General features: G+C 38.0%; 49 protein-coding genes and 2 pseudogenes (1 of these 51 only partly in view). 25 read left to right on the top strand and 26 right to left on the bottom strand.

The window, feature by feature from the left end; genetic code table 11:
* The 3 genes in view from hsdR to ACN9MT_RS16130 are tightly spaced (at most 12 nt apart) and all read left to right on the top strand, a layout consistent with a single transcriptional unit that may run on beyond the window.
* Positions 1-1,680, top strand: partial view of an EcoAI/FtnUII family type I restriction enzme subunit R gene (gene hsdR / locus ACN9MT_RS16140; protein ID WP_426273566.1) — the 3' portion only. It extends 675 nt beyond the left edge of the window; the window shows 1,680 of its 2,355 coding nt (coding positions 676-2,355); its start codon lies off the left edge, out of view; its stop codon occupies positions 1,678-1,680.
* Between the two features lie 12 nt (positions 1,681-1,692).
* Positions 1,693-3,162, top strand: a complete 1,470-nt coding sequence (locus tag ACN9MT_RS16135; protein ID WP_426273564.1) for an N-6 DNA methylase — start codon at positions 1,693-1,695, stop codon at positions 3,160-3,162.
* A complete protein-coding gene (locus ACN9MT_RS16130) occupies positions 3,159-4,628 on the top strand; it encodes a restriction endonuclease subunit S (protein WP_426273562.1) in 1,470 nt (489 codons plus the stop codon). Before ACN9MT_RS16135 ends, ACN9MT_RS16130 begins: the two co-directional genes overlap by 4 nt.
* A 225-nt stretch (positions 4,629-4,853) precedes the next feature.
* On the opposite strand, the gene ACN9MT_RS16125 is transcribed toward ACN9MT_RS16130, so the two are convergent.
* Both ACN9MT_RS16125 and ACN9MT_RS16120 read right to left on the bottom strand, forming a co-directional pair.
* Positions 4,854-5,147 (bottom strand): type II toxin-antitoxin system RelE family toxin, encoded by a 294-nt coding sequence (locus ACN9MT_RS16125; RefSeq protein WP_426273560.1) that lies wholly within the window; start codon positions 5,145-5,147, stop codon positions 4,854-4,856.
* 3 nt (positions 5,148-5,150) lie between these two features.
* Complete coding sequence (locus tag ACN9MT_RS16120; RefSeq protein WP_426273558.1) at positions 5,151-5,474, bottom strand: hypothetical protein; 324 nt, start codon at positions 5,472-5,474, stop codon at positions 5,151-5,153.
* An 857-nt stretch (positions 5,475-6,331) separates the two neighbouring features.
* Between ACN9MT_RS16120 and ACN9MT_RS16115 the strand changes: the two genes are divergently transcribed.
* Together ACN9MT_RS16115 and ACN9MT_RS16110 are read left to right on the top strand one after the other, a co-directional pair.
* On the top strand, positions 6,332-6,946 hold the full coding sequence (locus tag ACN9MT_RS16115; RefSeq protein WP_426273556.1) for a hypothetical protein: 615 nt from the start codon (positions 6,332-6,334) through the stop codon (positions 6,944-6,946).
* An 87-nt stretch (positions 6,947-7,033) separates the two neighbouring features.
* Positions 7,034-7,786, top strand: a complete 753-nt coding sequence (locus ACN9MT_RS16110; RefSeq protein ID WP_426273553.1) for a YfkD family protein — start codon at positions 7,034-7,036, stop codon at positions 7,784-7,786.
* Positions 7,787-8,228: 442 nt separating this feature from the next.
* Here ACN9MT_RS16110 and ACN9MT_RS16105 read toward each other — a convergent pair whose 3' ends face one another.
* Positions 8,229-9,359 (bottom strand): NADH-dependent flavin oxidoreductase, encoded by a 1,131-nt coding sequence (locus ACN9MT_RS16105; RefSeq protein WP_426273551.1) that lies wholly within the window; start codon positions 9,357-9,359, stop codon positions 8,229-8,231.
* 149 nt (positions 9,360-9,508) lie between these two features.
* On the opposite strand from ACN9MT_RS16105, the gene ACN9MT_RS16100 reads away from it, so the two are divergent.
* Positions 9,509-10,378 carry a LysR family transcriptional regulator gene (locus ACN9MT_RS16100; protein WP_426273549.1) on the top strand — a complete coding sequence of 290 codons (870 nt, stop codon included), beginning with the start codon at positions 9,509-9,511 and terminating at the stop codon, positions 10,376-10,378.
* Positions 10,379-10,654: 276 nt separating this feature from the next.
* Here ACN9MT_RS16100 and ACN9MT_RS16095 read toward each other — a convergent pair whose 3' ends face one another.
* Positions 10,655-11,200 (bottom strand): hypothetical protein, encoded by a 546-nt coding sequence (locus ACN9MT_RS16095; protein ID WP_426273547.1) that lies wholly within the window; start codon positions 11,198-11,200, stop codon positions 10,655-10,657.
* A gap of 195 nt (positions 11,201-11,395) precedes the next feature.
* On the opposite strand from ACN9MT_RS16095, the gene ACN9MT_RS16090 reads away from it, so the two are divergent.
* Positions 11,396-12,085 (top strand): hypothetical protein, encoded by a 690-nt coding sequence (locus ACN9MT_RS16090; protein ID WP_426273545.1) that lies wholly within the window; start codon positions 11,396-11,398, stop codon positions 12,083-12,085.
* 1,177 nt (positions 12,086-13,262) lie between these two features.
* Here ACN9MT_RS16090 and ACN9MT_RS16085 read toward each other — a convergent pair.
* Positions 13,263-13,466, bottom strand: coding sequence for a putative quinol monooxygenase (locus tag ACN9MT_RS16085; RefSeq protein ID WP_426273543.1), 204 nt, complete (start codon positions 13,464-13,466; stop codon positions 13,263-13,265).
* Positions 13,467-14,148: 682 nt separating this feature from the next.
* On the opposite strand from ACN9MT_RS16085, the gene ACN9MT_RS16080 reads away from it, so the two are divergent.
* The 5 genes from ACN9MT_RS16080 (at position 14,149) to ACN9MT_RS16060 (ending at position 19,349) form a co-directional block, all read left to right on the top strand.
* Complete coding sequence (locus ACN9MT_RS16080; protein WP_426273541.1) at positions 14,149-15,183, top strand: HNH endonuclease; 1,035 nt, start codon at positions 14,149-14,151, stop codon at positions 15,181-15,183.
* Between the two features lie 496 nt (positions 15,184-15,679).
* Positions 15,680-15,886: a hypothetical protein gene (locus tag ACN9MT_RS16075; RefSeq protein WP_426273539.1), complete on the top strand. Its 207-nt coding sequence runs from the start codon at positions 15,680-15,682 to the stop codon at positions 15,884-15,886.
* A 720-nt stretch (positions 15,887-16,606) separates the two neighbouring features.
* Positions 16,607-18,349: a methyl-accepting chemotaxis protein gene (locus ACN9MT_RS16070; protein WP_426273816.1), complete on the top strand. Its 1,743-nt coding sequence runs from the start codon at positions 16,607-16,609 to the stop codon at positions 18,347-18,349.
* A gap of 134 nt (positions 18,350-18,483) precedes the next feature.
* Complete coding sequence (locus ACN9MT_RS16065; protein ID WP_426273814.1) at positions 18,484-18,807, top strand: transposase; 324 nt, start codon at positions 18,484-18,486, stop codon at positions 18,805-18,807.
* A gap of 368 nt (positions 18,808-19,175) precedes the next feature.
* The gene (locus ACN9MT_RS16060) at positions 19,176-19,349 is read left to right on the top strand and encodes a DDE-type integrase/transposase/recombinase (protein ID WP_426273812.1); all 174 of its coding nucleotides are present in this window, start codon (positions 19,176-19,178) and stop codon (positions 19,347-19,349) included.
* On the opposite strand, the gene ACN9MT_RS16055 is transcribed toward ACN9MT_RS16060, so the two are convergent.
* Positions 19,297-19,623, bottom strand: a complete 327-nt coding sequence (locus tag ACN9MT_RS16055; protein ID WP_426273810.1) for a hypothetical protein — start codon at positions 19,621-19,623, stop codon at positions 19,297-19,299. The two genes, ACN9MT_RS16060 and ACN9MT_RS16055, sit on opposite strands and share 53 nt — an antisense overlap.
* 1,298 nt (positions 19,624-20,921) lie before the next feature.
* Here ACN9MT_RS16055 and ACN9MT_RS16050 point away from each other — a divergent pair.
* From ACN9MT_RS16050 to ACN9MT_RS16030, 5 genes and pseudogenes are all read left to right on the top strand, one after another.
* On the top strand, positions 20,922-21,818 hold the full coding sequence (locus ACN9MT_RS16050) for a S8 family serine peptidase (RefSeq protein ID WP_426273808.1): 897 nt from the start codon (positions 20,922-20,924) through the stop codon (positions 21,816-21,818).
* Positions 21,819-21,838: 20 nt separating this feature from the next.
* Complete coding sequence (locus ACN9MT_RS16045; protein ID WP_426273806.1) at positions 21,839-22,702, top strand: SAR2788 family putative toxin; 864 nt, start codon at positions 21,839-21,841, stop codon at positions 22,700-22,702.
* Positions 22,703-22,724: 22 nt separating this feature from the next.
* Positions 22,725-23,051, top strand: coding sequence for a hypothetical protein (locus ACN9MT_RS16040; RefSeq protein WP_426273804.1), 327 nt, complete (start codon positions 22,725-22,727; stop codon positions 23,049-23,051).
* Positions 23,052-23,747: 696 nt separating this feature from the next.
* Positions 23,748-23,960 (top strand): annotated as a pseudogene (locus ACN9MT_RS16035) (helix-turn-helix domain-containing protein); the annotation flags it as partial.
* Positions 23,939-24,625: pseudogene (locus ACN9MT_RS16030) on the top strand (DNA/RNA non-specific endonuclease); the annotation flags it as partial. The pseudogenes ACN9MT_RS16035 and ACN9MT_RS16030, both read left to right, overlap by 22 nt.
* A 1,572-nt stretch (positions 24,626-26,197) precedes the next feature.
* On the opposite strand, the gene ACN9MT_RS16025 reads toward ACN9MT_RS16030, so the two are convergent.
* The 6 genes from ACN9MT_RS16025 to ACN9MT_RS16000 all read right to left on the bottom strand — a co-directional run bounded on the left by ACN9MT_RS16025 (position 26,198) and on the right by ACN9MT_RS16000 (position 32,562).
* Positions 26,198-26,581, bottom strand: a complete 384-nt coding sequence (locus ACN9MT_RS16025) for a GtrA family protein (RefSeq protein ID WP_426273802.1) — start codon at positions 26,579-26,581, stop codon at positions 26,198-26,200.
* Positions 26,578-27,528, bottom strand: a complete 951-nt coding sequence (locus ACN9MT_RS16020; RefSeq protein WP_426273800.1) for a glycosyltransferase family 2 protein — start codon at positions 27,526-27,528, stop codon at positions 26,578-26,580. The genes ACN9MT_RS16025 and ACN9MT_RS16020 overlap by 4 nt, the downstream gene beginning before the upstream one ends.
* 31 nt (positions 27,529-27,559) lie before the next feature.
* Positions 27,560-29,224, bottom strand: a complete 1,665-nt coding sequence (locus ACN9MT_RS16015; RefSeq protein ID WP_426273798.1) for a DUF6044 family protein — start codon at positions 29,222-29,224, stop codon at positions 27,560-27,562.
* A 716-nt stretch (positions 29,225-29,940) separates the two neighbouring features.
* The gene (locus ACN9MT_RS16010) at positions 29,941-30,105 is read right to left on the bottom strand and encodes a hypothetical protein (protein WP_426273796.1); all 165 of its coding nucleotides are present in this window, start codon (positions 30,103-30,105) and stop codon (positions 29,941-29,943) included.
* A 1,669-nt stretch (positions 30,106-31,774) separates the two neighbouring features.
* A complete protein-coding gene (locus ACN9MT_RS16005; RefSeq protein ID WP_426273794.1) occupies positions 31,775-32,239 on the bottom strand; it encodes a polymorphic toxin type 44 domain-containing protein in 465 nt (154 codons plus the stop codon).
* Positions 32,236-32,562: a hypothetical protein gene (locus ACN9MT_RS16000; RefSeq protein ID WP_426273792.1), complete on the bottom strand. Its 327-nt coding sequence runs from the start codon at positions 32,560-32,562 to the stop codon at positions 32,236-32,238. The genes ACN9MT_RS16005 and ACN9MT_RS16000 overlap by 4 nt, the downstream gene beginning before the upstream one ends.
* Positions 32,563-32,674: 112 nt before the next feature.
* On the opposite strand from ACN9MT_RS16000, the gene ACN9MT_RS15995 reads away from it, so the two are divergent.
* On the top strand, positions 32,675-32,962 hold the full coding sequence (locus ACN9MT_RS15995) for a hypothetical protein (RefSeq protein ID WP_047392391.1): 288 nt from the start codon (positions 32,675-32,677) through the stop codon (positions 32,960-32,962).
* Positions 32,963-33,088: 126 nt separating this feature from the next.
* Positions 33,089-33,250: a DUF6290 family protein gene (locus ACN9MT_RS15990; protein WP_426273790.1), complete on the top strand. Its 162-nt coding sequence runs from the start codon at positions 33,089-33,091 to the stop codon at positions 33,248-33,250.
* 464 nt (positions 33,251-33,714) lie between these two features.
* On the opposite strand, the gene ACN9MT_RS15985 is transcribed toward ACN9MT_RS15990, so the two are convergent.
* The 4 genes from ACN9MT_RS15985 to ACN9MT_RS15970 all read right to left on the bottom strand — a co-directional run bounded on the left by ACN9MT_RS15985 (position 33,715) and on the right by ACN9MT_RS15970 (position 36,710).
* On the bottom strand, positions 33,715-34,329 hold the full coding sequence (locus ACN9MT_RS15985; protein ID WP_426273788.1) for a PIN domain-containing protein: 615 nt from the start codon (positions 34,327-34,329) through the stop codon (positions 33,715-33,717).
* Positions 34,322-35,065: an ImmA/IrrE family metallo-endopeptidase gene (locus tag ACN9MT_RS15980; protein WP_426273786.1), complete on the bottom strand. Its 744-nt coding sequence runs from the start codon at positions 35,063-35,065 to the stop codon at positions 34,322-34,324. The genes ACN9MT_RS15985 and ACN9MT_RS15980 overlap by 8 nt, the downstream gene beginning before the upstream one ends.
* Positions 35,062-35,397: a helix-turn-helix domain-containing protein gene (locus tag ACN9MT_RS15975; protein WP_426273784.1), complete on the bottom strand. Its 336-nt coding sequence runs from the start codon at positions 35,395-35,397 to the stop codon at positions 35,062-35,064. Before ACN9MT_RS15975 ends, ACN9MT_RS15980 begins: the two co-directional genes overlap by 4 nt.
* 305 nt (positions 35,398-35,702) lie before the next feature.
* Positions 35,703-36,710 (bottom strand): hypothetical protein, encoded by a 1,008-nt coding sequence (locus ACN9MT_RS15970; RefSeq protein WP_426273782.1) that lies wholly within the window; start codon positions 36,708-36,710, stop codon positions 35,703-35,705.
* A gap of 815 nt (positions 36,711-37,525) precedes the next feature.
* Here ACN9MT_RS15970 and ACN9MT_RS15965 point away from each other — a divergent pair.
* From ACN9MT_RS15965 to ACN9MT_RS15940, 6 genes are all read left to right on the top strand, one after another.
* On the top strand, positions 37,526-38,173 hold the full coding sequence (locus ACN9MT_RS15965) for a homing endonuclease associated repeat-containing protein (RefSeq protein ID WP_426273780.1): 648 nt from the start codon (positions 37,526-37,528) through the stop codon (positions 38,171-38,173).
* Between the two features lie 98 nt (positions 38,174-38,271).
* On the top strand, positions 38,272-38,511 hold the full coding sequence (locus ACN9MT_RS15960) for a hypothetical protein (RefSeq protein WP_426273779.1): 240 nt from the start codon (positions 38,272-38,274) through the stop codon (positions 38,509-38,511).
* 576 nt (positions 38,512-39,087) lie between these two features.
* The gene (locus ACN9MT_RS15955; RefSeq protein WP_426273777.1) at positions 39,088-40,659 is read left to right on the top strand and encodes a glycosyltransferase; all 1,572 of its coding nucleotides are present in this window, start codon (positions 39,088-39,090) and stop codon (positions 40,657-40,659) included.
* A gap of 95 nt (positions 40,660-40,754) precedes the next feature.
* The gene (locus tag ACN9MT_RS15950; protein WP_426273776.1) at positions 40,755-41,378 is read left to right on the top strand and encodes a hypothetical protein; all 624 of its coding nucleotides are present in this window, start codon (positions 40,755-40,757) and stop codon (positions 41,376-41,378) included.
* A 71-nt stretch (positions 41,379-41,449) separates the two neighbouring features.
* Positions 41,450-43,354, top strand: a complete 1,905-nt coding sequence (locus ACN9MT_RS15945; protein WP_426273774.1) for an N-6 DNA methylase — start codon at positions 41,450-41,452, stop codon at positions 43,352-43,354.
* A 191-nt stretch (positions 43,355-43,545) separates the two neighbouring features.
* A complete protein-coding gene (locus ACN9MT_RS15940; protein WP_426273772.1) occupies positions 43,546-47,070 on the top strand; it encodes a CDP-glycerol glycerophosphotransferase family protein in 3,525 nt (1,174 codons plus the stop codon).
* A gap of 182 nt (positions 47,071-47,252) precedes the next feature.
* Here ACN9MT_RS15940 and ACN9MT_RS15935 read toward each other — a convergent pair whose 3' ends face one another.
* The 10 genes from ACN9MT_RS15935 to ACN9MT_RS15890 all read right to left on the bottom strand — a co-directional run bounded on the left by ACN9MT_RS15935 (position 47,253) and on the right by ACN9MT_RS15890 (position 57,623).
* Positions 47,253-47,522 carry a hypothetical protein gene (locus ACN9MT_RS15935; protein WP_426273770.1) on the bottom strand — a complete coding sequence of 90 codons (270 nt, stop codon included), beginning with the start codon at positions 47,520-47,522 and terminating at the stop codon, positions 47,253-47,255.
* A gap of 37 nt (positions 47,523-47,559) precedes the next feature.
* Entirely contained in the window at positions 47,560-48,693 is a 1,134-nt protein-coding gene (locus tag ACN9MT_RS15930) for a CDP-glycerol glycerophosphotransferase family protein (protein ID WP_426273768.1), read from the bottom strand.
* Positions 48,694-48,745: 52 nt separating this feature from the next.
* On the bottom strand, positions 48,746-49,135 hold the full coding sequence (tagD, locus tag ACN9MT_RS15925; RefSeq protein ID WP_047392339.1) for a glycerol-3-phosphate cytidylyltransferase: 390 nt from the start codon (positions 49,133-49,135) through the stop codon (positions 48,746-48,748).
* Between the two features lie 237 nt (positions 49,136-49,372).
* Complete coding sequence (locus tag ACN9MT_RS15920; protein ID WP_426273765.1) at positions 49,373-51,397, bottom strand: acyltransferase family protein; 2,025 nt, start codon at positions 51,395-51,397, stop codon at positions 49,373-49,375.
* 62 nt (positions 51,398-51,459) lie between these two features.
* Complete coding sequence (gene galU / locus ACN9MT_RS15915; RefSeq protein WP_214729629.1) at positions 51,460-52,326, bottom strand: UTP--glucose-1-phosphate uridylyltransferase GalU; 867 nt, start codon at positions 52,324-52,326, stop codon at positions 51,460-51,462.
* Positions 52,327-52,383: 57 nt separating this feature from the next.
* The gene (locus ACN9MT_RS15910) at positions 52,384-53,871 is read right to left on the bottom strand and encodes a glycosyltransferase (protein ID WP_426273763.1); all 1,488 of its coding nucleotides are present in this window, start codon (positions 53,869-53,871) and stop codon (positions 52,384-52,386) included.
* A gap of 472 nt (positions 53,872-54,343) precedes the next feature.
* Positions 54,344-55,102 carry a hypothetical protein gene (locus tag ACN9MT_RS15905; protein WP_426273761.1) on the bottom strand — a complete coding sequence of 253 codons (759 nt, stop codon included), beginning with the start codon at positions 55,100-55,102 and terminating at the stop codon, positions 54,344-54,346.
* Between the two features lie 39 nt (positions 55,103-55,141).
* On the bottom strand, positions 55,142-56,113 hold the full coding sequence (locus ACN9MT_RS15900; RefSeq protein WP_047392325.1) for a LacI family DNA-binding transcriptional regulator: 972 nt from the start codon (positions 56,111-56,113) through the stop codon (positions 55,142-55,144).
* Between the two features lie 17 nt (positions 56,114-56,130).
* On the bottom strand, positions 56,131-56,715 hold the full coding sequence (locus tag ACN9MT_RS15895) for a YczE/YyaS/YitT family protein (protein WP_426273759.1): 585 nt from the start codon (positions 56,713-56,715) through the stop codon (positions 56,131-56,133).
* A 17-nt stretch (positions 56,716-56,732) separates the two neighbouring features.
* The gene (locus ACN9MT_RS15890) at positions 56,733-57,623 is read right to left on the bottom strand and encodes a Cof-type HAD-IIB family hydrolase (RefSeq protein WP_426273757.1); all 891 of its coding nucleotides are present in this window, start codon (positions 57,621-57,623) and stop codon (positions 56,733-56,735) included.
* Positions 57,624-57,671 lie beyond the last annotated feature (48 nt).

Genomic DNA, 57,671 nt, shown 5'->3' with positions numbered 1-57,671 from the left:
GTCGATCAGACAATGATCAATGATTTTAAACCTTTTGAAAAGGTGATGACGAAGGTAGAAAACAGAGTTCTTGACAGTTCTTATGAAGTCTACACAGCACTTTATCAACAATTAGCTGGGGAGGACGGAACTGAACCCTTCCGACAATTCCAGCCTGACTTTTTTGATTTAGTGATCATTGATGAGGCTCATCGCGGATCTGCAAAGGAAGAGAGTCGCTGGCGTAAAGTTCTAGACTACTTTAATGGTCCAGATACGACACATATCGGCTTGACTGCCACACCAAAAGAAACAAAAGATACGTCAAATACAACGTACTTTGGCGAACCACTCTATACCTATAGTTTAAAACAAGGAATTGATGATGGATTCCTTGCCCCTTATAAAGTTATTCGAGTTGGATTAGACCGAGATTTAGAGGGTTATCGTCCTGAAAAAGGAAAAGTCGATATGTTTGGGAATGAAATTGAGGATCGCGAATACAACAGTACTGATTTTGATCGTAATTTGATTATTGATGGTCGAACCGAAGAAGTCGCTAAACGTATTACAGAATTTCTAAAAAAGCATGACCGCTATATGAAAACAATTGTGTTCTGTGCAAACATTGATCACGCAGAACGGATGCGCAGCGCGTTAGTCAATCTTAACGCTGATTTAGTACGAGAGAACTCAAAGTACATCATGCGTATCACAGGTGATACACCAGAAGGAAAGGCACAGCTCGACAACTTCATTGATCGTTCGAGCCAATATCCGACTATTGTCACGACATCGAAATTGCTGACTACAGGAGTCGATGCGAAAACATGCCGCCTTATCGTACTCGATTCAAATATCAACTCGATGACTGAATTTAAGCAAATTATTGGTCGAGGGACCCGTCTGGATCCTGAGTTTGGAAAAGAATACTTTACTATCATGGACTTCCGCAATGTCAGTCGCTTATTTGCTGATCCAGCGTTCGATGGCGATCCTGTTGTCGTTTACGAGGTACCTACAGATAGTGAGCTACCAGATGAAACCAATGAACCGGAAAGAACATCAGTAACGGACACGACTACCTTTAAGCTCCCCGGCGAACAAAGTGATGAAAACGATTATCATACAGCACCTAAAAAATACCGAGTCAACGATGTCGATGTCCGAATTGCTAATGAACGTGTCTATTATTATGATGTTGGTGGAAAACTGATCACCGAGAATTTAATTGATTATACGAAACGCAATATTCGTAATGAATATGCTACATTGGAAGAGTTTTTACGGAAATGGAAAAGTGCCGATCAAAAGCAATCTTTGCTTGATGAATTGAAAAAACATGGTGTTCTATTGGAAGCTTTGTTTGATCACAAACCGCACTTGAAGGGACTCGACGAGTTTGACTTAATTTGTCACCTTGCATATGATCAAAAACCACTGACAAAAGCTGAACGTGCTAACAACGTTAAAAAACGTGGCTATATCTATCAGTATCAAGATGTCGCACGCGAAGTTCTCGAATTATTATTAGAAAAGTATAAAAAAGAGGGCGTCCAAGAGATTGATGGTACGAACGTGTTAGAGCTTCCTGAGTTTCAGCGCTTCGGTAGTTCACTCAAGATCGTCAAAGCCTTTGGTGGAAAGAAAGAGTATTTAAGTGCATTGAAACAATTAAAAGATGAAATTTATATTTCCTAGGAGTTGTAATTCATGTCAATCACATCGTTTGTAAAGAATATGCAAAACATTATGCGTAACGACGCCGGAATCTCTGGTGACGCACAGCGACTCGAACAAATCGTCTGGATTTTGTTCCTTAAAGTCTATGCAGCGAAGGAAGAACAATGGGAGCTGCACGACGATCACTATATATCTATCATTCCAGAAGAATGCCGTTGGGAAAACTGGGCAGTCGATAAAAAGGATGGAAAATCATTAACAGGAGAAGGGTTTCTTGAGTTCGTAAATGCTAAGCTATTCCCAACTTTAAAGTCACTTCCAGTAGACGAACTGACACCCGTGAGTAAGTCGATCGTTAAATTCGCTTTTGAAGATGCCAATAACTATATGAAAAATGGCGTGCTTTTACGCCAAGTTGTAAATGTCATTGATGAGATTGACTTTACTGACTACAAAGAACGCCATGCTTTTAATGAGATTTATGAGCAAATCTTAAAAGATCTTCAAGCACAGCGTGCATCAGGAGAATTCTATTCTCCTCGTGCGACGACTGACTTTATGGTACAAGTTACTAATCCTCAACTTGGAGAACGTGTCGCTGACTTCGCTTGTGGGACAGGTGGGTTCTTAACTTCATCATTGAATCATTTGATTCAACAAGTCACGACAACAGAAGAACGTGCACTCTATAATTCTTCTGTCTTCGGGATTGAAAAGAAGGCTTTCCCTTATTTACTCGCAATTACGAACTTATTGCTCCATGACATTGATAATCCAATGATTGTACACGGGAATTCTTTAGAGAAAAATGTACGTGAATACTCAGAACGTGAAAAATTTGAAGTCATTCTAATGAATCCGCCTTACGGGGGATCAGAGATTGATGGGATTAAAATGAATTTCCCACTCGAATTGCGTAGTAGTGAAACCGCTGATTTGTTTATGTCCGTTATTATGTATCGGTTGAAAAAAGATGGTCGTGCTGGCGTCATCTTACCAGATGGTTTCTTATTTGGTGAAGATGGATCAAAACTTGCGATTAAAGAAAAACTGATTAAAGAATTCAATTTGCATACGATTATTCGGTTACCACATAGCGTATTCGCACCGTATACATCGATCCACACAAATATGTTGTTCTTCGATAAAACAAAACCGACAGAAAATGTTTGGTTTTACCGATTAGACATGCCCGAAGGGTATAAAAACTTCTCGAAAACACGTCCAATCAAGTTAGAACATTTCGAACCTACCTTAGAGTGGTGGAATAATCGTGTAGAAATCATTGATGGGAAAAATGAAAAAGCACGTAAGTTTACAGCGGAAGAAATTATCGCCCGGAATTACAACCTTGATTTATGCAAGTTTCCTCAAGATGAAGAAGTTATTTTGGAGCCTCGAGAACTGATAGAAAATTATATAGCAGAGCGCTCACATCTAAATCATGAAATTGATAGTGTCTTAAATGAAATTCAATCTATGTTAGGTGAAGTGAAATGAATGCATATCAATTAAAAAACTCTATTTTACAATATGCTATTGAAGGTAAGTTGGTGAATCAAGATGTTTTAGATAAACCCGCTTCAGAATTATTGAAACAAATTTCTGAACAGAAGGAACAAATGGTTAAAGAAAAAGTCATTAAGAAAGAAAAACCGCTGCCTTCTATAACTGAAGAAGAAATCCCTTTTGATATACCAGAAATGTGGCAATGGGTGAGATTAAAAAATATCAGTACTTTTGGAAATTTTAATCAAGCTAGTCCTGAAAAAATCAACCCTGACGATTGGGTTCTTGACCTTGAAGAAATCGAAAAGAATACAGGACGAATTTTGAAACAAAAAGCAGCAAGTGAAAAAACGATTAAAAGTAACAAATATAAGTTTAATAAGAATGATGTATTGTATGGTAAGCTTCGTCCTTATTTAAACAAGGTTACAATAGCTCCTCATGAGGGTTACTGTACTACTGAAATTTTCCCAATCACACTTATTGAAGGAGTTTATCCAAAATATATTCAGTCTGTATTAATGTCTCCGTATTTTTTAAATTATGCACATAGTCTGTCTTATGGTGTGAAAATGCCAAGATTAGGAACCGCACAGATAGCTAATGCTTTAATTCCGTTACCTCCAACCAGAGAACAGATAAAAATCGTAGATAAAATTGAAGAACTTTTTTTAAAAATTGATTCTTACGATAATCATTACTTAGCCCTAGAAACTCTAAACAAACGTTTCCCTAAAGATTTAGAAAAATCAATTCTTCAATATGCAGTTGAAGGCAAGTTAGTAGAACAAGATACTGCAGATGAACCCGCTTCAGAATTATTGAAACGAATTTCAGAACAGAAGGAACAAATGGTTAAAGAAAAAGTCATTAAGAAAGAAAAACCGCTGCCTCCTATAACTGAAGAAGAAATTCCTTTTGATATTCCTGATTCATGGATGTGGGTGCGCTTAAATAATATTGGAATTATCACATCTGGTGGTACTCCTAAAACAGCAGTTCCTGAATATTGGAATGGTAATATCACTTGGATTACTCCAAGTGATATGGGAAAAAATAAGAATTCAAAATATCTATCAACTTCAGATAGGGTGATTACTTCACAGGGATTATCTAATTCTTCAGCTCAGCTAATCCTTAAAAATTCAATAGTGTATTCTAGTAGAGCGCCAATTGGACATATTAATATTATGACAACTGACTATGCTACGAATCAGGGATGTAAATCATTCACTCCAATTTTAGTAAACATTGAGTATATCTACTATGCTTTAAAAGTCATGACTCCTCATATACAAAAAAAAGCTAGTGGAACAACTTTTAAAGAGATATCGGGTACAATCTTTGGATCTTCAACAGTTCCTTTACCCCCTTTATCAGAACAGTCAAGAATAGTTGAAGCTATCGAAAAGAATATGATCGCCTTGAACAAATTAAAATCGAAAAATTATCTTTAAAACGACCGTTATGTATACAAAAATGATTACTCTTTCACAATAAATGAATCGAATGGATCGATTTCAATATCAAAGTCTATAAACGCATCTTTTTATCAACGTATTTTTAATAGTCCTTTTATGCATAAAAAAGATAAATAACTTCAGTCATACTTTACAACAAGCGCGACAAAAAGGATCAACGTATAGATACCATCGAGTATCTGAACGTTGATCCTTTTTCAATTATCCATCTAATCGTTGTTCAGCCATTTTATAAATTTCATCTTTATCCCGTTTACCGATCGCTACAATTTGAATGATCTGGAGTTTACCCTCTACTTCTCTAAAAACAACGCGTAACCCCATCTTTCTGTTTTTTAATTTATTGCAATGTGCCAAGTTCCCGCTTAGCGGCTGTCCTGCTGCCATCCCTAGAGAAATGATACGGTTCAATGCTTTGTCTACGAATATCTTTTGACTACCATCGAGGTTATCGTAATCTTCTTTCGAATACTGCGTCCACTCAAGTTGATACAATGATCACTCCCACCCATCCATTTCATCAATAGTCGTAGGGTGAGTTCCTTGTTCTCCACGGACTTCTGAATCGGTATAGGTGCGGACATTTTTATTAGATAGTCGCATTTCAACAGTCAAATCATCTAATCGACTGTACAATTCTTCAATTTCTTTGTTGAGTGATTCGTATTGCTGTTGTGTCAACATGACGCCCGCAACTTTTTCACGGTTAAAGACATATACGCCGGCTGCTTCACGATCTGCTTTTTGGAAAGCTTCCATAGGAGACCGTTTCACGTCAGATATAGAAGTGGTTGGAATATCAAGTATTCGCATTCCCATCATCGTGCCCTCCTCTTATTTTTCTTTAGTATACACCGTTTAAAAGACTTTTAAAAGACTTTTAAACACTCCTTTATCATAGACTGATTAAAAAGTCTTTTAAACGATTCTTTCCATTCTCATAATGTCTCTATTTCAGTTTATTTTAGATAAAACAAAAAAACAGGGATTTACATTTGCTGAGTTACCTATTGTTTTTAGATACTACCAATTTGAATTTACCGATCATGTATATAACTCTTTTCTATAGCAATAGATATTGTCATAACTTTATATTTTTTAAACGCATCTCAAATACTTAAAAAATTTATATACATTCTATTTAGTGCTCTAAGCCCTCCGTAGTAAAGAACAAAAACATAGAAATGCCTCGTGAAAAAGAATCGTCGCTCTTAATAACGTTTTTGCAGGAGAGCAGGTTCAATTAGGAAGTCGCTACATGAAGTCTACAGTCTCATACATGAGCCCCAAAGCTCATTTGCAGTATACATAACTATAAAAAATTAAAAGAAAACATTTAATTCAAACGAATACTCATAAATCTTTATTCATCTAATACAGAAGCTTCGTTACCTTTAAATTTGTAATAAATTTATTCCTTATTCGCCCGTACTATTAAAATAGAAAATACCATGGCTTTCTGGCCATTTACGTAATAAAGTTAATTCCGAATATAAAAAATAAACTTTAAATAGGATTTTTCTTTTGTTTTTTCAGTTCAAAAAAGAAGTTTTATGATAATGTTAAAGATAATAAAAGTAAATTACATTCATTTTTTACAAAAAACATTGCTTTGAAGAAAAGTGAAATCCAATTTTAATATTTTATAACCATTTAAATACATATATGGGGGAATTTAAATGAAAATTAAAAGAAAATATCTAATTTTATTATCCAGCACATTTTTAATTGCCGGATGTACTGACAACGCGGTAGAGAATAAATCTAAAGTAGAAGTTTCAAAAGTCAACCATTCTAGTCAGAAATCAAATCAGACTCAGGCAAATATTATGAGCTATCAAAAATTTGAAAATCTATTTAAGCATATGAACGATAAACTAAAAATAAAGAATTTCCAGTTAAAAGAGAGTACTTTAGGTCCAGATGTAACAATAATCGATAAAGAACTGAGCTTTAATAAAAGAAATTGGCTAACTATTAATGGAACAAAAGATGATCTTGCACCAAAATCAACACAAGAAACACTATATTTCGAAGATAAGGATCAAACTACTCTTCTATCAATAAGTTTTGCGTATACAAAAAATTACGTAGGTGAAGATATGCTTCAATATCAAGTTCCTTCTGGCTATGACAAAATTAATCAAAAACTTGCAAATAAATCTGATTTAATTCTCTTAAGTTATAAAAATATAGTTATTTCGATTCAACAGAATAACTCCGATAAAGTAAATTATGACACAACAAAATTCGCTACAAAAATGGTAATTGACGAGCTTAAAACTATTAATTAATAAAAAAAATAATTAAATTACTAAAAAACCATTTTTATGTGTTATAGTTATTTTGTTCCATAATAAAGGATAATTTAGGAGGTAATTATGAATAAACGTGGTTTAGTATCCGGAGTTTTAACATTATCTTTAATAGGTCCATTGCTGTCTTTTCCAGAAACAAGCTTTGCAGCAGAAAATGAAACAGACAATATTCCTGTTGAAGTATTAAACGAGGTAGAAAAAACAGTAGAAGAAAATCAATTTGATATTCCTGAAACCGAGGCTTGGGAAGTTGATTTAGATGGCCAAGTTAAAGAAGTTACACCTCTAAGTGAACGTGCTGATAATTCTCGTGCAGGAATATCTGTAATGTCTGTTCCATCTGATGGCTACACGTATGATTTTCAATACTATTCGGTTGGAAGCCCTAAGAAAAATTGGAAATTTAAGAGCGCCGGAACAGTCCGAGTAAAAAATACTAGTAAAGCTTCTGCTAAATTTACATATACTCAACAATCTTCCACAACTACACAGTGGGATGTTTCAGTAGCTATTAGCGGATCTGCTGAAATTAAGAATAGCTTTTTAGGAAAAATCCAAGCTTCTCTTGGCGTTACAGTTGATAGAAAAAAATCATGGTCTAAAGGTACTTCCTATGGTATTAGTACTACAGTTCCTAAAAACTCGACTGCATATTTGACTGCTTATGCAGTGGGCGTTCGTGATAAAGGTCGACTAGTCTATAAAAAATATACTAGAAGCGGAACTTTAGTTGGTTATTATTACGAAAGTACTGGCGGTACAGCAGTAAGTAAAAATGATGCAAATATTGAATTAACTCGTGTTTCTCCACTATAAAATATTAAAACTTTATCCTTTTTTAAAGTTTTAATATCCAAGTAATACAGCAGCTCCTCATTTCAGAATTGAAATGGGGAGCTGTTGTATTATTTAAAGAGAAAAACCTGAATTATTTTTCACTTATTTTTTTTAAGCAATAAGATCTTAATATAAAAATTTTGTATACATTTCACTTTCAGTGAGTACCCGATTGATGATCTCTTTTTTACAATTCAAAGTCTAACTCTTAATCAGTATAATTCTTCAAAACACTGACTTTTTACGATCTCCGAATCCAAATGAATCAGATAATTCATATCGTCGTGAAGTGAATTATTCTAATAAAAATCTTAACAAGCGCAATCGCCTTCGCTCCATCAGTAGTACCAAGTATATAATCCGCATTGATTTATTCGCGTTCATTTGCCCTCCCTACTCAACAAAACTCAATATATAGTTATCATTTTATAAGCAATCCATCTCGCGTAAGAATATTTTTCCACATTTTATCCGGAATGGAGAGCATTTGTTGATCATCGCGTGACAAGGTCGTACGAATTTCTTCCTCTCTTCCTGCTTTTAGTTTTGAAACCCAATCTGGTTCCATTAATAACTCTCTTCCTAATCCGAACAAAGGGATTCCTTGTTCTAATACATCCAAAGCATCATCTGGTGTGTGGATAGAACCGAGTGACAGAAAACTTGTTCTATCTGCAATCACATCCCGAAAAATCTCTGATCTTGTTTTTGTTTGATTTGAACCACTTCGAGGCATGGACCAAATGTTTTTGACTGAAAGATGTAGGTACGATAATCCTTGATTAGACAATTGATCTACAAAGGCGATCGTTTCCTCCATATTCAAACCATTTTTTTCTGGTTCTTCTGGTGAGAAGCGATAACCAATAATAAAATTATTGTTCGCATATTGATCACGGGCTCGTTTCACTTCTTCAATAACAGCTAATGGAAAGGACATCCGTTTTTCTAATGTTCCTCCCCACATATCTGTTCGAAGATTGGAATATCCCGAAAAAAATTGTTGAATTAGATATCCGTTGGCTCCATGAATTTCCACACCATCAAACCCTGCACGTATAGCTATCTCCGTTGCTCGTCCAAAATCCTGAATAGTAGTTAAAATTTCTTCGTGTTCTAACGCACGAGGAACGTAATCATTGCTTGAATCCTTGTAAAGGCTTGCCACGATACCACTTGGGCTAACCATTCGCCTTTCACTTATGTATCCGATGAGACTTTCGCTTCCTCCGTGATGAAGCTGAAGGATTGCTTTTGCTCCCTTTTCTTTTATTTTATTTGCCAACTGCGTAAGACCTGGTACATTGTGTTCTCCATATGCTTTCATTTGACGAGGAAAACTAGTTCCAAGTGATGATATGGTTGCAGCCGCGGTAATAAACATAGCTGGTCCTTGCGCTCTTCTGCTATAGTAGTCCAATTCTTCGGAAGAGACACTTCCATCTATATTTCCTGAATAAGTGGTCATCGGTGCAACAACGACTCGATTCGCCAAAGTTACTCCATTTGAAAGCGTATAAGGTGAAAGGATCTTTTCATACTTCTGATTCATCAATACATCCACTCTCCAATTCTTTTATTTTTTTGATTCAATCTATCTGTTTTTAGTGTATTTGTAAAAATAAAATAAGTAAAATGAATGTTTTTCATTCTAATCATTTGTATCTCTCATGTATAATATAGAAAAGGATGTGAAGTACATTGAATTTATTTCAACTAGAAGTGCTTTTAAACGTAGTAGAAAGTAGTAGTTTTACGAAAGCAGGTCAAAAGATTGGACTGACACAATCTGGAGTAAGTCATAACATTACAACACTGGAATCTGAACTAGGAGTAACACTTTTGAATCGAGGACGAGGTGGTACATCGTTAACCACTGCAGGGGAATATATTATTCCACACGTACGTAATATTGTGACAAATATGGCTCATATAGAGCAAAAAGTTTCTTCTTTACAAGGATTAGAATTAGGAAAGATTGCTGTTGGGAGTTTTCCAAGCTTTACTGCTGCATTTATACCGATCCTGTTTTCTATATTCAAAGAACGGTTCCAGAATGTTGAATTGGTGTTATATGAGGGTGGCTACGATGATATTGAAAAGTGGGTGGAGGAAGGTACTGTAGATTTCGGTTTCACAGCATTACCAGTTAAAGGTTTCGAGAGTATAGCACTAACACAAGATCCTTTGTCTGCTGTCGTATATGATGGACACCCTTTTATAAAAAAAGATACTGTTACGATAGCTGATTTTAAAAAGGAATCATTCATCATGTTACGTTCTGGATGTGAAGTCCTTATCGAGGATGAATGTCGTAAAGCTGGTCTTTCATTACATACCTCTTATAGTAGCAAGGAGAATGAAACCGTACTGTCTATGGTGAAAGGAAAATTAGGTATTAGTATTATGCCAAACCTTGCAGTTTCTAAACGAGAGACTCATGTTCATTTGTTACCCTTACATCCTCCTGTAGTGAGACATCTCGGATTAATTGTCAAGTCATCAGACAAAATGACGCCACTTGCTAAAGAATTCGTCAAGATCGTGAAAGAACATTTTAGTAATAGTTAAAGCTGTCATTTAGTCATGTTTTTATATGACGAATTTTAATAGAAGAAGATCCATTAAAAAGAGACTGTATACATTTCGGCGTCGAAATGTATACAGTCTCTTTTTAATCCATTCGTTTCAGCCACAATAATACCCAGTTTACAAGTAATATTCAAATGTCTGAGAGTTTTAAGCAAAGGATTTTACTTATACTATTCCCATTGCTTAAAGCTTAGGTTGTCAAAAGAGAATAGTCTTTTTTCTCATGACGACAGTCTTTATAACAGTAAAGAAATCTTAGGAGCTGAACGTCCCATCAGAAATCGGTTGATCTAACGTACGGATCGTTTTATAAATTTCCTCAAAAATATTTTCTTTTTCTTGTTGATTCGGTTTTGGGTTATGTACGCCATACTCCCAATTCTTTTCTTCTTTACCTTTACTGTAGTAAATGCCAGTGATGTAACTATTGCTACCGGTCTCAATTTCATCGTTATATGAAATATTTGGGTTAATAAATGGTTCATATGATTTTTTGCTACCTATGAAGAAAAAAGGTACTCCAGATTTTTTATAAACTGCAGCATATTCCTTTTTTGAAGCAGCTTGTAAATACTTCTTCGCTATAAAAACCGCATCGTACTGTTTTAAGTCACCTTTTATATCACTTAATTTTATTTTTTTGATTTCAGGTCTGGCACTTACTTTAGGAAACTCTCCCACTACAGCAACAGTTAGATCAATTATTTCATGTTCGGGTTTAGTCTGATATTTATCTTGATCACTACAAGCTGAAAGAAGAGCGCATCCCATTAAAACAGAAATTATTAATTTCTTATGCATCACTATTTGTACCTCCTAAATTTTTAAAAAGACTAGTATGTTATTCACATAAATATTTATAGCATATATACATTTAAAAGTTTATTTTTTTAATAAAGGGAAATAAGTAGAAATTAAATTCCATATATTTACTTTTAAAAGAAAGTATTTTATGATAGTTTAGTAATCCAATAAATCTCGGGGGAGAAAATTAAATTGATTAAAAACATTTTTGTAGTTGGAGTCATTGCCCTGTCATTAGTCTTTTCAGGAACAACAAGCTTTGCAGAGGAAAGTTCAGAACCAACTGAGTTTAAAACAGATGAAGAACTAGATTTACTTCGTGAATCAGGAAAAGATTTCACAGTGGTTCTTACAGATGAACAAGCAGTAGAGCGAGCTGCTGAACTTGCAGAAGATGATTCTATTGAAATTTTGGATCAACCTACTAATGCTGTAATGCAAAGAAACACTGTAAAATCAAAAAATCATTTCTCTCGTTCATCTGTCTCGACGAATGATATGAGTGAAGAAAGTGCAACAACAAAGTGTAATTGGATCGAGACGTTAACAACTGTTACAGTCTCTTCATCTTATAAACCGAAACTTTCAGTTATTGTTAAGGGATGCCGAAGTGGTTCGTTTAGCTACTTAAACAAAAAAGTAAAACCAATGTTCATTGGTTTTGTAGCTGACAACAAAGAATTCGCAGGTACGATTCGTGTTGAGATTGATAATGATGGGTTCCTCTATTTAGCGAATGGAAAGTTTGCGAATCATGCAGAAGTAACACATGAAGGAACTTCAGGAATCACTACTATATTTACAGCCACATATAGTTTTTCAAATTCTTCTAATTTTTATAAAAGTCTATATACGGGATTAAAATACAGACAGGTTTTATAAATTAGCATTTTTTAAGATGACCATAAAATGATTCCTTTATCATTTTATGGTCATCTTTTTAAATTTCTTTCGAATAAGCTAACAGGTATGTAATGAAAATTATGTCATCTATTTACGATATTAATGGACCAATTTATTCAGAGATATATTCTTTTTAATTATTTAAGCATATCTTTTTTTGAATTTCTCATTGAATTATAACGAATATTAGAAACACGAAACTATAGTTATATCTTCGTTCACTTTTGTAAGTTTTATTTATTGATTATTCACAGATGAAAAAAATTTAATTCATTCTTAGTCAAAACTAAAATCAGAAACACTCTGATTTAGAAGACTGTATCAAAAAGCAAATGAGTAAATAAAATCATCGTAATCTTTCTAAACCCACCGCGTAAGTTGAAGTCCTAAGTTAAATCGTTTCGTTAAAGTGAGGCATGAAGTATAGAACGATTAACATAATGAAAAATTAGTTATTTTTATTTAATGCATACTAACTTCATGTTCCGCGTCTTCATTTACGCACATAACTTACTTATCAGGTTGAAGTTGCTGATTAATCTTTAAGGAATATACCCTGATTAACTCTAGATGGAAAGATAGCAAAATCCGCATCACTTTTTTGTAGATGAGGATTCTTTACTATTCACTCTTCATTTACTTATTCACTATTTGTTTTCGACTCATTTTTCTATCATTAGTAATTGCTTGACCCTAAATATCTATATTTGGTAAGACATGATCAAGTCATTTAGGTAGATACTAAGCTTTGTCTCCTAAAAGAGACGTTATGGGCCGGCACAATTGTCATCCGGACACTGAAGGCATCAAAAAAGACGCCAAACATTAAGGCAAATCCCATGAACTTGATGATAGGATCAGGTGCCATCATAATGAGTCCTGCAGCTGTTACTACACCACCACTTTCTTTTATTCCCTTTAAATAGCCTGTTTCTCATTAGCGGTACGCGTAAATTCTTCTCGCATTCGAACTTCATAATCCATAGCAAGTCCAAAAAGGATACCAATAATGAAGATCCGTAGGAAATTCAATACAGGACTAGCGGTAGGAAAACCAAATAAATCGATAAAATGGCCATCCTGTATAACAAATATCACAAATCCTAATGTTGCGTAAGGATTTTTGTCGTACTTTTAATTGGCCTCGGTCGAAAGGTCATTTAGTTGCTAGAAGACCTTTCCCGCCTTTAGTCTGCAACGTATTTATTCTTTCTACGTTTTTAAGAATAGGCTTTGCCTTTTGAATCAGAGTTTGAGTAACTTCTAGATTTAAAGACGCTTTATGGGATATTTCATTCAGCCATACCTCATATATATTAGCCGTATCTTCTTCCTCATCAGAAACACTTACAACATACATTTCACATTTCTCTAATTTCCCCATTGATCGAGAGGCATTTAGTTAGGATATCAACCATCTCTTCTCTTTTATTTTCTGATACAAAGAACTTAGTAAATAAACAGTACTTGGACATATATATCCTCCTTTCGGACTCGAGATATTATTTTACTTTTAGAACCTTACATACTTGTTTAGTCTTCATCTCTCTCCACATCATGGTTTATCATTTGTAAAAAAATAATTGATCAAATCAAGATTTTAGTTAAACTCCTTATTCCCAATTAGCAGAGTACGTGCCGAGAGTTGATCAATATAGGTAGTATCAATATTGTATAGTTTAATTGCATTTTTCACAGAAATTTGATTTTAGGTAATCTGCTTCGTTGTCTTACTCTCTTCGACATTTCTACGTCGAAATGTATACAGGTTGGAATCGCGGAAGAGATCATGCCATTCGAACGACTCATCCCCGTCTATCACTCGAAAAAAAACAATACTCTATTTCCTTTACCGTCCGATAATTCGTCCTTCACCGATGTATAATCATTACATAGATTGACTAGGAATCAGGACATCCTAATGTATACAGACACCCTCATACATGATGGCTTACGTCAAGATGGGTCAACATGCAAGGGGTATACAATCCGATGATATGAATTCCTAATAATAAAAAGACTAACCTTCAGGAGCGAGACCAATGAACAACTTTACAGAATTCAACCCATCACTAGAATCTTATTTCCGATCCATCATTCTCTTTGGCCGAAATGTCGCCTCTTACAAATTCGCTATGGCTAAATCTCTCCTAGAGTTGAATCAGCATCAGAAGGACACGTTCATTTCACTGGAGGATGTGTCCGTATCATTCGCGCACCACGTCTGCGAACACCTGAAAATCAGTGACAGACAAGCCACCTCTTCTTCGAGTAAGTTCTTAGACGTCTGTCGTAATTATAATGCTGGCAATGTATCTCACGAACAATTGATCGATGCTACGAGAAGACTTGGATTTGTAAACGTATTGGACGCATTTCATAATGTGAACAACGAAAAGTTACCCGTCTCCTTTTTCGAAGTACAAAAACATGGGAATACGAAGGGTATCGTCTTGACCGACGATATGTACAATATCTTACAATCTGTTCAAATGGAGAACTTCTCACTCGAAGTGGAGGCCAGATGGCGCCTAGTTGAGACAGCTTGGGGTCTGAACATCGCCCCTTCCCTACTAAACGTGAAACACGATGCCATCAAAGAACAATTCTTCATCCAAGAGACGGATCGAAATCGACGAATCGACATCACTTCTTCCAGAGACGCCCTGAATGGTTACCAAAAAGGCAAATGTTTTTACTGTTTCCGTGACATCAGCATTCAATCAGGCGACCTGAACTTAGCTGATGTCGATCATTTCATTCCTCATATCTTGGGCACCGAGTTCGAGGAGGATTTGAATGGCGTCTGGAACTTAGTATTGGCATGCCACAGTTGTAATCGAGGATCGAATGGTAAGTTCGCACGTATTCCATCACTGGAATATTTGGAGCGCCTTCATCGAAGAAACGAATTTTTCATCGAGAGTCATCATCCCTTGCGCGAGACTCTGCTCAATCAGACTGGTGTCTCTACTGATTCACGTATCAAGTATCTACAACTAATGTATAACTTGAGTATTTCTTTGACGGGTGGATTTCGTTGGAAACCTACTATCGAATTCGCCGCTTCTTTTTGAGCAAGCCGATGATAATTCTCGGTTCAACTTTAGTACATGCATTCTATATATATAAATAAGATGTATCTCTGACTGACAGATATAATCTGATACGAGTTACATCAACGATAATTGCTTTTCCAGTAGATCAATATCAAAGACGCTTCCCATATATCACACGCGTTGGTTCATATACAACGTGATGCTATGTCGATTCGACATCTTCAGAAGATATCTCGTCCACGACCGATGCATCAAGATCCATGGAGTCGATCTCTTTCCGTACCTGATTCATCATTTGATTATATTTGATTTGATTCCCTTCTTGCTCTCCGAAGACATGGACCTAGTCTCTTTGATCCCAAAGATAGAATTGGCCGAGCAGTAACGAAGTAGCACATAACATTTTTCCCGATAAATACTTCTTTGAATTTTAATGTGTATACAAGATATAATGGCTTTAGTTTCATGAATATCGGTTTAGAAGACTATACAATTTTTAAGGGGATGAAACGGGATGAAAAAGCTCGTCGCGATTGCATTGGTGACCATTTTAGCCGGGTGTGGTAGTCAGCAGGATACCGAGGAAATGATCAAGTGGGGCGAATATAACAAATCAAACGTCGAGAGACTGAAAGAGAATGATATTGAGGTACAAGTCAAGGACGATGTCATGTACATACCGAAATCAGATCAAAAGAAAGCTGTTAAATGCTGTACGTGATGTTGCATTGATCATCATGTCCATCGTCCTAATCGGATGATGGACATTTTTTTGTTCTCCCCTGTCCCGAATCCCTCGTCTCCCGTACCTTACTCACCCACACTCTATTATAGGAATTCCCTCATCGACTGCTACTTACAGTATAGAAAGGTAGGAGAATCATTTGCGACCGATTCATGTTTTTCGCGTCATGTCGCTCTCATTCATCGAAATAATAGTTCTTGTTCTCTCGATAATTCGAATTCGGCAGACGACTAGATAACCAAACTAGAAAATGATAATTTTTCTTCGTGATTCAACCTTACAATTTTGTAATCCGAACTCTCTGATGACACTCGGACGGATTTCGACGTCGAAACGTATACAATTTCCATCCATCATCCGTCCTAGTCTCTGGGGTAGGCATGATTCCTGCCGACCAGAAGTACGACATCGGAGACGTATCCATCTAAATGCCACTGCGGCTCCTCGAATCCATGATGCTCCGGTCCCTCCTCATGCCAGAACGACATGGTCCTATCACATGTCTCATAGAGGACATGAACCCTCTTCCAAAAATCTAGAGCGTATCAGGTGGACGTTTTTTGATGATGGATTGTATTTACAGAAGACTTTACATTTATTTACTTTCTGAAAATTTATACTTCTGATCAAAACCTAAACAACCGGCAGCAGGTACCGATACTACTGTCTGTATGGAAAAAAGTCAGGAGGACTCTTATGCACAGCAAACGTAAGCATTCATTAAGGAACAGACTCTCCCTCATCATCGGTATCATTCTACTTCTATTTTTCTTGTTCAGTAACATTGCACTTTATCTCAACACTACGCAAACCGCTCTCTCCACACTCAAGAAGACAGCCATCCAAGATACACAACGTATCGCAAGACAGATTGACCCCACAGCATATGAGCGTTTCCTCGCTCGACCCGAAAAAGGGAAGGAATATAACAATCTACGCTCTCAATTGGACAAGCTCCGCCAGCAAAACGGTCTTCTCTACACGTACACAGCACTCGTAGAGGACGGTCAGGTCAAGCTCATGGTCGACGGGAATTCTTCCGAGAGCGCGAGCACCATTGGTGAGGTGGCGACTGGTGCCTCACTCAAAGACGTGAAAGACGTTCTATCCGGGAAGACACATGCGACCGATATTATCGAAGATAAGAAATATGGGAAGTACATCAGCGTCTTCGTCCCGATCAAGGCTGCTGACGGTGATGTCATCGGTATTCTCGGCAGCGACATCTCGGCGGACGAGGTGCATGCGTTAACGATGGCACTTGCCAAACAAAACTTCCCACTCTTTTTCTTAGGTCTCGTCATCTTCTTTGGGATTACGCTCATCTTCCTACGCTTCATCCTTATGCGTAAGCTCGACCCGATCCGTATGCTGCAGGAGGTCGCTCAATTCATCACGGAAGGTGACCTGAACAATGCCGCTCATCGCCTACGCGACCTGAAGGTGGGGGCGAACGATGAGATCCATTCCCTCGCCGTATCGATGCAAGACATGAACGAGATGCTAAGTACGATAATCGGCGAGATCAAGAAGACTTCTACGTTGATCACTCGTACCAGCGAGACCATCGACTCGAGCTCTCAAGAGGTCCTCGATGGATCGCGTCAGATCGCGCACACGATGACGGAAATCGCCGTCGGTACCGAGAGCCAGACCCACGTCACCCACTCCCTCAACGAGGAGATGAACGCGTTCGCAGGTTTGATTCAGAGTACGGATGAAGTCAGCACGAATATTAATAACGCTACGATCGAGATGAATGAATTGACACAAGAGGGCCGCGCTCACATGCATCAGTCTGTCGAGCGAATGAACGTCATCCATTCTCACGTCCAACGTTCAACGAATCAAGTGCAAGAGCTCAATCGACAATCAGAAGAAATCCAAGGTCTCATTTCTATCATTCGTGATATCTCTGAACAAACCAATCTCCTGGCACTGAATGCTGCGATCGAAGCAGCTCGTGCCGGCGAGCAAGGGAAAGGATTTGCCGTCGTCGCTTCTGAAGTGAAGAATCTCTCCATGCACGTTGCAGAAAACGTCAGTCAAATCTCCTCTATTGTAAACAATGTCCTCATCAGTACTCGATCGATGGAAAAAAGTTTTACTGAGACAGTCAGTGAGACAGAGGCCGGTAAGCAATCCATCCTTGATACGGATCAATCTTTTAGTCGATTGACAGAACACGTCGATGTCGTGTCCCAGTCTTCACAACATATGGCGCGTCAAATGCAGAACGTCCTTCAATCAGAAAATCGCATTCGTCACGCGTTAAGCGAGATTGCATCCGTCGCCGAGGAACATACTGCAGGAAACGAAGAAGTCGCTGCAGCATCAGAACAGATGATTGGTACGGTCACCGCTTTGCATGACTTAGTTGTCACTTTAAACGAAACGACAGATGTTTTAGAAAAAGGGACAAATCGCTTTAAGATTTAAGGGTAATATCTTTCACCAAAAAACATCCCCTTTGTAGAATTGCTCTACTGGACTAACCTAAAATTTTGAGACAATATAAAACACCTTCGGAGTGGTACACTTTTAAAAAGTACTAACATCGGAGGTGTTTTTGCATGGGCAAAAACGTATATTCAAGTGAAGTAAAATGGGCAGTAGTCAAAGAAAAACTGAGTGGTGAGTTAACGACGAAACAGATCATGGAGAAGTACAGAATCAAAAACAAATCGCAAGTCGAAACATGGATGAGATGGTATCGGTCTAATGAACTCTATCGATTCGATCAGCCGATTGGAAAACAATATACCTATGGACATGGACCAGATTCTGCGAGTGAGGATGACAAGAGAGAAAGACAAATGTCTCATCTGAAAATGGAAAACGAGATCTTAAAAAAGTACATGGAGATCGAAAGAGAGTTGAGAAAGAAGCAGTCATAAAAATTGTAGCGTCTCTGCGAAGAAAGTATACGATCACCGCTATTCTGAGTGCCTTGAATGTACCAAGAGCAAGCTATTACCGGTGGACGAAAAAATCTGTGGAAGCACCTTCGGTGCTAGAAAGAGCCATCATCGAATTAAGTAAACAGACAAAGTATCGGAATGGGCATCGAAAAATAAAGGCATTATTACAGCAAATCTATCAGTTGAAAGCCAAGCGGAATACTGTACAGAAAATCATGTAAAAACACCATCTTCAATGTCGGATCAAGCCAAAACGAAGATGGAAGTCTCAAGGTGAGCGCATCATAACGGCACCGGATCTCATAAAGCGTGATTTCACAGCAAGTAAACCGAATCAGAAGTGGGTGACGGACATCACCTATATCCAATACGGCAACACGACAAAATATCTTTCCACCATTATGGATCTTTTTAATAACGAAATCGTTGCCTATAAGTTATACGATCACCAACAGACACCTCTCGTCATTGATACATTGAAGTTGGCATTAGAGAATCGAAATCATCCGTGTCGATGATTGTCTCTACTGAAGTGTCTACATCACATAGTCGAGACAAAATTTCCAGTTCTTCAATCAAGGCAGCTTGCCTGACGATTATTTCGTTCATCTCCTCGAACTGATGGTAACCGACGACGACCGTATCAATTTCTCCTTGAATATTTGTGACGAAGAGCGGTACCTCTTGAGCTTTTTCCCGTGTCTTCTTAAAAGAACGCGCAACAGCAATCATCGAGGTGATTTGATCTGAAGTAAGCGTGACACCAAATCGCTCTTTAGATTCAGACGCCATATAAAATTCCTCCTTGCACCCATTCTTTGTCTTTCAAGACCCCTTATTTTTTCGTACAAATGGACGTCACGGCACGTGACACGCTCATATAATGAAATACCACATCGTAAGAAAAAAGTTAGCTGGCTATCTGTTAAAGAGAATAATAGATGAATTAGTGATAGTTAAAATGCATTAGACCATTCGTTTGATATGATTATATTCATCAAAATACTCGTCTCAAAAAATACAACAGAAGACGTTTAATAAAGCGTTTCATATTACTCTTTTTTAATCATTATTAAAAACCATTTATACTTCAGGAAATGCTCATGATACGCATATTTAAAAATTCTATCGGAGTAGAGTTTTTGAAGATATGTATTCTGATTGACCAATCGTGCACATTTGAATGATGTAACATGCATAATTGAGATAAACATGAATATTGTATACATTTCGATCTCGAAATCGAAAGAGCGTCTTCGTTCATCTTCTTCCGAAAAGACATTTGAAAGAGTCCATTGCATTTATATTCTCGACATTACTAAAAATGTCAGGGTCGCTCGAGGCGGATATCTCGTCAGGTGCCATAACCAACTTCTGCCGTTCAATGTGACCCATAGCAAGTCTTCCGATGTAGCCCGTCAATGCAGATTCAAATCTGCGATCGACATCCGGTCGTCTGCTACTAGCTTGTGCTCGTTCATGTAGAAACAGCTGTGAGCAAGCGATCAGTATAGTATCGTTTTCTGGTTGCCATAGTCCCAACGTCTTGACTTGATTGAATCAGAAGCAAATCGATTCCACGAGCTTGACCTCCAAATACAGTCAGACATCAATCCGATCATGTTGGTGATCTCGTCACGCTTTCTCCATAGTTCCAGTTCCTCTTTGCTAAGACTCTGCAATGGTGTAAGAAAGAGAGTCACGAACCTCCTCCGCGAACGTTTCAAGATTACGAATTGGATTCCCAGCATCATCCTTCACTTCACCTAAAGCATCACGTAGGTTTTCTGGAATTGTGATGATTTTGAAATCATATCCATCGATATCATCAACGGATGAAATACTCTATATTTTTTATCATACTTCAACTACTCTAGCCCCTCTAACATACATTTATTTAATATGTGATTAGTTTATCAGTTAACATTAGGAGATTAATTCTCGTTTTACAAAGAGAGAAAAGGATTATAAATAGTGTTCCGTTAAGTCTAAAATGTGAACGTTCGAAAAAAAATTTAAAGATAAGTATACAAAACAGTAATATTGTTTTAGTATTATAAACATGTTAAAAATTTAAAAAGGAGGTAAATATGAACAAATTGTCCATCTTTTTTTTGATAATCTTTTTTACAAGTTTTTTAAGTAGTTGTAATTTAGATAACTCAAGAAATGATGTTAACTGTTTTGAGAATTGGTCGATTTGTAAGACTCTCTCGCAAAAAAAGTATAAAATCGACCTGAAAAGAAAAACAAAGATAGCTATTTTAGATAGTGGAATTACTAAAAACGATACATCGTTGAAAATCACTAAAACGTTTGATACTTTATCTAGTACTCCAAATAAAAAAACTTTACTTCATCATGGTAATGCTGTGCATAATATTTTATCTAATCAATTATCGGCTTTTAATAATAAAAAATTATTTGATTATATTGAAGTTTATGATGTAAGAGTTTTGAATCCTAACGGAAAAGGCACTCTAGAGGATGTCGTACAAGGAATAGAGTGGAGTATTGAAAACAAAGTTGATGTGATAAATATTAGTTTTGGTTTTCAACGCAATTATCCAGAACTAAAAAAAGTTATCGCTAAAGCTAATTCTTTAAACATCGTTGTAGTTGCTGCAGCTGGAAACAATTTCGGTTTATCTACTGATTATCCTGCTAAATATTCGAACGTCTTATCAATATCTTCAATCAATCAGAAGAACCAAATTGACCCTTTTGCTAGTACTGGAAAAGTAGATTTTGTAGCTCCAGGAGTCAATCTACCATTAGAGATTGATAAGTCTAAGAATCAAAATCAATTAGTATCCGGAACTTCTTTTGCTACTGCAATCGCAACCGGAATCATTTCAATAATCAATAGTACCTCAAAACAGAAGATGAATAAAAAAGAAATGGTTAATGATTTACAACGACGTTCATTTAAATTTGATAAGTATAGTGATCGTTCAATTTACGGTAACGGTCTCTTAAAATATTGATACGGAAGGGTGTCTACAGCATGAAAAAAATGTTTATACTACTAATTACGGTAACGTATATGCTTTCTTACATACTCCCAGCTAACGTTATTGCTGAAGAAAGTAATGTTATTGCCAGTAATGAATTGTCCGACTTGACGACTACTGAAACAATCGAACCTCTCAACAATAATTCGAATACCAATAATATTGTTGTTGAAGATTATACGAAAAATCAAACTGGATATATTGATACTTCAATCGATAATCAAGGATTGACTGTAGAGAGCCAACTTGAGCTTGATTTCGAAACGAATCATATGACAGTAGACGCTGTAATTGCCGACGCTGAAGGAAATCTAGTAAACAAGTCATTTGATGTTGCTATCGAAAAAGTTAATAATGAAGAAGATTTTTCGGCAATCTTAACTGATTCTGAAACTTTATCTACTTATAAAATAGACTCATCAGAAGCGAGCGCTTCATGGTATCCCCTTGTCGTGATAGCGATAAATGTAGCTAGATTTGGAGTACAACAAGCAATAAAAAAGTATGGAAAGACTGCTGTAAAGAAAGCAACTGGTAAATACGGAAAAAAGGCTACAGCTAAAACCTTAAAAAAAGTAAAATTTCAAAATAAATCATTGTTTAATGGACATTGGAATAAACATAAACATGAATTTCCTGGCTATACTCAATCAAAGTATTTAGCTAGAGCACAAACATTAGTTAATGCAAAAGGAAAACATATTTTGACTAAGAAAAGATCTAATGGTGATATTTTACGATACAATAAAGATACAAATGAATTACTTATACTCAATAAAAATGATGTAATCAAAACACTATTTAAGCCTAGACATCCTAATAAAAAAAGCGGATACGAATATTTTAAAGATCAATAAATATATATTATGAGGTGATAGAATGACGTATGTTTGCCCTGTTTGTGGATATGATAAAATGCATGAAGCTCCTTATTATTCTAATGGAGATGCTTCATTTGATCTTTGTTTATGCTGTGGATTTCAATTCGGAGTAGACGATGATGTAGAAATCGAAGATGGTAAGTTTCTTACTAGAAAAGAATCCCATGTTCTTTATCGAGATAATTGGATTAAAGACGGTGCAAAGGTATTCAGTTCCGATGCATTCGATACTAATCTGGATAGAGGCGAGTCTCTTGGAAGAGAGTTGCTGGAGAAACAACTCCATACGATTCATATTCAATTAGAAAAACGCATGGAGTCATAAATTTACTAATTTATGATTTCAGAGAACATCTAAACAAAAAGTGAGTCATTTTCACAAGTCAACGACTCTAATATAGTTATTATCCTCAAACACTAAAGGTGACTTCCTATCAACTCTGGAGTCACCTTTAGTGTTTCAAATTAACTTCGTTTACTATTAAAATGATCAACTCAAGATCGAACATAAAAATACTCCTATCAAGTTCAAGTTCTGATTGATAGCTGATGAAGCCTTCTCATATTATAATCCATTGTTTAATTAGCAGAATGCATATAATGGAGTACTTGAATGAGACTCAACAAGACTTCCAGATGTATGTTCCGATAGAGTGTAAGAAAACTTATTCCGCTCGCGATCTCGTCTCGAAAAATTTTTAATCTTGTTTTTAACACCTCAACCTAATCAAAAATGAGACCAATCGATTTTATGAGCGATTACCATACTACAGTAAAGCATCGATCCGATCGTATGGAGAATCTCATCCCGCTTTTGAGTATGGCACTAAAATATATTTTGGAAAGTTCATTTTTTTATTTTTCTTCGTATCCATTCTAGCAATAACTACTTTGACATCTCGTATTAATATATTTGACGAATTGTAATATTAAGTGCAACACCTAGCTGAAAACACAAAAAAACCCATAACGACCTCGTGTAGAATAGAGTTACCACACCAAATTCAACGGAGGATTCGTTATGAGCTATGTTCATCTTACCACATCAGAAAGAGTCAAAATAGAGACATATCTCGAGCTAGGTTTTTCTATCCGAAAGATTGCTGGACGCCTAGGGCGTCAACCTTCTACGATTTCACGAGAATTGAAACGAAATCCTCACTATGATTCTTCCCATGCCGACAAGCGTTATGTGGAGCGGAAAAAGAAGTGCGGTGCACGAACGTCGTTGTCGACATCGGGTTTGGTGAGCGGAAATACTGGGCGTTCACGAATGAGCACGGTCAGCTGGTCCGCGTCATCGCGAAGAAGATCGTTCTCCAAAATGATGCGACAGAAGGCGTTACGAGTGACGGACGCTACTACTCCGATGAGGCGAAGGTGCCTGGCGTCGAACGCACGGATCTCGATGAAGGACATGTCATCGCCGACTCGCTTGGTGGCGTCTCGAACGCCTACAACATCACTCCGCAGGACAGTACACTGAATCGTCATGGTGACCAGGCTTACATGGAGGACGTCATCCGCAAGGCGGGTGGCGCGACGAACTTTGAAGCGCAAATCACCTATCCGGATACATCTACGATGATCCCATCCGCGTATCAGTATACCTACACGGTTCGTGGGAACACCGTCGTCGACCGATTCAAGAATGGTAATCCAGACGAGACGAATGCTGCACTTGGTCTGACGAAGAAGAAGAAGAAAGCAGAACCGTCAGCGAAGTCCTCTACCGATACTACAGCGACCGAGGATGTCTCGCGCGTCGATACCGATGGCAATGGTCAAGTGACAATCCAGGAAGCGAAGGACGCAGGCTTTGCGATGCCGATCACGGAGAAGCACTGGCTGTACCAATATATGCGGGACAATGACCATGACGGCATGGTCGGAGAATGAATCCTTGATCCAATCGAATAGGCGAAACATATTAGGGCAGTGACGAGATATTCGTCGCTGCCTTTTTCATCCCCAGAAACGGAAGTATTGATGAGTCGTCGAAAAACACATCTGAAATTGAATTGTTATACAGTAAAGCGGCGAGATTGTTGATCTCAAACTCTGAACACACTATATTCATCCTGATTTCATCCGAATCGTTCTATGTATTTTGAGTCAATTATAATTTTAGAAGTTTAAAAGCAAAGTATTTAAATTTAATAAGATAATAAATAAAATTAAATGTAATAAATGTAAAGAAATAAAAGTAATAAAATTGGCTAAAAAAGTAAAAAAATAAGTATGTTATCATAAGTGTAAAATATTTCAACAAAATCAGATTGGAGATGATATGAAATGTCAAATGAAACAATTTTTCTTGTGATTGCAATCCTTATAGGTTTATATTTTGGTTTTTTTGCAACACCTTCAAAAAAAAATAAAAAATAATGTATTTTGCAATTAAGAAAAATTATTATAGTTTCTTGATTTAGACTTCATTAATATATGAAAAACGACCGTTATGTATACAATAATGATTATTCTTTCACAAAACTGAATTTAGTGAAGTAATTACAGTGTTAACGTCTTTAAACTCACATTTTTATCAATGTATTTTTAATAGTCCTTTTTATGCATAAGAACTTCGGTTACACTTTTCAAAAGGCATTACAAAAAGGTCAACGTATAGGTACTTTAAATTATCTGCACGTTGATCCCTTTCTTAATCATCAATCTACTAATCGTTGTTCAGCCATCTTATAAAATCTCATTTTTTTCACGTTTACCAATCGCTACACGCTGAAAGATTTGGAGTTTATCCTCTACTCCTCTAAAAACCCCTCTTTCCATTTTTCAACTTATTGCAATGCGACAAGTTGCCACTAAGTGGTTGTCCTGCTGCCATTTCTTCAAAAATGATACGGTTCAATGATTTGTCTACGAATATCTTTTGACTACCATCGAAATGATAATAGTCTTCTTTCGAATACTGTGTCCACTCAAGTTGATATAATGATCACTCCCACCCATCCGATTCATCGATAGTCGTAAGGTGATTTTTTTGTTCTCCACGGACTACTGAATCATTATAAGTGCGGACATTTTTATTATATAGTCGCATTTCAACAGTCGAATCATCTAATCGGCTGTATAACTCTTCAATTTCTTTATTAAGTGATTCGTATTGCCGTTGCGCCAACATGATATCCGCAACTTTTTCACGGTTAAAGACATACACGCCGGCTGCTTAGCGGATGCGAGTCGCAGCTCTCGTTATCGATTTGGCAGGAAGGCAACGATGCGATGAAGATGTTGCGTGCAACTTACAGCATCACGCATGAAAACTTTGCGCTCTACAGCCTCATCACATTCGGACTACCCCTTATCCTTCTCGATTATTAGGCGAAGAACAATGTAATTTTTCTCATTAGTATCTTCGTGGCACTGCTTGGGAGTAGGTTTCTCTCCTACGATCAAATGGTCTATACGCAATAAAGTAAGCGCTCCTGATATCGATCAGGAACACTTATTTTATCGTACTGGCTTTCGGAAGACCCAGTAAGACTGTCCGAGATAATTGAGAGTCGTGTAAAGAATCATCCCGATCAAGATTGCCCCTGTCTCCTCGAGATGCGGCAAAAATTGATGAACGCCCCAAAGACTGAGACGATATGCAATGAGATAACTCAGTGAGACGACAATTAAGAATCGAATCCAGTAGACCCATCCACCAGCTTGCTGACGAAACGTGAATCGACGATTGAGTAGATAGCTGATCCAAATCCCACAGGCGTTCCCGATTGCTGTCGCAGTCCAGTATCCTGTATGCATCAGACGGGAGCAGATTAAGGTGATCGTCAATCCTACAATCGTGTTCAACACACCAACGAGCAAAAAACGAAACAATGTCGTCATCCGCATCTCTCCTCAACAATGTAGCGAGGACGTCGCTTGACTTCCTGATAGATTTTTCCGACATACTCTCCAACTAGTCCAATGCCGAACAGTTGCAGTCCTCCAATGAACCAAATCGACATCATAAGTGAGGTCCATCCGTCCATCGCTTTCCCTTCGTATTGACGATATAACGCATATCCTACAAATCCAAATGAAACAATCAACATAAATAGAGACAAGAGAAAAAGCAGTTTAATCGGACGGACACTAAAGGAAGTCACGCCATCCCAAGCAAGAGACAGCATCTTCCGTAGCGGATATTTGGATTCACCAGCTAGACGTGGTTGACGTGTATAGCTGACTTCCGTCGTTTGAAAGCCAAGTGCCGGAACCATACCACGCAGAAACAGGTTCCGCTCTGGATGCGCATAGAGCGCCTCGACAGCTCGCTTACTCATCAAGCGATAGTCGGCATGATTGAATACCGTTTCGACTCCAAGCTGATCGATGAAGCGATAAAATCCTTGAGCAGTCGAACGTTTGAACCAACTGTCACTCTGTCGATCCTCCCGTACACCGTAGACGATATCGTTCCCTTTGGCATACTCTGCTAAGAACTGCTCGATCACCTCGACGTCATCTTGAAGATCTGCATCCATCGAGACGACACAATCCGCAGACAGATGTCCTTCTGCGAGCCCCGCAAACAAAGCATTCTGATGCCCGACATTATGTGCGAGCTTTAATCCACGAAACTGTGTATCCATTGCGTGTATGTGCTCAATTTGAGACCATGTATCATCTTGACTACCGTCATCAACGAATAACACAAATGATTCTTCGGTAATTAATCGTCTTCCCTTCCAGTCTTCGAAAAAACGCTGCATTGCGCTGATCGTCAAAGGTAGTACCTCTTTTTCGTTGTAACACGGAACAATGATTCCTAACGTCGGGATGGTTGTCATGGGATGAACTCCTTACCTTTAGGATTAACTACTATTCTTTCACTAGTGCATCGACACGATATAGTCGAATGGTCCATGCGGAATGTTCCTCCTGAAACGTCTTCTCGTATCGTAATCCGATTGATTTCGCATTTTTGATCGGTACCGCTGACAGTACATATGTCGCACCAATACGTCGTAACTGCGCAACATCAATAGATAAGTGACGAATCGGGACTTGGTGGTCTTTCGTGAACTCATACTCCTTTCCAAGTTCTGACGAGAAGAGATAGACTCGGTTCCCCCACATATCAAAGTAGTGCTGCAGTTTCTTACTTTTATCTAACTCCCCTTCAATCACCTTCCGGAAGGACGCTTTGTAGTTCAGCGGATAAAAATTGACATACCCATCAATGGTCCGCATCCCATTGTACTGTGCAATGGCAGGATGCATCCCAATCGAGGCAACCTGGTAGTCTGTTGTCGGTTGATTGATATAGTGCTTGATATCATCAAACTGGGCTGTCGCATAAAAGGCTTTGTATGATGGATGATGTCTATATCTGAATTCCGGGTTCCAGATCAACAATACGATGGTTTGCATCGTCAGTAAACAAATGATCCATTTTTTCTTGGATCCCCTCCAAAGCCAATCCAGCATCAAGAAAAATAAGCCATACCAGACCATCGGTTGCAAGAAATGGAAGCGCGAGAAGTTAAATGTCCGCATGAGCGATACGTGTTGCTTTAATGGATTCCAACCATCATAGAACCAAAATGCATACCACAGTGATAAGGCAAGCAATAATAAGATCAACGAACGGATTGGTCTCGTCAATTCTTCTCGTTTTTGGAACACGATGACTCCAACGATAAGCATCGTTAGCAGAATGACTGGCGACTGGACTGCCCGGTCGTGTGTATGACCTAGTACCAAGTGTTTGAAGAATAATCGGATGCTTCTCCAAAATCCGTTTATTCCAACTTCAAAATCATTCCGACTGGTCGGCTCCTCCTCCCATAACATCGAATAGACCAAGCGATATTCAATCAATAAGTATAGGATGATTTGAGCACCATATGCGAGCCAAAAACGACCATGGAACTGACGTCCGCGTATTTCTTTGATGAAGTGATAGATACCAAGCGCCGCTAGGAAGAAGACGATGCCGAGAACAAAACTGGAATAGAACGGGATGAGCAGGAGAACGAGAACGTTCTTCTTTTTTCGTACTCCTTTCCAGATGTTCCAATATGCCCATAATAAAAGTGGCATCCCAAGTGTACTCAGCATGCCCGATGGCCAAAACGGGGTCCACGAAAACAGGATAGCGATCCAGAGTGCATACGGTCGCGGGATAATCGTCTTCCCATGGTCGCGCAATAATAGGTACATGCCTAGGAAAGCAAAAATCCGCACTAATACTTGACTGATGACATATGCCGAATACGGCGGGAACCATTGGTATAACCAAACGATACCTGTAAAACTGCTAACGAAGGCATTCCTTGAGACGACTCCGTTCAATAAATCAGGAACGGTCGCATGAAGACCCGTAAAAAGTGTGTTCGTATCAATCAATGTTTTATACCAGACGATGTTCGAATCTAAGTTGTCGTGAATCCGGACATGTGCCTGTTCTCCTAAAAGAATCATAGGTAGGACATACAGACATGCCGCTAAAATTCCGAATAGGATCCGTGTCCTTTCCTTCATCCTCTCACTCCCTACATGTAGCTTTTAATTGGTTTGATATGAATCGAGAGACAAGGAACATCCTCATTGTTATTCGATAGTTCGCCCCATCCGGATAACTTTTGAATCAGATTGAATAAAATGTCGTAGTTCCTTCACCGCGGTGTACCACGATGTCATTCATGAATATGGTACCGTAGGTCATGTAATGTACGCGTGTCAGTGATCGCTTTTTTCAACTGATCATGAAGTACATTCGTCGTATCGGCATATAAAGCGAAACTAGCATCGACTAAGTAGTGGACGTTCTCCTTTTCTTGACCCGGCAACACATGCTGGATCAAAAGAGGAAGTTTATCGTCAAGGCTTCTGTCGTCATAAAGCCTCCTGTCTTACTAGTCATTACATTTGCGCTTGCCATCAAGTGTTAAATGTCCTCTACAAATTCACAGATGTAAATATCGTGTTTCGAGTCTCTTAATTCTTTTTCTAAGTGAACTTCCAATTTTTGATTTTCTACGCAATGATGACTTGAATTAGTACTTCAACTTCATAAGATACAAAATAACGTTGCTTCATTTCCGAATAATTCTTTTCAAATCCCCATAATCAAGAGAATTAAGCGATCTGTACAAATAGGTATGTTTGTAGGAGATTCAAGCGATCATAATGATGAAATTGATTGCGCACAGGGATACCTGTGAAACGAATCTTGTCAGCAGAAATCCCTAAATCAATCAATGCTTTAACAGATTTAATCCTACAAAATACATATCTGTCGTCTCATGAATCCGGTACGAGTGGATTGCGCAATCCGTTAGGACAGTGATGGACGGAAGATGAATGCGGTGATCTTTCTTCAATTTATCAATCAATCCTGCTGCAAACGGATATGTGCTCATGATGATTGTCGGTTATACCGTCTCAATCACATCTGCAAGTCTGTAGGCACCTTTTAATAGGAGTGTAATTGTATCCTGTAAAAACCATCCTTTTGTATACATTTTTAGATAAAGATAGCTGTACATGGAAAGAATTATAGTGATGATTTATCGATACATCGTATGTATGAAAGAGGATGTATCTGGATGAATAATTTTTATGATATTTAAGGAGAGTGAGATGTTAGAAACGAACGTGGCATTGATTTCTTTCTCCAACTCCAAGGTGATTCTAACTTGTTTATGTCCTTCTCCGAACGAAACATACAGGATTAATATCTTTTCACCTTTACGTTTCATCCTATCCCTCTTCTTCTGTATTTTCGAACTGCCTCTCGATCATTGAATCCATCATCACTACAAAACTAAAACCGGTGTGATATATAGTAGTATTTCTACACAAGCGCACTTAAAAACATCTTTCGGTTTTGTACCGACTGCCAAAAGCTAGTATTATCATAATATAAGAATGGAAACAAATGGAGGGATATCATGAGAATCACACAATTTACTATACATGCCCTTCGCTTGTAAATTTACTTATCTCATCACCTAACTGTCTTTCAAAATGTCCCTATGATTGCGATGCAACTTGACATTTCTTTGAATCATTCGATGAAAGTCGCACAATGACTGACGAAACTCAAATACATAGGGGTAAAACCGGTAAAAAACGGTGTGCTTCGTTAAAGCGAAATCCACAAAATATTATCATCGATAAAATATTTTTTGAGATAGAGTCACTTGAGTTCATCGAGGAGTTTACTTGTTCTAGTGATAATACCTCTAAAGGTGATCAACAGTTAGTCCTCATTTTCGATGAAGCGTTACACGCATTTCTAAATTCGATATATCGTTATACACTCCATTCATTTCTCGGCCAAACTAAAGACCCTTTCCCACTCTATAGTACATCCCATATAGCTCCAAAAAAGCAGTTCAATATGTTAGCTTTTATAACATTTGAATTTATAAGACTGATACGCAAAGGCACGAATATATCCACCAATTCGGTGAATTTAACGTTACCATGAAAGGTTAAAAAGCACCTTCTTTTGCTAAGAAATGCCCTCTTCCATTTTTTATTTTGCAAATGCTTGATCTTTTTTTATTCGCTGTTAAATACACGACGAGTTCAAGTCCTTCGTTCTTATGCGCTTGTGACAAGAAATCTCCTAAAGAAGCACTTAGTAGACGTGTAAGAATATAGACCCACCAGAAAGCGATAACATTGTTTAACTTGAATACGTAATAACCAATCGTAATGGAGATGATCATTAACGCAAAGGTAATACCGGATAGAGCGTAACCTAAACCCAGCCCTTCAGAGAGTAAATCTTCCGCGACGCTACTTGAATCGAATGTAAAGTGAATCGCTGATAAATCAAAATTCTCTCATTTTATCGTGAAGAATGAATAGATTCTTTGATAATGAATCAGAAAATAAAAAAAGATTGTATACATTTCAACATCGAAACGTATACAATCTTTACCTTTTAGTAGACTACACATATAATAAACACCCATTTCAATCACAAAATTAGGGGTTATCTACAATCTGAGAAGAGGCTATCTAGGTATTCGCTCTTTTGCTTCAAAGGCAGCTATTAATCTTTTATTCCGAGATCTTCTAATTCAGAATCGTAAGCTGGTCGTCTAAAATTTCTTCAGCCGTTTCTTTAGCTTCTTTTATGATACTTGTTCTTTCCTTTAACGATAACTGACCTAAAAATTGACTTTCAGTCATTCCGTTTGGGAATGCAGACTCTTCTGATGTCCCACTATTTTCTTCAATATTATTAAGGGATATAAGTTTCATCGAATTAGAGTCATTTCTTTTAGCCATGAATGCTTGAACTTGCATACTTGAACTAGAGGATTTTGTAGGTAAATTTTTATTATTATAGTAATTGATTCCTCTAATTATACTTATCTGATCATTAGGATCATCAAAATATGATTTGTACCATTTAACTTTGGCAGTTTCATTATAGATTTGTACAACACCTGCAGCAGTTTTCAATTGAGTAGTAGTGAATCCTGCAAATTTCCCTACATAACCATAATGCATATTCCCTAAATCTTCGCCTTTCATTGTACGACCACCGAAACATATCTTTCGGTCGTTCCATAAGCATGCTTGTAATCCCATGGTCCTCTACTCTTTACTTTGCTAGCAAAAAAACGACCCGTTCCTACAGGAAAAGTTATATCTGCAATCTTATATTGATAAGCTCTTGCGGCATTTTTTAACATGATTGATGAGAATGAAGAAGTCACGTTCCCTCCCGGATTTACTACACCGTAAGCATTTACCGTTCCCTCAGCAGATTCTGCTTCTTCAGCTTTAACACTTGAATACGGACTTACTGTAATAGCTAATAAAGCTAAAGACGATATTAAAATACTTTTTTTCAATTTAAGCTCCCCTTTCATTGGTATATGCTATAGGATAAAATTATTAATAGAAATACCGTTTTTTACAAAAGGATTATATCTATTTTTAAATATTTGTAAGAGGAGGACAGAAATGAAAAAAAGTATTTTTACTTTATATCTAGCAACAATCTTGGTATTTTTCTTTATCTACAACTCATTTTTCAACAAAGATTTTCATTCATTCTTTTTAGACAATTTTTCAATAAACCCTGTTATGTTTTCAATTTTTCTAAGCGCATTTTTTGTTTTGCTTTCTTTAGTAGCAATGTTTAAAACAACTATAAAACAAAAAATTGGGCTTACAATTAATCTCTTAATTAATCTTACTTTTATGATTATTACTTTAATCATTACATTAATTGCATTACCATTCTCATAAAACATACTAATCTTTAATGAAAAAGCACAGTTAAGTTGGTCCGTTTCATCGCGCAGAAGACCTCTTCCAAGATGATGCGACGGAAGGCATAACAAGTGATGGACGTTACTGCTCTAATGAAAGATAATGGAACTGATGAATATGATTGCTATTCAGCTAAATGATAAGGAGATAAACCTCACTAAAGAATATGCGCAAGCAAAAAACATGACAATTTTCGCTCTTGTGCGAGACGCCGTCATCGAACGCATCGAGGACGAAATGATGATTAAACTTGACTTAGAATGACTGTATACATGGTGAAGTTTAAAATTATGATTCAATCATCTCTCAAAAAAATAAATTTCTCCAAATGCTTTATGATGTCTAGATGAATTAGTGTCTACTCGTGCTACTGTTCCATTGTTGATTACCATCATCTTATGAGGAACATTTTAATTTTCACTCTGGAAATTCGATATCAACCTGCTACTTTTATGAATAAAGCAACATGGGACGATGGGACGCTCTTACACGAGTAAGCGTATGAGCATTTCATGCTGCTTTTAAAAAAACGTTAGGTATACATTTCTGATATCTATTTATGTATTCAACTTTTTTATTGCTGTAGATATCATTTTAACTGTATGTCTTGAAACGTATCTCTTTATCCATGTACACTTCTTCGCAGTATTCATATAAAAACCAAAGGAGAAGATGTACCCATTTCGACATCGAAACGTATACATCTTCTCCTTTGATTGCCTCTCGCTTTATATTCTATCCATGTGTTCATCAAATCGATTTAGATCTCGAGGACGAATAAACTTGAAAAACTTTCGAATCGCACTCCGTTTCACGATATCGTGTCTCTTTAAATTCATACAAAAATCAATCAGTGTATGCTGACGGATGAATACTTCTTTGTTGCTGCAGTTAATGACACGAAGATCAGCATCTGTGATTACCTCACGTATATCCGCATCATCACTACAAATCAAATCAGCACTAAGTAGGCGAGCTGCTGCAAGACTATGAATCTCTCCTAGATCGCTGGTATGTTTAAGAGGACGTCCTTCTCGTATCTTCTTCACGTCGAGTTGTTCAAATGCCACTCGCACTTCTTCTAAGTATACAAGGTAGAGCTCATACAGTGCATCATTCTCAATCGATACTTCAGATTCCGGATCAAATAGAGTCCATCTACCTTCCGCTATCAGTACATCCACTTTTTCTCTCACTGAAGAAATTTTTAGTTCCTCTAATACTTCAACATGAATAAGGATACGTCCATACAAACGATTCAACCAATCAAAAACATCAGCTTGCCGAAAACTTGCTGCATGGATGATGATATTTGCATCAATGAATACGGGTTCCTTAATCATTCGATGAATCCTCTTGTAACGCCTGCATCATCTCTTCTTGCAACTCTTTTGCTAGCATAGGTTGATAGACAGAAAGTTTGTTCGCTGCACTTAGGCGCGTCACACGTTTTTCTTCCACCGCTCTGACAACCTCGTTCTCATAAGCGGAAAACGATTCGAACCGCTGTCGTTGATCGAGCGGACTTGGGGAAACACCTAATCGGCTCCGTTCTTTTACCCATTCTTCCTCTCGTTCACTTAAGTCAGAGAAACGATATCCGAGCTCTCGTAGGCGCCGAACGACTGAAACATAAGGTACTTGAGCGATGTCAGCGAGATGAATGATCGAAAGCTTTGTCTCATACGATGCTTTGAGTTTTTCCCATACCTCTTTCGTTGTACCTTTAGGGAGCATGAGCGCTGCTGCAAATCGATCAGCAGCCCGCTCATGATCAAAACCGTTAACTTGATACTTGCTCATTTCAGACAAGTGCCAAAGTTCATGAGCTGCAGTGAAATAGCGCATACGCAATGATTGATAGGAGTTTAAAGCAATAAACTCCTCCCCTGACATGTGTCTGATTGCAACACCGAAATACGCATCGTCTTCGACGTATTGGAAAATGAGATTCGCCTCCTGAGCCAACACCTGCTCAATGTAGGCACCAATAAAGATGGGGCTATCAACCACCTTTTCTAAAAAACTAGCCGCAAACGATTCAGCAATTTCTTCGATGATCTTGATCGATGGCTTCATAACCGACTTCCTTTAAGTCCGATATAATCCTCTACAGCAAATTTCAGACGCTCTAATTCCATTTTAGAGTGTCGATTCGATAGCGTACCGCGTAACTCGATTGTCATACGCTCTTCTTTCATAGAAGTATCTGACGTTAAATCCTTTACAGTTACTCCGAGTGCATTGGCGATATCGACAATACGTTGTGGTTGGATGACACGACTTTCGTTCAACATGTGTCCAATCATTGCCTTACTGACACCAATCTCTTGTGCTAACCATTGATGCGACTTTTGATGATCTTCTAACCAAGATTTAATGTTCTGAATGAGGATTTGATTTGAACTCATACTAGCACCTTCCTTCATCAATAAATATAACATTTTTTGTAGTCGACTACAAAGATAACAGTTAATGAATAATTATTTCCATCGTGTGATTGAAATATTGTAAATGGCACAATATCAGTTAAGTTAAATATAGAGGGTGCTTTTATTCATTTTTTGAATACAGATTTTCTAATATTGCTTTTATTGTTTTTCCTACGCTCAAACATAAAATCCCGATAAAAGTTGAATTTTAAATTCCAACTCCTATCAGGACTTTTTAGTAAACATCATTCAAAATTTAAAGACTTCTAATGTTTACACACTAGTTATTTAGAGGTGTTAAAGTCATTAAATGTAGCAATCATATCCTGCTGAGTCCCATCGCTACGGTTAGTATTGAAATACATTATTCCATTATCAAAATCAACAGCTTCTATTTCAAAAAGACTGTACGCACTGCTCGTGACTCGAAAAGACAAGTCATTATTTGTATACAGTATTTTTGAAAATGGTTCTGATGTTGTATTTTTTTGCTCGTCTATTGTTTCAGAAATATTTAATGGATAAGTAGTGACGACACTTACATTTGAGGCATTCCCATTTGCATCAGGCTTTGCCATAGGAACATACAAATTGCCTTCATAATATGAAATCCCTTGCTGGATGTAGTCTGTAGTATCTAATGTACTACCATCCACTACAGCACGAGTATGATTTAATTTAAATGTTGCTTCATAATCAAACTTTCCTGTAGCATCATTGAACGTTCCAATAAAGAAGCGCTTCCCAGACTTAACAATAAACTTTTTATAGCCGACTGAATACGTAATACCGCTAATCGATAAATTCTCACCAGCATAGTTCAAAACATAACTTTTATTTACATTATATGTTCCAGTTGATGTATTCACCGCAAGTTTAATGATTTTGTTTGCATACTTAATACCATCTTCCATTGGCGCTACGTACAGATCTACTGTAATGTCTCCCGCATTTGCTACAACTGCTAAGTCATTCGCGTGCCCTAAGTCAAAACTCGTCGATCCGGTTGTTGAATTTTTCAGCAACTTCGTCGTTCGATTACTTTCCGTACTACTCAATTTAGTCAATAAAAGTTGCGTCGTTTCGCTTGTAGCATTGAACTTGGCTGTAAAAATGTTATTGTTGTAACGGTCTACTGTCATTCCTTGCATGGAGGTATTATAATTTGAACTGTTCATTGGTTCGTACACTGTATATGTATTAAAATAACCAGACTGCGCAAATACAGGAATTGCACTTAGTGAAAGACTTGCTACTAATGCAGCGGAAATGATTTTTTTGTTCTTTAACATTTTAATCCACCTTTTATTATATGTTGATTTAGACACTGTTTTACTTTACAAAAAGAATAATCTAAATTCCATAATTATTTTATGCGAAAAGTTTAATTAAGTTATTTTTATTAAAAAAACATAACTCTTGGATTGGCTTGATGCTTCAGCAAGTATTTTATAAATAAACTTTGTTATTAGTAATTAAGTGTGAACACTAATCAACTGCCATATGTTGATAAGAAAGCTCATCCAAAATGAATTGGATGAGCTTTTGCTTTGCATTTGCCAGTTTATATCTTGAAATTAGGAAATGATGCTTTATCAGGATTAAGTAGTAAGAATAAAATACAGAATCGTTAATATCGCGATTATAATTGAAAATTTTATTAATTCCCCATTTAAGATTCGCATCATAATATTACTATTTTTGCCTTGCTTATGAGTATGAGGCATAAAACAAACCCTCTTTCTCAAATAGAGTGTAGACATTTTCACTGTATCTTTTATTTAGGTTTCCGGTCAGCTAATAAACAAATTACAAGTAAAAAAACCGGAATAAGAAAGGTCATAAACATACTAAATCCATAAAACATTTTTACACTTCCTCATCCTTCGGTAACAGTAGTCATTAGCTTAAAAAATTACAATTACATTGATTGAATATAAGTCAATTATACACCTAACAAGTTTAATTTTTTCCATCTTCAGATAATTTTTAAAATAAAATAGATATATCTGCTTTTTTAAGCGATTAAAAATTGATAGAATTGTAATCAACCGTTTTTTATTTCCATATTAACAAAAAAGCTCGTCAAACATCAGGAGTTGATTTTTTGAATCGTCACCCAAAATCGTCTAATGCAATCATTGAAAATAAAAAGCAAGTCATCAACCTAGTAAAAGGGTTACACCTTATACACAATGGAATAATGAAAGCTTCTCACTACGATAAGCTTGCTAGTACGCTACCTTATCCTCCTCTGTCTCAAATTAATTCTTTATTCGGATCTTGGAGTAACCTGTTACTAGAAGCTGAAATTGTGACACCAAGCAGTTTGATGTCACTGCCAAATCTAGATAATGTTACTATCAAAAAACAAAAGCTTAAAAATTTAAGCGTAGAGGACAGCTTAAAGCTCTGTTCAAATACGTGTGGAAATCGCTTCACTATCAAAGACTACACTGCAGTACGAAAACATAATCCTAAGATGCTAAGTGTAAATTCGATACTTTATCACTATGGTACTTGGAAGAATGCTTTGCAATTGCATGGCTATACGTCAGCTCGTTCTTTTACAGATGATGATTGTTTGCTAGCAGTCGAAAGAGCTATTCTCGATATGAACACTACGGTTTTTTATATTAGTAGTACCATGTACGTGAAATGGCTCAAAGAGCACCCTGACCACCCTTCACTCACAACTTTGATTACACGGTTTGGATCATGGAACAGTGCTTTAAATCTGTTAAAGAATCGCTAAAAATTTTGAACCTTTATTTATTATTTAAATTCTGAGCATTTATTTTTGTAAGCGTTACCATTATACTATATTTATTCTCTTTTTAGGAGTTGATTATAGTGGAGAACGTGATTAGCCATTATACGAAATTTAAATGTCCTCGTTGTCGAGAAAAGTTTAAAGAAGAAATTCTTATTTATGATTTACATAGCACTTCTTATGAAGAACGGCGATTGGGGCTTGAGACACATTACGATTTTTCATCTGAGGTAGCCTGTCCAAACTGTCATCACCAATGGATGCTTGAAGGAGAATTATGTGAGTACCCTGAAGGTATCGTAGACACTATTGAAGTGTAATGAAGAATTACCTTATATGAATTTATCATTATGATACTGAAGACTCTTGTTTCATTCGAGAGTCTTTTTAATTGGTCTTTTGCCTTTCTAATACACAAACTTTATAAGAAACACGAGTAGCTTCGCGTTTAATTGCTTATTTTACCTATTAAGCGTTTCTTGAGGTACGGTTTAATAATCTCAAATTACCCGTCCTGGACGTGTCGTAAGGAAGTCAATCTATTCTCATACTCTCATTCTGTTTCTAAAAACGGTCAAATTGATTAAATGATATCCAATCAATCCACTTTATTAAATGAACAAGCTATAGAAATTTAAAAGATGTTCGTTTTTTCGTCTAACCCAAAAAGCATGCGGAAATTCCGCATGCTTTTTGTCTTTACGTCATCTCTCCATATTTGAATATGATATATTAAATATTGTGTCATTTCCTAAACGTGGTACTTCTCTTTTATACATAGCTGAGTGAGAGGTAGTACTAATATCCGAACAGAAACAGTCCACGATTGCTATTACTTGAAGCAATTTTTTATTCAATCAACTAAAAAAATGGAAGCGTTACAAAGGAGAAACATCATGAAACGTGATCTTTTTTTCACCCTCAATACTTTAGCGCCTCAGCGAGGTGGTTTATCAAAAGCAGTTATTAAGAGAGCCAACGCTATTATTCAAGCAGAACCGGAGCGAAATATTACTTTCGTCACACTTGGAATTCAACCTACTTTGGACACCATTCATCAAGAGATGGTAGAAGCCAAACTCCTCGATCCACGAATTAAAGTCGTCAACGTGATCAATTTTCTGGCGAATCGAAGTTCGGAAAAAGTATCAATGGTCTCCTCAAAAACAGCTTTACTTTCAAGATGGGAGAAACGTTATACGTTGTTTCTAGATAGCAGTCGTGTCGAAAAGGATTCTTATCGCATCTTTGATAACGGATCCTACATTCGATATGCACGATTTGATAAAAATGACCAGTTGTCATTTATCGACTACTTTTCGGATAATCGACATCGTTTACGACGGGAGGAATATTTGGAAAATGGACAACTAGCACAAACTATTCATTTTTCAATTACATCGAATAAGCCCATATCTCGATCGTTTTTCCATAGCGACGGGACTTGTTATCTAGCGATTTGGCATAAAATGAATTCAGCGGACTGGAGCCATCTATTCTATTTTGAAGCGGGTCAACAGAAACAATTTAATGACCCTGCACAATTCAATACTTTTGTATTGAACAAAATCTTATCCGCTCACGAGTCCGTTTTAATTTCTTCAGAATATCGGGATCGTTTATCCAACTTGCCAAAGAAAAATTTAGATGCTACTATCCTTGATATTAAGCATCCAAACATTAAAAAAATCGCTTTCGGACATAGTAATCATTTCGTTCCACCATTCAATGAAACGGCTGCTGTGAGTGGTGTTTGGGATACGCTTTTCGGAAGAATTGATGAATGGGATAAAGTCATCACTGCAACGATTCGCCAGCAACAACATATGACCGATGCATTTGATCATGCAGACACATTCCATGCCATTGCTCACGGAGTTGGAATGATACCAGAAACCAATTACTCTGTTCTACCTGAACCAAATCCGAATCGCTTTATCGTCGTCTCTCGCATTCAAGTGAAGAAAGACGTTGCCGAAAGTATTCGAGTGTTGCGTCACATCGTTGATCATAATCCGAATGCTTATCTTGATTTTTATGGTTTTGGTTACAGCGATCAACTTGAAAAAGAGTTGCATGCCTTAATCAAGGAGCTCTCTTTAACAAAACATGTTCATTTCAAAGGATTCATTACAAATATTCAAGAAGCTTATCGAGGCGCAGTCGCGACGATCTTTACGTCTCGGTCAGAAGGCTTTGGTATGGCAATCCTTGAGAGTATGGGATACGGTGTTCCTGTCATTTCATATGATATTTGTTATGGACCAAGTGAAATTATTGAGAACGGAAAGACCGGATATATTATTCCTCCTGGCGATACAAAAGCGTTCGCAACAGCTGCAATCCAGTTAATGAACTATCCAGATTTACGGAGACGTATGGGCGAACTAGCCCTTCAATCTGTTCCTCGTTTCTCGGATGAAGTTTTCACAGAAAAATGGATTAAATTATTAAATGAATTAGATTGAGAACTAAAAGCCTCCTCGTGTTGAGGAGGCTTTTAGTATCACATCATGTACTTTAAAGAAAATAGTATCAGCCTTAGGGGAAGGAGCGATTCATTATGTCGGACGATTTTGGTGATCAGCGACAACGTTTAATTGAGCTCATTCAAGGAATATATCAACTACGTCAACAACCCATGGATGCCAATCGATATAAGGAGATTGCAGCACAACTCTCATTTCCTTCATTAACGCAAATTGAACAAGTATTTGGCTCTTGGGATGCTTTATTACAGGCGGCGAATCTTCCAGTGAAAGATAATTTAACGAATCAGACAAGACGTCCTTATACCAACCGAACTCGCTCTATTTGGTCCGCCGAACAAAGTTTTTCTTTTTATGAAGAACAAAGGGGAAAGTATATTTCGATTCGAGAGTATAAAGAACTTCGTCAACATCATCCTGAGATGATCAGTCCTAGCACAATCAATTATCAATACGGTAGTTGGAAACAAGCCGTTCAACATCATGGATTGATATCAACAAAACAATTTACCCACGAAGAGTATCTAACAGCCTTAAATACGGTATACGAAAAATCGCCTGAGACGTTTAATAGCAATACCTATACTTTGTGGTCAAAAGGAAAACGTGCTCCCTCCCTCACCTCCATCTTTGTCCACTTTAAAAGCTGGGAAGCCGCTTCTATTGCGCTAATGGAGTGGCGCACTAATAGAGAGTAATAAATAAATTCTGACGTTCTAGTAAGACTATATTAAAACGAATACTTGTTTAGAAATGGAGGTCACATTCTATGCCACGATCTCATGAAGAACTGTTATTGACAGAGATTGAGTTTTTCCACTCTCGATTGAGGCGCTATTTTGAGCCAGAAGATATTATCGCTTATACCTTGTCATTATTCAGTATTCAATACCACACGTTGCAACACCCTCAATCAAAAGTAAATTTATCTAGAGTATTAAACGTTGTAGCGCTCGATCAAGCTGATACGTTAACGCAAGTCTTTAAGCAAATGAGATTAGAAACATCTTTACCGGAAGAGCTCTATACAGCGTTAGAGATTGACTGGCACCTTCTCAATCCAGAAACACTGAACGAACTCGTAGAACGTACCTCACAAATGTCTCTATCGTATTTTCCGACAATCGTTGAATCCTTATTTCAATATGAAGTGCATCAACCCGGTAATAGCTTATTAGATCATAGTACGCCACTTTTTTTGCGTCGCTTAATGACACGGTTACTTCAAGTCCTTCCAGGCGCCTCAGTATATGACGGGACAGCAGGTTTTGCCGGAAATTTACGATCCGTTTTAGATCAAGGACTTTCTACTGTTTCGATTTATGGTGAAGAAATACATCCGAAAATCTGGGCCATCGGAAAGCTTAGTCTCTTTTTTTATACTTCACATACATCTGCCATATCATTCAAGCAAAGTGACGTCCTGTTACATCCGGCTTATCAAGAACGAAACCAACTACAGCAATTTGATCGTATTCTTACAACCCCACCAGCTAACTTGCGCATGATGGAGTATACAGCTAGTATCTTAGCACAAGATGAGTGGGACCGATTTCCTTACGGAGAATTGCCTCGGAAACACTTGGACTTCGCCTTTATCCAGCATTCCATCGCTACGCTCAAGTCAACTGGGCGGGCTGTCTTATTAGTACCGAACGGTGCTTTATATCGGGATGGGAAAGAACGGTTGATCCGGGAGCAGTTAATCGAAATGGATCTCGTTGACACAGTTATCACGTTTCCTGCTTATATCATGCATGGCTTTAGTGATCCCGTTAGTATTGTAGTGATTGACAAACAGAAGGACACGTCACGAAAAGATAAAATTCAGTTTATAGACGCGACGAACTGGATTCAACTTACGTATGCAAAGACAGAGGATTTAGAACGGGATTTAAATAAAATGATGGAGATTACGATTCATCCAGAAAAACACACCTCCTTTGCACGACTGGTTCCAAAATCTGATATTCAATCAGGAAATCTGATTCCTAGTACTTACCTAAAAAACGAGTCTATTCAAATTGATAAGGATGAATATCAACTTAATTTTACAAAACTAGAGAGCAAGGATTTCATAACACTGAATCAATTAGGAAAAGTTTTCTCTGGACTGAATACAACTTCTAAAAATGCAGTCGAAACCTCCCCAGACATGACCTCTTACCGCTTGATTCAATTGAAGGATGTATATGATGATCGCTTGCACCTAGACGAGTTAAAATCGATTGAAATCCATCAGCGTAGCATCGAACGCTATATCCTTCAAGAAGGCGATGTGATTATTAATGCACGTGGACTACCGACACGAATTGCAGTTGTTCCTCCACACGATCAGACACTGATTCTCTCTCAGAATTTCATTGGTTTCAGACCAAATCAAAACAGTCTATCCCCATATTTTTTGAAGTTCTACTTAGAGAGTCCTATCGGTCAGTATTATTTGTATCGGGCACTGTCCACTAACACGACGACTATTTTATTACCTAAGTTGTTGCAGAACGTTATTTGTCCTGTTCTCCCTCTTTCCTTACAGCATGTGTACAGTAAAAACTATTACGGAGCATTAGAAATGTACTACAGGCAAATGGAATCAGCTAAACAAACGCTACGACAAGCACGGCAACAATTTTATGATGATATTCATATTAGTACAGCTTTTTCAAAAAGGTAGTAAGTATTAGAGATAATATAAAGCTAGAGATAGTAAATGAATAGTAAAGCTTTTCATGGAACATATGACAAAAAGATAAAAACAAACTACAAATTCATGAAAGCGCCGTCTTCAATCTGTGAGTATGATAAAATATAATGTAAGGATAACGTTTTCATTAGTACTTATTTTGTAGGAGGTTCCTTGATTCCATGCTGTTTAAATCTGCTCTCCGGGTGCTCCAATTTGGACATTCCGTACTTCCGAAAAAACAAAAGACACTTAAACGATCGGCATTAAAAGAGTCGTTACAGATTCAATCTTCGCCGACAGACTATACGCTATCCGGTCAATTGAACGATCCATTGCTGACGATCACGTCCTTACGCGTTCGCGATCGATTGCAGGAGATGGTCCTAGAAGTGCCGAACCAACTGGACGATCATCGCTTCACCTTTCAGCTGTCGCATTCAATCGTGTCTCAATTGAGTCAGCATGTTGCTCAGATGCAAGAAGAGGCGGACGTTCCGACGGTCGAAGAGGACGGTCTTGCTGAAATCGAGTCCGTCGAAGCCGATCAAGACACGCTCTATCCGGTCGGTCGTTTTTCGCTTTGGCTTACATTCACAAAAAAAGTCGAACATCTCACACCGGAGCAATTACAGAAATGGGAATCCGACGGGTTGCCGAGCCATGCTACGCTCGACGCGACCGTCTTCACCCGCGAAATTCTGTTGGGGCGCTTTCTTGATACACAGATTCCTGCGCCTCTCGCGCCGTTGATGGATGAGACGTTCAACGAATTCGTCCAGTTGTATACGGATTTAAAAGGCAATCTGCGTCTATTGCTGAATAAAGAACCGCAGATGAAGCCGAAGATTCAAATCGATGCGGTCCATAATGAGACGAAGGCGACGACGGTCATCAGCGGAAAAGCCTTTATGCGTCATGCGTTCATCAAGACGGGACGGTTGCTCCTTGTTCACCGAGAGAGTGGCGATCAAGTCCCTGTCCCAATCGATTGGTTGTACCAAAACGAGGCAAGTGCGAAAAAATTCGGATTGTATCGCTATCATTACACGGCGAAGATTCACTGGTCGCACCTCCATCAAGCAGCCCAATTGCAAGAAGGGGTTTATGATGCTTTCATCACGCTCGATTTCTATCACCGATCGAAACCGAAATTACACCGTCTCGGTCGTGCCCGTTATATCACGCGTCAGCTGACACCGGAAGCGTTAGGGAAAGATGAGACGTCGACGATGCATATCATTCCGTACTACACGGTCGGTCACCGGAATCTATCATTTGAGATGACCGAGTTCACGAATGAAAATTACGCCTATCTGAATCATCTGATGACGTTTGCCCCGCTCTACCGGCTGTTTGCCGAGAAGAACACGTGGCTCGTCGGAGAACGTCCATATAAAGCGCAGGACAATGGTTACCACTTCTTCAAATACATGCGCGAGACCTATCCGGAGCGACCGGTCTATTACGTCATCGATCCGGCGTCGAACGAATATGCGCAAGTCGCTCCGCTCGGAAACGTCTTGCCGATCAAATCGAAGGAACACATCTATCACTCTTTGATGGCAAAGAAGGTCATCGGGACACACCACGCGGAATACTTGTATCCGCTTCGCTCGGAGCCGTTCAAACGCAAGATGCGGGCAGATCGTGTCTTCATCCAACACGGAGTTCTCGGAACGAAGAACATGAACAATCAATACGGGAAATTTGCTGCTGCCTTCGACACGGATTTGTTCCTTGTCAGCTCGGAGCGGGAAAAGCGACTCGTCACACAAGATATGGGATACGCTGAGCGCGAGGTCAAAATTACTGGCTTGTCTCGCTTTGATGCACTCTTGAAAAATGACGTCCCGGTCAAACGTCAGATGCTCGTCATTCCGACGTGGCGGTCGTGGTTACAGACGCCACTCCAGTTCTTCGAATCAGAATACTATCAGCAGTACCAAGCGTTCCTATCGAGTGATCGTTTGCATGCGTATGCGAAACAACATCGTCTCGAGATCGTTCTTTGCCTGCATCCAAACATGCAGCAATACTCGAGTCATTTCGAGAACTTACCGATCACGGTCATCCACCAAGGCGAACGTGACGTCCAAGGGTTGTTAAAAGAGAGCCTCTTGCTCGTCACTGACTACTCGAGTGTTGCCTTTGACTTCAGTTTCTTGAAACGACCGGTTCACTATCTCCAATTCGACCCGAAACGCTTCATCGGTCCACTCGGTTCATATCTCGATCTCGAGAACGAATTACCGGGTCGAATCTCAAAAACGATTGATGACCTGTTCGACGATCTTGACGCGACGGCACGCCGTAATTTTGAGATGGCGGACGAATACAAACGACGCGCTGACGTCTTCTTGACGAAAACGGATACGACTTACTCTGATCAGGTCTATCAAACGATCATGAACTATACGAAACAGACGAGCCTCTTTGAAAAGATTCAGACGAACGAGGCAGCGAACATCCTCTTTAAGGTCTATCGCCGAAGCCGGTTCTACTTCCCGACGATGAAGGCTGGATACCGACTCATGCAACGCGTCTTGCCGGTCGACCCGAAACTCGTTGTCTTCGAGAGTGGGCTCGGTAAACATTACGCGGACAGTCCGCGTTACATTTATGAGGAACTGAAGAAACAAGCACTCGGCTATAAAGTCGTCTGGATCTATAACAAGAAGCTTTATCTCGGTGATCCGAACGCAAAAGTCGTCAAACGCTTATCTCCTGCCTACTTCTATTACATGGCGACGGCGAAGTTTTGGGTCAACAATCAGAACTTCCCGCACTACATGACGCGGCGGAAAGAGACGACCTACATCCAGACGTGGCACGGCACACCTTTGAAGAAGATGTTGTTCGACTTAGACGAGATCCATGGACGGGACGAAGGCTATGTCGAGCGTGTAACGAACGCGATCAAGCAATGGAGCGTCCTCTTGTCTCCGAGTCCCTATGCGACGAACATCTTTAGAAGTGCGTTCCAGTACGGGGGACCGGTCGTCGAGTCTGGTTATCCGCGAAACGATCTCTTCTTTACGGCGAATAATGCGGCGACAATCGAACGGATCCGGACGCAGCTTCAACTGCCGGAAGACAAGAAAGTCATCTTGTATGCACCGACTTTCCGTGACCATCAGTCGCTCGGTAAAGGGAAGTTCTACTTCGACTATCCGTTTGATTTCGACCGGGTCGCAGAAGCGTTAGGCGATGAGTATGTCTTCTTGATTCGGACGCACGTGCTCGTCACGAAAAAGCCGAAGATTCCAGCACAGCACCGGGAACAATTCCTCGACGTGACGGCCTATCCGGATATTCAAGAACTGTATTTGATCACCGATCTGCTGATCACGGACTATTCTTCCGTCTTCTTCGATTTCGCGAACATGAATCGTCCGATGATGTTCTATGCGTATGACCTTGATCTCTACCGCGATACGCTGCGCGGGTTCTACCTCGACTACTACAACGATCTTCCAGGACCGATCTTAGAGACGGAAGAGGCTTTGCTTCACGCCTTATCAGACATTTCGCGTCTGACGAAAATGTATCAAGCGCAACTTGATGCATTCCGTGCGACATATGGTCCGATGGAGGATGGTTTCGCCGCTTCCCGTGTCGTCGACGCGTACTTCAAAACGGATCAAACGATGCGTGCTCAGGCAATTGAGTTAATCGAACAACCAGATGGAAGTTATTCAAAGTAGGCTTTAGCGGAAGTGTACGATCATTTGAATCAACGACTATTTCTGCTGTGGAGAATATACTTGGTGCTTTAAAATTATAATTACGTACTAAAATTAAAGCTCTCATTTCAAAATTGAAATGAGAGCTTTAATTTTAGTCTTAAAAGATTGTTGCTGCACTACTGATAAGTTATTAATTTATATTAATCAGATAGGCAAGTAATATGTATGCTCCGATCGTGAAGAAGCTTGAGATTATGTTTTATTTCCTCGTTCGAATCTCCAAAAACTTCGACCGTTGCAACGATAAGTTCTTCTTCCGGAACTAGCATTTGAATCATTTCGTTCAAGGATGCTTTATTGTTCTCTTTTCCTTCGCAACGAAGAATCATAAGTTGATAATGCTTATTAATGAGTGTGACTTGTTTTTGACAGTCGGTATCGTGACTTAAAGGGCGTACCAAACCAATCATATACCCACCTCTTTCTCACAAATTCATATACTAACGATTATACATAGTAATGTCGAATGATACGCTCCACTGCATGTCCCGGCTTCTCCTCATACCATATATTTTGAAAGACATGCATTGCTTCTTTGCTTTCCGTCAAACGTTCGTCAGACTTTATCCAGTCTAATACATCTTCAAACGATGAAGAATACGTAATCGGCAAAAGAACAGGATAATTTGGAATGACACCTTGAGTTTCATCATATCGTTCATAGTCCGGCGTATACAAAAAAGTAGGAATCGCGAGCAAGCAACTCTCATATGGAATGGACGAGTAATCTGTAATCAAAACATCCGTGATCAATAGGTAATCGTTAATTGTATAGGTATCATCTACAATCGTTATACCTGAAACTTCATCTAAGGATAAATTTTGCTGAACAGTAGGATGTAATTTAATCAGTACCTTCCAGCCTAACCCATCGAGCTGCTGCATTTGCTTTAGTGTATCAGTGACATCCCACTCATACTCTCGATATGTCGGCGCATATAGCACGACACGCTCTTCCTTAACATCGAGCGTTCGTTTCAATTGCTCTTTTAATCCCTCATTGTTTTGGAACCAGTAATCCGTTCGAGGCATACCTAACGCGATAAACCTTTCTCTTGGCAATGACATAGCACGTCCAAACGATTCCGCACTACCTTCTCCTGGAACAATAAAATCACCATAATTTAAATAGGTATTTTTAAAACGCTTAATCGTTGATCGAGTTGATGCATACGTTTGAGGAGTCATTAGTGCAAACTCTTTTAAGGTACCTGCAGCATGCCACAATTGTACTCGCTTTGCTCCTCTTCTAACTTTAGAAACACCCAGTTCAGATACATAATTGTCTAGGAAGACATATTTTGATGTGGCTAAGTAATACGCAAGTATGATGCATTGAGTAACGCTATACTGTACGGATCGTTCCACCTGCCAAGCTTCGACATCCTTTACGTATTTCTGATCATAAATCAGGACATGCTTGTGTTCACGACGCGTTCTCTTCAATTGATCACTTATAGGCTTTACATTATCGCCATACGTGACCCAAAAGACGGTTGTGTCTTGTAGCGGTAATGTAGAAAACAAAACATAGAAACATCGAAATACAAAAAGATAACTAGTAATTAACAGCTCACGCATGTAGTAAATCGGATAGGATTAATCCTGTATACTTCATTCCTGACCACTCCGTTCAGTTCTCACTTAATTCATTCTTTATCTGACTAGTCGAGATTCCTTCTGTTCTCCTTAAGTATACGACCTCACAATAATCTTTTAGGAAATCAAACTCTCCTTCCCAGTCATCGCCCATAACGAATAGATCAATACCATGGTTTTGAACGTCTTGAATTTTTTGTTCCCACTCATTTTCTGGAATGACTTCATCTACATATCGGATTGCTTCCAAAATCATCTTTCGGTTTTCATAGTTATGATATGCTTCTTTATGTTTTAATCGATTGAATTCATCCGTAGAAATCGCAACTACCAAATAATCGCCCATTTCTTTTGCTCTTCTTAAAATATTAATGTGTCCCCAGTGCAATAAATCAAACGTACCATAAGTAATGACTTTTTTCATATTCATTCTCTCCTTTGGTTGACTCGTCTTCTTTTATCTGTGAGTCTCTCTATGTCTTACTATAAATCAATAATATTGTATGAAATATACAATCTGTTTACGAATCTCATATTTCATTTACAATTACTATTAATTTCTATACCCAGCTCTCACTCATTTTAAGTATTCCTTTGAAAGAAAAAGAGCTCTAGCGCCTCCCGAAGGATTTACTACAGCTCCTAATCATTTATCCACTTCTTACTTCTTACCTAATTTTTCACTTAAGACTTCATTAATCTTTTCTTTAAATAGAGGTCCGAAACTTTTCGCATACGTGTTTGTCATATGACTATTATCGCGATAAATGACTACATTCCCGATAACTGGACGATATTCACCCTCCACGTGGAAATAGCGTGTTAAATCCATTTTATAGAGTGATTTATTCGTTTTTTCGAAGTTTTTCCAAAACGCTTCATCCGTTTGATTATCTTGATCATTCATTTTTTTCGTTGTGTCCTCAATGCTGGAAGTTTCAAGAGCTTCGAGAACGTTAAAGTCATACCGTGGATTATCACGTAATGCCAAGCCGTCGATTCCGTACTCATCTTTCACAAATTGCATTTGATCAATCATTTGTTGATGAATCCGATTTTTTGAAGCATCCGCTGCCGTGACGTGAGAAATAATCAAATCAACATCAGCATCTTTTAAATAGTCGAGGACATTCTGATTCCAAGTTCCTTTTAGTGAGTCTGGTTCATATCCCGTCGAAAAGCGTGTTCCCGATCGTGTTAAGTTGATGAGTCGGATATCTGTTCCTTTGACGGCTTCATGCAAGGCACCAAACCATTGCTCCGAATGTGAGCTACCGACAAGCGCGATGGTTGCTTTATAGTCTTTCTTTTTCCCGTATTCACCAACTTTGACATCGGTCTCTTTCAGACCTTGGTTACTGCCATCTGTATGAACAAGCGGTAAATCGTTGAAGACATTCGCGTATGAAGGAAACGGGTCTTCTTTCGGAACATTTAATACGTTCTCGATCGCCATAGCCCCTGGATAGCGATCACTACTCACTTGCTTCTTCAATTCTTGCTCCTGCATGTATGACATGCCCAGTAATGAACCAATCAAGAGAATATTTATTCCCATCATCGCCCCTAGTTTTTTAAAGGCAATTCGATTTATCGTAGCTGTTCGAATCGGTTTTTCAATCCACTCCGTCATTAAATAGGATAAGCCAATAGAAGATAGGATAATAAGCGTACCCATCAAAAGACCTGGTGTTTGTTGTACATTATAGCGATAAAATTCAAGCAGCACCCAATGCCATAAATAAATACCGAAAGCGATGCCTCCTAGCTTAACCATCGGTTTGGAGCCAAGAAAACGCTTCAGACTGAAACGCGTATCCTGCGTTCCTGAAAGAACGATAAATAAAGCACACGTCATCGGCCACAGTGCGATGTATCCTGGAAACATTTGTGACACGTTGAAGAGAATACCCGTTGCAATTAAACCAACAAGTCCTAGCCAACCAATGATCACTGCAATCCATTTCGGAACACGGATTGCTGAGAGATTGATACACAGTAAACTACCTAACGCAAATTCCCACACACGCGTCATCGTAATGAAATACGCCCATGGTTGATTTACCTCAGTCAGATAAATCGAATACGACAATGACGTAACAAATAAAACGCCCAAGATCATATTGATCACGGTTTTAATTGACTTGATCTGATATTTGTTCATCATCCATAAGATGAAGGAAAACAATACGAACCAAATCAAATAGAATTGTCCTTGAATCGATAAAGCCCAAAAATGCTCGACTGGAGACTTCATTTGAGTAGCATCCAAATAATCGGTACTCGAGATTGCTAATTGCCAGTTCTGATAGAAGAACATCGACGCGACGACTTCTCGTATCGTTTTTCCAAGAATGGACTCTGGTAAAAGGAAGATGCTTAAGATTAATACGACCGCCAGTATAAATAATACGGAAGGTAACAAACGCTTAAGCAATTTCGTCACATACGGAAGAAACTTAAATTCACCCGTTCGATTGATTGTCGAAATGATTGATGTTGTAATTAAGAATCCGGAGATGACGAAGAAAACATCAACGCCTCCTGAGACGCGGTTAAACCAAATATGGTAAATCGCAACGAGAAGTGCTGCTACGACACGTAACCCTTCAATCTCTGGTCTAAATTTACTTTCAATATCAATGCGCTTCTGCAGCCCCGACTCTTTTAAGTTACGTTCGTTCATGTAGTGTTCCCCCTGAAATGAATGAAGAGTTCCCCTATGACCCTTCACTTACAAATTCATTTTTATAGATTTAATCCTTTAATGAACGCTTTGAGTTCTGTTTGCATTTCTGCATCTTTCAACGCATATTCAATCGTCGTTTTAACAAACCCTAGTTTTTCACCAACATCATAACGATTACCTTCAAAGTCGTAAGCATATACTTGATTATCAGCATTCAATCGTTCAATCGCATCTGTCAGTTGAATTTCTCCTCCTGCACCTTCTTCTTGGTTTTGCAAATAAGCAAAAATATCTGGTGTGAGCACATATCTACCCATAATGGCAAGATTTGAAGGTGCCGTTCCTGGAGCAGGTTTCTCGACGAATTTGTTCACATCGTAAAGTCTACCTTCTTGTTTTTTCGGATCAATAATGCCGTAGCGCGATGTATCTTCTGCTTTTACCTCTTGAACACCAATAACCGATTTTTCCGTCTGCTCATAGACTTTCATCAGTTGCTGAATCGCCGGGACTTCCGAATCAACAATATCATCACCAAGTAGCACAGCAAATGGTTCGTCACCGATAAACTGCTTAGCGGTTAAGATAGCGTGTCCTAATCCTTTTTGCTCTTTTTGTCGCACATAAAAGATATTTGCTAAGTTTGTCGAAAAGCGAACCTTCTCCAGTAGTTCAAGCTTATTCGTTTTTTCTAGAGTAGCCTCTAATTCACCTTGATTGTCAAAATGATCTTCAATTGCGCGTTTGTGCTTTCCAGTGACAATGATGATATCTTCAATTCCCGCTCGTGCTGCTTCCTCGACAATGTATTGAATCGTTGGTTTGTCGATGATGGGTAACATTTCTTTTGGCATGGCTTTCGTAGCTGGAAGAAAGCGTGTACCGAGTCCTGCTGCTGGGATGATTGCTTTAGTAATCTTTTTCATGGTAATCTCCTCGAAATACTCTGTCTCTCACTCTAAACTAGTCTGAATGATGATCGATTATTTTTTTAATTCTTTGATTAACTGGTCATAATTTTGAACCGCTGTCGACTTGAACAACGTTTCTTGTGTCTGGACATCTTGAAGTGGATGTTCTACACAGTGAACCATCGCTTGAGCAAACGCCTCAATATCATTTGCTGGGACGAGATAGCCATTTTCACCATGGCGAATGACCTCACGTGGACCATACTTTACATCATATGAAATGACCGGACACCCGACGTTGATACTCTCCATAACAGTCAGACCAAATCCTTCAAACTCACTCGTTAAAAGCGAAGCTTTGGATTCACGGAATACTTGACTTGGGTTTTCTGTATAGCTATGAATTTCGACACTCTCTCGGATGCCTAATTCATCAATTAACTTTACCATCATCGCCAACTGTCCTTGTTCGTCCATGCCATATAAAACTAACTTTGTTTCATGCCCTGACTCTTTGAATAGGGCATAGCTTTTGAGTAAGTGATCCATTTGTTTTTGTAATCCAAAACGTCCAATGAAGCAAAACTGATCTTTGATAGAAACAGATGCTGGATTTGATTCTGGCTGTATGAAATGAGGAACGACTGCCATCTTTTCTTCAGGGATATCGAATTGTGCTAAAATATCTTCTTTCTGATGTTGCGTAAGCACAAGGTATCGTGTAATTTTTTCAGATTCTAGCAATGCACTTTTATAAGAAGGTTTTAACTCTTCACCATCTAAGTGTGAATTGTGAAGAACAAATACTCGCTTGATATCTGCAGTAACATCTAAAATTGGACGATCCAACAATCGCGCATCGACGAACACAATGTCCTCATCTTTAAATAAATGATTGAAGTAATATGCAAAGAGTTCTTTCTCTTTTTTAAATGATTTCATCATACGACCATCTCGATACAAATTGATCAAGATAAGATTTGGTTTAACCTCATCGCTGTAGAATTTTCTACAGTAAATTGAACCAGCAGTATCATAAAATTCTTCAACGAGTTTTCCGTGATGAGTTGGCGAGTAAATAATTTTCCGATGTAATTCTCCATAAGCATTGTATTCCCAGCGTTCTGTTTTCTTACGAGAAACCTCACTCATGAAGTCTTCCATCTCTAAAATATTTGTATTTGGCTGATATTTTCGATATAAAACATAGCTGTCTTGATCGTAATAGCGAACGATATCACCTTTTTCAAGACTTTTTAATCCTGGCATTGAACGATCCGTTGTCACCTTAATCGCTTTATTTAGAAATCGACTAGTCGGAATCTTAAATAGTTGATATCCAGATAACCAATCATACAAATTTTCGAACTTCAATTGTGAACCAGCCTTACCGTCTTTACGAAACTGGTCGTAAACGGTCGGATAATTGGCATTGTAGTTGGTCGTGACAATAGTAGAGTATTCATTTAATTCATTTTCAATTAAGGCAATCCGACTTAAAAGAGCTTTCGTTCTTCCCCCATGTTTTGGAGGTAACGTTGATGTGATGGTGTATAGCATTCTCTTTTCTCCTTACTCTCTGTATCTACGTATCTATATTCGTTTCTGCACTCGACCTATCACTTTATACAAAAACGATAACTGTTAATTATGTGTGCATTTTTATAATCAAGTCAATTACTTTACCGACTTTTTGTCCTATTCTTTTATTCATTCTTTTTTTAATGTATAAGAGCAAGCCAAAAACACTCATTTATACTTTTGCTTGAATAGTGTAAGGATGAAATTATAATTGTTTTACATGTCTTAACTGAATCATATAAAAGACCTTATACGAGTTGCACAATCTCCACTCGAATAAGGTCTTAAAGAATAAAATAAACTTCAAATATGAACTAAAAATAGCTTTTTTTCTGCTTTCTTAACGCATTCAAATAGTAAGACATTTAAATGCTAGAATATCCAACTAAAAGATGCTGATTCAAAGTTAAATACAAAAGTCTTCTTAGCCTCACTGAGTAGAAGTTTCGATTTAATTTAATGGATTTGATTTTGTAGCACGTGTTTCTGGATTATCAACTATAACATGATCAATCTCAACTGAAACGGGAAGTTCTTTAGGTTCATTTTCAGCGAAATTTTCAATTGCTTCGTATTGATCGTTTTTTGAGAGTGCTTCGACCGGACGATCGTCTAACCATTCTATTTGAATTTGCTTTAGAAAATTAATAAGAGTTGATACATTGTCTGCATACAAATTAAAGAAGGGCTCACACACTTTCAGAACAATATGAATAAAGAAGACTACAACTAAATAATCGATAAAATATAGAATGAAGTCTTTATTAGATATCTGAACTTTATTTAAAATGATAGTGCTTAAGGTCACGCCAGCAAGTATATAAGGCAAAGTAATTCCCAGTTGTTTACGACTACCCTCCCGCTCTTCTACTATATTTTTGATTACTATATCAAGCTGAGCACTGTTGACAATGTTGATACCGAATAAAAATTTTTTTAACTTTTCTTTGTACACACTATCATCATTTACAAAAAATTCTGTATCTCTTTCTAAATGAGTGAAATAGATGTACGTTCCTAAAAACGATACGATAGGTATAATCCAAAGATATTTTACAGAAATGCTATCAGCTAACAAGGGCAAACTTAAGAAGCTCGCAACAAAAGCTAAAATCCAAAAAACACTAATACCAAATTCTTTTGTCAGCATTCTTTTTTTTGCTAGTTTCGGTTTATAGTTTTTTTTATGAAAAATAATCAATTTTCTCATTTAATGCATTCTCCTTTAACACATACTTTATTTTCATATTTAAGTAGATTGCCTGATGATTAATCGAAGACTCAACGTGTTTTGTTCAACTTTATGTCGATGATTAATTAAACTATCCATCATTTTAACTGCTTCTATTCCTAGTTGATGAATCGGCTGATCGATAGTGGTAATATGCAGGGCTTCAGCAATCGATTGATTGTCAAATCCAGTTACAGCAAGATCTTCAGGAACTCTTATCTTTAACAGTCTTGCTTGATGAATAATTCCTGCTGCCACATAGTCATTCCCAACTACGATAGCTCTCGGAAGAGCAGATAGTTTATATAGTTCATTCATGACAGTCTTTCCGTCCTCAAAACTATATCTTTTTTCGAAGTACCATTCGTGCGAATGCGTACAATTACTATTATCGATAAATTTATCAAAGGCGCTTTTTCGACTTTTACCGACACCACTATCTGGATTTCCTAAACATAGCGCTATACTTTGATAACCTTTTTCCTTTAGGTGGTTCATTACTAGTTCGATCCCATTCGAGTGATCAATGTATACCTGAGCATGATCGCCTTCCGACCACTCACAAGATACTATCGGACCGTATTTATTAATTTCGGACAGTTCTGTTGCTGAACTTACGGTCGAAGCAATAACTAGTCCATCAATTTGTTTATATCGCAGTTGATCAAACGATATTTTTTCTCTTTCTGGATCACTGTTTGTTTGATTGACAAGTAATGAAAGGTTCAAATCCGCACAAATCTCGCCCATTCCGCTGATTAAATGATTAAAAAAAGGATGATTGATTTGCGGAACCATGATACCGATAATATTCGTTTTTCCTTTCGATAGATTGATTGCATTCCGATTCGGAACGTAATCTAGCAAACGAATGGCTTCTAAAACAGCTTCTTTTTTTTGCGAAGTTACATAGGGCTGATTATTTAAAACACGTGATACCGTTGATCGTGATACCTTTGCCAAGCGAGCAATTTCTGTTATGTTAGCCATTATATTCCCTTCTTGTGTCAATATTTAGGTATTTTAATCATATCAAAAATGCGAGATGCTACATCAATCAAAACACCTAAAAGACAAAGGACAACCAATGTTCCAACACCTACCGGTCCATTCAATAAAAAAGCAATACAAAAGGCTAAACCTTCTCCACATGTCTTTGTTATTGCCAAACTCCAGCCCGTTCGCTTACTGAGTTCAATCATAAATTCATCATTAGGAACAGCTGGTAAGGACGAACGAATATATAAAGCAATTCCACAACTCAGTATCAATAGACCGGCAACAAATAAAAACCAACCAGAAAATTGACTATCTATATCTATCCGACCTGTAAGAAGAGCATTTAATCCATCAATCAACAGACCAATAATGATAACTGGTATAAAACCTAGCAGATTGGGCATTCCTTGTTTAATGAGACCATTGATAACAATCAGTACACTACCCACAGCGAATACCCAAAAGCCGATGCTCATGCCAATATGTTTTTCCAATGCGACATTCAGTGCATCCCAAGGTGCTATTCCCATGCTCGCTTTGATCATAAGCACAACGCCAAATGAGAGTGTTAATAACCCGCCTAAATACATCATCCACTTTCGTCGTCGATTCATACACTAGCTCGCTTTAATTGGTTGAGTAAATTAGTTGGATAATCATTTAGAGCATGGGCGACACCACTATGCTCATTATCTAATGTTTCATAAGTTGCAATGCTTTTGATAGACTCTTCAGCGTTCTTCATCGCTACACTGCTTCCTGCTATCTGGAACATCGATAAGTCGTTTTGATTATCACCGATTGCGATTGTGTTACTTAATTCAATGTTACAGTCAGTTGCTACTTTAATAAGTGCCGATCCTTTATTAATTCCTACTGACATTACTTCTAAATTGTATGCGCCCGAACTAGAAATCGAACACGTATTGATTAGAGAAAGCCTTCGCTCTATTTTTTTTAAGAGACCTTGATTTGGCGAAACAATCATAAACTTGATAACACACGATAAGTCATTGGGGGTAATAGAGTCGACATATTCTACGCCATATTGTGTTAGCTGTGCCTGAATAGAGTGGAGGAATAAATCTGCGCTGAAAGATTGATTTAGTACCCGCTCTTTTTCTATTTTAGCAAGCAAGATATCAGTGGCTTCTGATTCCAATAAGATTTTGTCTTCTAAGTAAATTTGAACATAGACCTCTTCTTCGCTTAAATATCGTAAGATTCTTTCGCTCGTCTGCCTATCCATTGAGGTGTTATTTCGAAGTACTCTGTCATCTATTTTGTACTGTAACTCTGCTCCATTCGAAGCAATAATCGGACACCCAAATATGTGATGTTTGCGCAAGATATTTTGTGCGTCAAAAGAGGCTCGTCCTGTCGCAATAAGTACTAAGTCTCCCTGCTCTTGTCTTTTCTTAATCGCTAAAGCATTCTCCTTAGAAATTGTATGATTTGAATGCAAAAGTGTTCCATCTAAGTCAATCGCAAATAACTTCATATCTATCCTCCATTTCAATTGTTTTTTCTGTTCAAAATTATCTTAATC

Source organism: Exiguobacterium sp. R-17 (assembly GCF_049913315.1).
GTDB lineage: Bacteria > Bacillota > Bacilli > Exiguobacteriales > Exiguobacteriaceae > Exiguobacterium_A.
Note: the sequence above shows the minus strand (reverse complement) of the source record. Positions and strands in the feature narration are given on the sequence as shown.

Excerpts from the sequence above, each read along its gene's own strand:
- ACN9MT_RS16135 (WP_426273564.1), top strand. The coding sequence starts at position 1,693 with ATGTCAATCACATCGTTTGTAAAGAATATGCAAAACATTATGCGTAAC.
- ACN9MT_RS16130 (WP_426273562.1), top strand. The coding sequence starts at position 3,159 with ATGAATGCATATCAATTAAAAAACTCTATTTTACAATATGCTATTGAA.
- ACN9MT_RS16120 (WP_426273558.1), bottom strand. The coding sequence starts at position 5,474 with ATGATGGGAATGCGAATACTTGATATTCCAACCACTTCTATATCTGAC.
- ACN9MT_RS16115 (WP_426273556.1), top strand. The coding sequence starts at position 6,332 with ATGAAAATTAAAAGAAAATATCTAATTTTATTATCCAGCACATTTTTA.
- ACN9MT_RS16110 (WP_426273553.1), top strand. The coding sequence starts at position 7,034 with ATGAATAAACGTGGTTTAGTATCCGGAGTTTTAACATTATCTTTAATA.
- ACN9MT_RS16105 (WP_426273551.1), bottom strand. The coding sequence starts at position 9,359 with ATGAATCAGAAGTATGAAAAGATCCTTTCACCTTATACGCTTTCAAAT.
- ACN9MT_RS16095 (WP_426273547.1), bottom strand. The coding sequence starts at position 11,200 with ATGCATAAGAAATTAATAATTTCTGTTTTAATGGGATGCGCTCTTCTT.
- ACN9MT_RS16085 (WP_426273543.1), bottom strand. The coding sequence starts at position 13,466 with ATGTATGTTGTAAGTGTTTCTGATGAGGAAGAAGATACGGCTAATATA.
- ACN9MT_RS16080 (WP_426273541.1), top strand. The coding sequence starts at position 14,149 with ATGAACAACTTTACAGAATTCAACCCATCACTAGAATCTTATTTCCGA.
- ACN9MT_RS16075 (WP_426273539.1), top strand. The coding sequence starts at position 15,680 with ATGAAAAAGCTCGTCGCGATTGCATTGGTGACCATTTTAGCCGGGTGT.
- ACN9MT_RS16070 (WP_426273816.1), top strand. The coding sequence starts at position 16,607 with ATGCACAGCAAACGTAAGCATTCATTAAGGAACAGACTCTCCCTCATC.
- ACN9MT_RS16065 (WP_426273814.1), top strand. The coding sequence starts at position 18,484 with ATGGGCAAAAACGTATATTCAAGTGAAGTAAAATGGGCAGTAGTCAAA.
- ACN9MT_RS16055 (WP_426273810.1), bottom strand. The coding sequence starts at position 19,623 with ATGGCGTCTGAATCTAAAGAGCGATTTGGTGTCACGCTTACTTCAGAT.
- ACN9MT_RS16050 (WP_426273808.1), top strand. The coding sequence starts at position 20,922 with ATGAACAAATTGTCCATCTTTTTTTTGATAATCTTTTTTACAAGTTTT.
- ACN9MT_RS16045 (WP_426273806.1), top strand. The coding sequence starts at position 21,839 with ATGAAAAAAATGTTTATACTACTAATTACGGTAACGTATATGCTTTCT.
- ACN9MT_RS16040 (WP_426273804.1), top strand. The coding sequence starts at position 22,725 with ATGACGTATGTTTGCCCTGTTTGTGGATATGATAAAATGCATGAAGCT.
- ACN9MT_RS16025 (WP_426273802.1), bottom strand. The coding sequence starts at position 26,581 with ATGACGACATTGTTTCGTTTTTTGCTCGTTGGTGTGTTGAACACGATT.
- ACN9MT_RS16020 (WP_426273800.1), bottom strand. The coding sequence starts at position 27,528 with ATGACAACCATCCCGACGTTAGGAATCATTGTTCCGTGTTACAACGAA.
- ACN9MT_RS16015 (WP_426273798.1), bottom strand. The coding sequence starts at position 29,224 with ATGAAGGAAAGGACACGGATCCTATTCGGAATTTTAGCGGCATGTCTG.
- ACN9MT_RS16010 (WP_426273796.1), bottom strand. The coding sequence starts at position 30,105 with ATGAGCACATATCCGTTTGCAGCAGGATTGATTGATAAATTGAAGAAA.
- ACN9MT_RS16005 (WP_426273794.1), bottom strand. The coding sequence starts at position 32,239 with ATGAAAGGCGAAGATTTAGGGAATATGCATTATGGTTATGTAGGGAAA.
- ACN9MT_RS15995 (WP_047392391.1), top strand. The coding sequence starts at position 32,675 with ATGAAAAAAAGTATTTTTACTTTATATCTAGCAACAATCTTGGTATTT.
- ACN9MT_RS15990 (WP_426273790.1), top strand. The coding sequence starts at position 33,089 with ATGGAACTGATGAATATGATTGCTATTCAGCTAAATGATAAGGAGATA.
- ACN9MT_RS15985 (WP_426273788.1), bottom strand. The coding sequence starts at position 34,329 with ATGATTAAGGAACCCGTATTCATTGATGCAAATATCATCATCCATGCA.
- ACN9MT_RS15980 (WP_426273786.1), bottom strand. The coding sequence starts at position 35,065 with ATGAAGCCATCGATCAAGATCATCGAAGAAATTGCTGAATCGTTTGCG.
- ACN9MT_RS15975 (WP_426273784.1), bottom strand. The coding sequence starts at position 35,397 with ATGAGTTCAAATCAAATCCTCATTCAGAACATTAAATCTTGGTTAGAA.
- ACN9MT_RS15970 (WP_426273782.1), bottom strand. The coding sequence starts at position 36,710 with ATGTTAAAGAACAAAAAAATCATTTCCGCTGCATTAGTAGCAAGTCTT.
- ACN9MT_RS15955 (WP_426273777.1), top strand. The coding sequence starts at position 39,088 with ATGAAACGTGATCTTTTTTTCACCCTCAATACTTTAGCGCCTCAGCGA.
- ACN9MT_RS15950 (WP_426273776.1), top strand. The coding sequence starts at position 40,755 with ATGTCGGACGATTTTGGTGATCAGCGACAACGTTTAATTGAGCTCATT.
- ACN9MT_RS15945 (WP_426273774.1), top strand. The coding sequence starts at position 41,450 with ATGCCACGATCTCATGAAGAACTGTTATTGACAGAGATTGAGTTTTTC.
- ACN9MT_RS15940 (WP_426273772.1), top strand. The coding sequence starts at position 43,546 with ATGCTGTTTAAATCTGCTCTCCGGGTGCTCCAATTTGGACATTCCGTA.
- ACN9MT_RS15935 (WP_426273770.1), bottom strand. The coding sequence starts at position 47,522 with ATGATTGGTTTGGTACGCCCTTTAAGTCACGATACCGACTGTCAAAAA.
- ACN9MT_RS15930 (WP_426273768.1), bottom strand. The coding sequence starts at position 48,693 with ATGCGTGAGCTGTTAATTACTAGTTATCTTTTTGTATTTCGATGTTTC.
- tagD (WP_047392339.1), bottom strand. The coding sequence starts at position 49,135 with ATGAAAAAAGTCATTACTTATGGTACGTTTGATTTATTGCACTGGGGA.
- ACN9MT_RS15920 (WP_426273765.1), bottom strand. The coding sequence starts at position 51,397 with ATGAACGAACGTAACTTAAAAGAGTCGGGGCTGCAGAAGCGCATTGAT.
- galU (WP_214729629.1), bottom strand. The coding sequence starts at position 52,326 with ATGAAAAAGATTACTAAAGCAATCATCCCAGCAGCAGGACTCGGTACA.
- ACN9MT_RS15910 (WP_426273763.1), bottom strand. The coding sequence starts at position 53,871 with ATGCTATACACCATCACATCAACGTTACCTCCAAAACATGGGGGAAGA.
- ACN9MT_RS15905 (WP_426273761.1), bottom strand. The coding sequence starts at position 55,102 with ATGAGAAAATTGATTATTTTTCATAAAAAAAACTATAAACCGAAACTA.
- ACN9MT_RS15900 (WP_047392325.1), bottom strand. The coding sequence starts at position 56,113 with ATGGCTAACATAACAGAAATTGCTCGCTTGGCAAAGGTATCACGATCA.
- ACN9MT_RS15895 (WP_426273759.1), bottom strand. The coding sequence starts at position 56,715 with ATGATGTATTTAGGCGGGTTATTAACACTCTCATTTGGCGTTGTGCTT.
- ACN9MT_RS15890 (WP_426273757.1), bottom strand. The coding sequence starts at position 57,623 with ATGAAGTTATTTGCGATTGACTTAGATGGAACACTTTTGCATTCAAAT.